Origin of the sequence: Pauljensenia sp. UMB10120, assembly GCF_030212035.1 — a bacterium.
Lineage (GTDB): Bacteria > Actinomycetota > Actinomycetes > Actinomycetales > Actinomycetaceae > Pauljensenia > Pauljensenia radingae_A.
This window is the reverse complement of the sequence record NZ_JASODH010000005.1, coordinates 115,343-173,013: the sequence shown is the minus strand read 5'-3', so window position 1 is coordinate 173,013 and position 57,671 is coordinate 115,343. Positions and strand designations below refer to the sequence as shown.

Sequence of the window (57,671 nt, the reverse complement as noted above, 5' to 3'; positions counted from 1 at the left end):
AGCAATCCGCCGAACTGGGTGACAAGAAGCCGGAAAACTTTGTCGAAAAAGGAATCTCCCTTGTCGGGCGTCCGCTCTATGAAGCATTCTTCATGAACTACACAGCCAAGCAGTGGCAAACTGAACCGGAAAATCTTCCCGCTTCAATCGTCTCGCGCCTGCCTGTCCGCTACACCTATAACAATCGGTACTTCAACGACACCTATGAAGGGTTGCCAACCGACGGTTATGGCGCGTGGATGGAAAAAATGGTGGACGACCCGAATATCACGGTGTACACCGATACCGATTTTTTCGACGATTCACACGAACTCAGCCGATCCCATGTTGTCGGCAAGATTCCAGTTGTGTACACCGGCCCGATCGACCGTTACTTTGACTACGACGAGGGTGACCTTGGATGGCGCACCATCGACTTGGAAGAGGAAATCCTCGACACCGGAGATTTCCAGGGAACATCAGTGATGAATTATGCAGACCTGGATGTTCCGTACACCAGAATTCATGAGTTCCGCCATTTCCACCCCGAACGCGACTACCCGACTGACAAGACGGTAATCCATCGCGAATACTCCCGTTTTGCTGAACGAGGCGACGAACCTTACTATCCCATTAACACCAGCGATGATCGCGAGCGTTTGGAAAAGTACCGCGCCAAAGCTGACAAAGAGCCCAATGTGTTGTTCGGCGGCAGGCTTGGAACATATAAGTACCTCGACATGCATATGGCGATCGCTTCTGCGCTGACCATGTTCGACAATGTTCTTAAGCCCCACTTTGTCGACGGTACGTCGCTACAGTCTGGAGAAGAAAACCAATGAGCACCAAGACACACGATGATTACACGCAGGTCGCGCGAATAGTCTTTCCCGCACAGGGGGAAGAGGATCTGCTGCCCCTGTATGTAGATTTCGGCCGGGCACACAATTCGACAGAACCCATTGATGCCGGCAGCAAGAAGGCGCGCAATGCCACACTGCGTAGTCTTGCCATGCAACGCCATGGGGGCGAAGACCATAGTGCATTGATCAACGGGGACTCGACAATGAGGCTGCCTGGAGGTCTTCGAGTCTCATTCGCGTCAGTCTTTAACGCGTTTCCCGCGAGCTACTGGCGCCAGTGGACCCGTGCGACAGCAGCACGTCTCGAAATAACGATCAAAGGACGTGCATCGGTCCTGGTCTACAAGTCCAATGCTCAGGGACGCTTCATCCGTATCGACTCCGCAGCCGTTGATTCGGAAACCGTCGAATTCGACGTTCCACTCAAGACGTTTGCTGACGGCGGCTGGATTTGGTTCGACGTCATTGCATCAGATGAAGACGCGCAGTTCCTCTCCGGGTGCTGGAAGGTGAACGCGCAACCCGAATGGGATGTCTCCCTGTCAATAGGTATCACCACTTTTAATCGCCCTGATTACTGCGCAAAGACAATCCTCGCCCTTGGTGAAGCCGAAAACCTGAAGGACATTCTCAAGCGGGTCTACGTTGTTGACCAAGGTAATCAATTTGTCAGCGACGACGAGCTGTACCCTCAAGCAGTGGAGGCACTGGGCGATCGCCTTGTCATGATCCACCAGGGAAATATGGGCGGCTCCGGTGGATTCTCGCGCGGCATGTACGAATCGGTACAAGCTGACGAGACAGAATTCCACATGCTGCTTGATGACGATGTCATCGTGAACCCCGAATCAGTCGAACGTTTGGTTCGCTTCGCATCACTGTGCCGTAACCGCACGATCGTCGGTGGGCAGATGTTCGATCTTAACGACCGTGCAGTTGCTCACTCCTTTGGCGAGGGAATCAATACGTGGCGCTGGCTGTGGGGACCTGTTCCGGGAACTGAGAATCGCATTGATCTTGCACTGGCTAATCTCCGTCAGCGTCGTGAACTGCACCGCAGACTCGACGTCGACTACAACGGCTGGTGGATGACGCTCATTCCTGTCTCAGTGATCAAAGAAATTGGCTTGTCCTTGCCGATCTTTATCAAGTGGGACGATCTTGAATACTCGCTGCGCGCCTCCGAGCATGGCGTGAGCACAGTGACCCTCCCAGGGGCAGGTCTGTGGCACGTAGCGTGGGGTGACAAAGACGACGCACGCGACTGGCAGGCCTACTACCACGAGCACAACAGGATCCTGACGGCTCTTCTGCATTCGCCATATGACCACGGTGGCCGCCTGCCGTACGAGCTCACGACACTTGACGTGAAGCACTCTGTATCTGCTGAATACTACGCCCAGTCAGCGCGACTGATGGCAGTGCGCGATATCTTGTCTGGCCCTGAGCATCTCCACCGCACCCTCAAGACGCGCATGCAACAGCTTCGTGAAATGACGAAGAACTTTACTGACGCGCAGTACAAGTCAGAGCCGGACGCCTTCCCGCCGATTAATCGTCTGAGCCGTTCGCGTTTCAAGAAAGGGCTACCCAAGGGGCCAAATATGCTGACCTTGGCGCCTTGGACACTGAAAACACTGATCCGGTTGATGACGCCTCCGAAAGAAAGCGCAAAACAGCATCCGGAAGGATTTGTTGCACACGCTGACTCGAAGTACTTTATTTTGAGCCAGTTTGACTCTGTCCTCGTCACGAAAGCGGACGGCTCTGGCACAGCATGGTACAAACGAGATCCACGGAAACTGCGTAAGCTCCTGAGTCAGTCAATTTCGGCCAGAAGCCAACTGATCAGCCGCTGGGATGAACTTTCAGCGCAATATCGACAGGCTCTTGCGCATATCGTCTCGCTCGACGAGTGGGCGAAGACTTTTGGTATCACGTCCAATGAATCAAGTGAAACTGCCGCCGCGGAGTACTGATCGAACAGAATTCTTCCATTGATGACTAAAGAACTGAGCGAATACCCACTTCGAGCGCCCGGCCATTCGGCCGGTTTGCTCGACTTGGGACGATGGAGTTTCCTCCTGCGCCTGTTGGTGAAGAAAGAACTGCGGGTACGCTACAGAGGGTCCGCGCTGGGCATGGTGTGGAGCTATGTAAAACCAGCGGTCCAACTGGTCGTTTACTACATCGCAATGGGTAAATTCATGGGCCTGGGTCGTTCCATTCCCAGCTACGTGGTCTACCTGTTCGCCGGCATGGTGATGATCAACTTCTTCAACGAGATCCTGTCCAACACCACGCGATCGATTATCTGGAACGCTCCGCTGGTGGGCAAGATCTATCTACCACGCGAGCTATTCCCGGTCTCAAGCTTGTGGGTCGCCTTCGTCCATGTTGTTCCGCAGATCGTTGTGCTGATAGTCGGAGCACTCCTCTTCGGATGGAGACCAACCCCAGTGCACATTCTGGTCGGTGTACTTTCAGTGCTGACGATCGGCATGTTCTCCCTCGGTTTAGGTCTGCTCTTCGCGGCTTTCAACGTCTTTTTCCGTGACGCTGAAAACTTCGTTGACTTGCTGTCGATGGTTGCTATCTGGGTCTCGCCTGTGTTCTACCAATGGCATATGGTGGCGGATGTCTTCCCTCGGTGGCTTGTCAACCTCTACATGCTGAACCCTCTTGCGATGGGCGTCGAACTGTCTCACTTCTGCTTCTGGGCACCGACGCAAGGCGTTGTCGAAGCCGGCCGTACGAGCTGGGACCTCATGGCCCCAAGCATGCCCGCACTGATGATGGGATCCTTCGTCATTGCGTTTGGTGTGCTGCTCATCGGCCAACTGGTCTTCCACCGTCTTGAAGGTAAGTTCGCACAGGAGTTGTAAATGAACGATCCTCACAATTCTGGGTCCGAAGCCCTCGAGATGGTCCGGCTTGAACACCTCGACAAGGAATTTCGGCTGCGCCACACCCGTTCCATCAAGGAATACGTGGTGTGGACCCTGAAGGGGCGCAAAGATGAACTGGACGATTCCTTCAAAGCACTTGACGACCTGTCATTGTCAATCCACCAGGGTGAGTCCGTGGCACTGCTCGGCTTCAATGGCTCAGGAAAATCCACCACGCTCAAACTGATCAGTGGCGTGATGCGCCCCGATCAGGGCACTGTTCTGGCCCGTGGCAGAATCGCCGGTTTGATTGAAGTTGGCGCGGGAATGCACCCGGATCTGACCGGACGCGAAAATATTTACCTGAATGCGGCGATTCTGGGCATGAAAGAAAAGGAGATCGACGAAAAGTTCGATCAGATCGTGGCGTTCAGCGAGATCGAGAAATTCATCGACACTGAGGTGAAATTCTACTCCTCAGGTATGTACATGCGGCTTGCTTTTTCCGTTGCCGTCCACTGTGAGCCTGACGTCTTCCTGGTCGATGAGATCCTCGCCGTGGGAGATGAGCCTTTCCAACGCAAGTGTATTTCGAAGATGGAAGAGCTTCGGGGTACCGGCCAGACGCTTGTTGTTGTCAGCCATGACCTCGAAATGATAAAGAACATTTGTGAGCGCGGCATCGTGCTGGATCATGGAGTCAAGAAGTTCGATGGGTCAATCGTTGAGGCCGTCGACTTCCTCCGCGCCTCTCGATAAGAACCAGTGTGCCGCCGGAGTGGGGGCCACCCGCGCTGTGCGAAGCCGCCAGAAGGCTAAGGGCGCAGCTGCGCGCGTTCCTGGGTGGCGATGCGGGCGATCTGGTCGGCAACGGCTGGATCGTCTGGGTCAAGCCCGCCGCAGGCGATGATGACCAGAGGGCGGCTGCGGCTCAGCGCCCAGAGCAGCAGACTCGTATCTGCAACCAGGCCCCGGCTCATCACAGCGATACGAGGCGGCAGGTCGATGCTGCCGCGCAGGGATGCCGGCGTAGCGCTGTCAGTGCGTGGAGATCCGGGCACAGCACTGTCACCGCGTGGGGACTTCGTCACGCCACCGTTACCATGCGCAGACCCCGGCGCAGCGCCCTCATCGTGCGCAGCGCCAGGCGCGCCGCCGTCAGTCTCCCACAACTGCCCCCACGCTAGATTCGAGGGCTCATCGACCCGCCAGCCGGCAGAAAAAGTAGGCAACTCATCAACACCGAAGTCCGGCACATCGTTGTACCCCGACACCTCAGCGATCGCATCCATCATCGCGCCGGGCAGGTCCCCGTCCCATTGCAACGCCAGCGCAGACAAGTTATGCGCATACACACTCACACCGGCCTCATCAGCGGCGCACGCCCGCTCAGACACCTCGCCCGTGATCAAAATGTCGGCGTCCCCCTCGTCCATGAGGGCCGCGTCAACGGTGCGCCACCCGCACAGCCACGAGGCACCCGCCCACAGGCACCCTTGCCACGAAGACGGCATGTCCACGCAGATCCGTCCGCGCGGCTGACAGTCCTGATCGTCGAGGGCGACCTGCCCGCTCGGCGCGTTGATGCTGCGACTGTCACCGCTGCCGACGCCGGCAAGGTCACCCCACTGGTTCATCGCGGAATACTCCATCAAAAGGTTCGCGATCTTGGAGAACCAGCGGGCCAGAACAGGGCCGGAGAGCTCGGTGCGCTCAATGGGGGAGGCTGCAAGGTCGTACCACGTCAGTAGTGGCAGCGGCTGTCTTTGAAGCAGGCTGACCAGCTGATGAAGAGTCATACTCGGTACGTTAGCGAAAAAGGCGGGGGAACGGGGGGTGTGCCCGCGCAAACCCGTGACATTGCAGGCTGAATAACGGTTAGGTCACCGTGAGTGGCCACGCTAACCCGCGATGCGACACAGCGACAACTCGACACGCCGAGTGGCGGAGAAAAAATCGCAAGCGAACTTGACACCGGCGGATAACAACGGTGTAATTCAGGTACGAACTGTTTACGGCGAGGGGACGATAAATCGTGTGGAACATCCTGGGTGACGGACCTCTGACATGGTCCGAGGCTGCGGATGTCGAGGCATTTGCCCGTGCTGATGGCCCGCTGGCGTGGCAGCAGCATGCGCTGTGCGCACAGACAGATCCAGAAGCCTTCTTCCCGGAAAAGGGAGGATCGACGCGCGAAGCGAAAGCCGTGTGCCAATCATGCTCAGTGCGTGAAGAGTGCCTGGAATACGCATTAGCTCATGACGAGCGATTCGGAATCTGGGGCGGATTGTCCGAACGGGAGCGTCGCCGCTTGCGCCGTGCCGCTGGCTGATGACATGACCTCCAGCGCTTCGCACCGCTCGGCGCACACTACGCCACCCTCGTCCAATCCTGAACAATCAGACGCTGACGTCTCACCTCATGGCGATGAGCCAGGTTCACGCCGCGCGCGCAGCCACACTGCTCACGGCGTTGTCGCCGTGCTGGTCACCCGTTCGACGAATGACAACCGTTGCCGCGCAGCCGCGGTCAGTATCGATTCCCAGGCCGAACAGCCCGAACACCTCGTCATCATCGATGCGGAAGCTGGGGATCCCCGGCCACCTCACACTCCCGCCCAGGCTGACAAACACGCCACGCTCGACGATGCCATTCGTGACTTCACGGTTCCGACCACCTTCGTCTCAACACCAGGTGCGCGCAACCTCTCTGACGCCATCCACCGTGCATATGCCGACAACGATCGCGTGGCTGAACTGATCGATAATTCCACGTGGCTGTGGATCATGCACGATGACTGTGTGGCGCACCCACAGTGTCTGTCTCGTCAGTGGAATACCGCCCAGAGCGGACGCACAATCGGCGTGGTCGGTGCCAAACAGGTCGCAATGGACGGCTCACGCCTCCTTGAGTTGGGTATTCGCGCCACCCGTTCAGCACGGCGAGTCGACACAGTAATGCCCGATGAGATCGATCAAGGTCAATACGATGACACGTCCGATGTCCTCGCGGTCGGCACCGCCGGCATGCTGGTAAGCACGCAGGCATGGACGAAACTGGGCGGCTTGAGCCCCTACCTCGGACCTTTCGGTGACGGACTGGAGTTCGGCCGCAGGGCGCGGCGCGCCGGGTACCGCGTCGTCGTTGACCCGAAGGCACGAGTGCGACATGAACAGGCCAGCCTGCGTGACCAAGGCGCTGACCATCCCGATGACGCGTCTTTCCAGGTACGCCGCTATGCCCAGTTGTTCAACTGGATGGTGGCTGCACCATGGTGGCAACTGCCGCTGCTCATGGTGGCTCTGACCGTGTGGACACCGCTGCGTGCCATCGGCAGGATCATGACCAGTGCCGCCCACCTGGCGATACCTGAGCTGAGCGCCTGGCTCAAGCTGATCGCACACACGCCCGACCTGATTCGCGCACGCCACCTCGCCGCCCGCACCGCCACACTGCCCCGACGAGTACTCGCATCAGTGGAAGCCAGCCCACGCGAGGTGTGGCGCGCCCGTAAACTTCGAGCCCGCACCATTCGCGCACGCAACGACATGGACGAGGGCGACCCCATCCAGCATGCCTCACTGCGCAGCTACCGCATGACCAGTGCTGTGACGTTCACAGTGATGACCGTGATCACTGTCGTACTCAGCATCGTCCTCTGGCACTCGCATCTGTCCACCCTGCGCGGAGGTGCCTGGCTTGCATTGCCATCGACATGGAAACAGACGGCGCAAGCCGCGCTGACATGGTGGTTGCCGTCAGGCAGTGGAATTGCTGCTGTTCCTGACCCGTTCCTCGTTCTTCTCACGGTGCTCATTGCGCCGTTGTGCGCCTTGGGAGTATCCCCAACGTATGCGACTGCTCTTTTGCTGGCCGCAGCCATACCGGCATCGTGCCTGACAATGTGGGCTCTTTCGTGCGCTGTGACGGCGTCACTGCGCCTGCGAGTCGTGATGTGCATGGTGTGGACCTGCGCCCCGACATTGCTGCTGGCATTACTCCAGGGACGTCTCAGCGCCGCCCTCGTCCACGTCTTTCTTCCCCTGGCAGCGTGGGGCTGGATCCGACTGATCAGCCGCGCAAAGCCAACACTGGTCGTCCCGAGCGCTGATGGGGTGGCAACTCTTGACCGCCATGTCCGTGCCGGCGGAGCGTGGGGGATTGGGGCAATCAGCCTGGCCGTCATCGTGAGCGCGGTGCCTGCCCTGATGGGTGCGGCTGTGCTGATCGCCGCCGTTGCACTGATGCGGTGGAGGAGGCGTGCCGCCGTCCTCGCATGGTCCCTCGTGCCTGCTGGAGTTGTGATCACCCCATTGGTCAGCGCGGCGATCCGCACTGGCGGTACAAGCTGGCATGCGCTCATTACGCCTGGCGGTGGAACACTTGCAGTTCCTCCTGCACAGGCCTGGCAGATTGCACTGGGTCTGCCCTTTGACATTCGTGCCCCCTACGGAGAACTCAGCAGACACAACCCGTCGGTGTGGACGTGGCTGAATATTCACGGTTTGACCACAGCGCTCATCTGCGGGGCAGTCGTTATTGTCATGCTGGCGGTGTGCGCCCTGTTGAGCATCCTCCCTGTGCGTGTCCATGAGCCCTTCACCCGCATGTGGGGAATGGCCGTGGCAGCGCTGAGCCTGTTCGCAGCCTACGGTGTGAGCACAGTGCCAGTGGCACTGGGGGCCGATGCTCATGCCCCTGCCGGATGGCTCGCTGCAGACACGGTAGCCTATGCGTGGCCCGGCCCCTTTATTTCACTGGGACTGTTGGGCATGACCCTCGCGCTGTCAACGTGCGACAGTCCGCACTACACGGCCAAGGCTGAAGACGGTGAGCTGACTGTGCGCATACGCGCATGGTCGCAGCGCCCGCCTCTCATCCGTAGCGCAGCCACCGCACTGGTTGCCTGCACCGCGCTGGTCCCCATGATCGTGTGGGTCACGATGATGATGGCGCCCCCAACGGCGAGCAGAGTCACCGCCACATCGCGCCCGGCCCTGCCAGCTGTGTCCACTCACGCACAGGAATCACCGCGAGGCGGACGCACCCTCGTGATCGCCCCACTCGAACCGTCCGCTGAAGCGTTTGGCTCAGCCGAGGGGACAGGCGCGGCCAGTCCACATGATCATCAGGAAGACGAGGCCGCGACGCGCGCTCACGGCGCACTGGCCGCGTGGATCCTGCGCGCCCAGGACGTGTCATGGACCGATGATTCAGCGCTGACACGATGGGCCCGTCTGATCGCAGTCAGTCCGAGCGAGGCGGATGGCGATGCAGCCCTCCCAGACCCCGTATCCGCGCAGCTTCTCAGCGCACTCGCCACGCTGGTTGCGACCCCTGACGAGCAGGCTGCGCGCATCCTGTACCAGCACAACATCGACACAGTGGTGTGCACCGGATCGAAAGGTTCCCACGCGGCTGCTTCTCATTGCCAGGCCAACGTCGAAGAATCACTCGACAAAGTGGCGGCACTGGAAAAAGTAGGTGACACGGATGCGGGTGCCCTGTGGAGAGTCCGACCAGATTCGGCCCAGCCCGCACACTTACGGATCGGCACGACGCCGATTGACTCCACTCAACTCGGCACGTCAGTCACCCTTCATACTGGAGCAGGGGTGGACGAGGGAGCCCCTGCCACCCTGGTGTGGGCGGAGCGTTCAGATGCGCGCTGGCATGCCACTGTGGACGGGCGCGCACTTGAATACGTGACACCCTCGGAAGCCACCTGGGCTCAAGGCTTTGCACTGCCAGAATCGGGGCAGCTTGTCATCACCTGGTCGTGGTGGCCGCAGACCCTGTGGCGCGTTGTGCTCGCTGTGGCCGGAGCCGCCTGCATTATGGGCCTCGTGCCACTCAGGAGGCGCACATGAGTACCGCGCACGCACCCACAGCCGTGCCCCGCACGAAGCTGGCACGCTCACGGCGACCGATGGTCGCCGCACTGATCACGATTATGGCTATCGCGTCAATCTGCTACCTGGCCGCACGCTCCGCCACAACGCAGCCCAGTGCCATCGGCCCGGCCCGTATTGAAGCTCCGGTTGTGACGGCGTCCCCCTCGTCAGTGACACTGGGCTGCCCGGGAGGCCTGGACGACCCGCAAGCCGTCGGCAATACGCGGATGCCGGCGCAATGGTGGGTGTCACCTGCCGGATCCTCTGGTGTCAACGCTGGCGGGAACGATGCTGCAAAGAACGAACCACACGTGGCACTCACCGTGACAGGAGAGCGTGTGCAACGTGCCACCGCGCTGGTGCTGTCGGGAAACGGCGGAGGAGAACTGCGCTCCTTGGTGCTCGACACATGCCGACCAGCTCTGCAGGACCAGTGGGTTGCGCTCGGAAGTACTCTCGTGGGAGAGGACGTGGTGCTCCAACTGGTCAACCCATCCGACAAGTCGACACAGGTTTCCATCGATGCAATCAGCGAATCTGGCCCGACCACCACGCCAGGACCTGCCGTCGTTGTCCCGCCCCAATCACGCATGTCGCTGCTGGCAGCCTCCTGGTTCCCAGGATATGAGCGCCTTGCACTGCACGTTCGAGCCGACGGTCCCGGCGTCATCGCCTGGGCACAGTCATCCGGCATGAACGGTGAGACACCGTTGGGACTGACGCGAATTGCAGGGCAGCCAGCATCGCTGGACTCCGTCATAGCGTTGCCGGATCGCACCGCACTCGAATCAGCAGCCATCCGTATCGCCGTACCCAGCGGAGAGAACGCGCAGGTCACGTTGAGCGTGCTGAACCCCGTGGGAACAACGCCGTTGGCCGGCACCGACCAGCTCACCGTGGACAACGGGACAGTTCTGGATGTGGATATTTCCACGCTGGATGACCAGGCTCGTGCAGTTCGCGTCCAATCAGATGTGCCCATCGCGACAACCGTGATGGTGAAGACGGTTGGGAGCCAATGGAACGGGTCGCAGACGCACTGGGAAGACAGAGATGCATCCGTCGGGGTCGCTCCCGTCACGACGCTCACCATCCCGGCTCGCCAGGACCTCGGGGCGCTCCTGAGTGACATTCTGGCTGAGGAGCAGGTGGCGCGTCCAACAGCCCTCGAAACTGCCAGCGGTGCAGAACTGAGCACCATGTCCGTGCTTGTCACCACCGGCGCGAACGCCACACAGGTGAGTATCGGGGACCTCACACACGACTTGCCAGCCGGGACAAGCACGCAGATCGATCTGGACGAAGCAGCTCAGCAGACACTCGAAGCCAGCCAGCCGGTCCACGTCAGCCTCGCACTGAGTGTGAAGACACCGACAGGTATGCTTCACGCGGTGACAGGGCTGGATCACGCCGGGTTAGGACAAGGCCAGGAAACGATCCTCATGACGCCCAGCCGATAAGCGGACCGGACTGAAGCGACTACATGTCGAAATACTCTTCGAGCTCGTCGGGCGGAATCGCCAGAATATGCGAAATACGGTCAGCCAGAATCTGACGCATCACCGTGTCCATGTCTGAGCGCGCGCTGTGCAGCTCCATCGCCCGGCGATACACGACGATACGGTCACGCAGCCCGCGCCGGCGATCAGCGGGAAAAATGCGGGCAATGACCACCGAATGGTCCTCCCACGCAGCAGGATCGGACGGTGGAACATCCTCCACACCGAATTCAATGGTCGCCACAGCTGGCCACCGTTCAGTCAGCTCACTGACAGCATCTTGAACGCAGCGCACAAACTGTGCGCGCCGCGTCATTCGCGCAGGGATGCCCGGAACAAACTGTGGTCCGCGCGTCCCTCGTCCGTGGCGATCACGACGACCTTGACTCCGTGTAGGCACATGGCCACTGTAAGCGATGACATGGCGAAAATGGCAGTCAACCTTGGGTGTGCCTCCACGCAACCGGCGTCAGGCCACCCTACAGTAGAAGGCGTGATGCTGGCTCGACACTGTTCCAAACCCGGATGCGCAGGGGCTCCTGTTGCAACATTGACGTATGACTATGCCGATTCGACGGCCGTCCTCGGTCCACTGTCAACAGCGAGCGAGCCGCACGCATACGACTTGTGTGAACGCCACGCGAATAATCTGACTGCCCCTCAAGGATGGCAAATCGTGCGTTTGCAGAGCTCGTTTGACCCGGCACCACCATCGGCCGATGACCTGATGGCGCTCGTTGACGCAGTCCGCGATGCCGCCCACACCGATTCAGCCTCACCAGTGGCTCAATGCGTCGCGCACCACGCCCAACAAGGCGACCCGGCTGCCCCCTCGTCAATTGACGGGAAAGACACACCCAACCGCCCCTGGCAGGCTGAACGCGGCCCCTTCGCTGGTGATCACGAGGCCAGAAAATCACGGTTCCATGTGATTACGACACAGGGAATGACTCCTGAGGACAAGGAATAGTTCAGGCAGCACCGATCTCAAAAGGCACGGCGCCTGCGCGTGACCTTTGAACGTCATCACGGTGATGGCGACGCACGTCGCGCACATACTCGCGATTACGCAATGTCACCAGGAATGCCGCGATGAAACGCTCCGCATCAGCCGTGGGCGGGGCAGGTGAGACATAATCCAGCAACGAGTGGGCGTACTCCGATGTGAGCTGAGCGCGCTGAGCTGGCGACATGGTTGCGATCGTGCGCATCAGATACAGGCCGTACGCCCTCACGTCACTTCCAGGATCAGTGAACAACGCAGTGTCAGCCCATCGCTTCAACTCCGGTGGCATCACCAGGGGAACAAAATGTGCCGGCTCAGGCAGTCGGACCACGATCGTTCCTGCAGCGATATCACCCAGACGCTTTGACTGCTTGTTGACCAGCGATGTCACCGCGGCAACCGACCCCATCGTCATGAAAATTTCCAGGAGCGCGGACACCGCTCGCATCGCGATCTGACGCATCGTGACAGGACCACCGTCATCTCGAACAACCTGCAGGTGGAACGCCCATTTGCCCAGTGAGCGACCATGCGTCAAAAACTCCACAGTCATCGGGGCGATCAGGAAGATCATCACCATCGTGCCGATGATACCGATGCGTTCCAGTGACCATGAGTCAAAGGTGCCCAGAAACGTCATCAGCAAGAACACGCTGCCGAAGGTGGCGATATACACATACATATCGATAAGGAGAGCCAACCCACGCACCACGGGGGAGGCGGGGTAGACGTCCAGGGAGACACCCTCGCCGGTTTTCAACCGGTTATCGGAAATCTTGCGTACGGGCGAGACGTTTGGGCTCATGTATGACATGCTAGCTCGAGTGGACATAGATGCGCTGAAAGCTTCGCGGTCGCCTTCATGGGATCGACTCCATACGCTTGCACGGATGCGCCGCCTGGACGGCGATCAGATTGACGAACTCAGCCTGCTGTACAGGCGTGCATCTTCGGACCTGGCGATGATACGCGCCACCATGCCTGATCCGGACCTCATCCACCAACTGTCCAACGACCTGGCGCGAGCGCGTTCACGCCTGACCGGAACGTCAGGCGCATCCCTGGTTGGCATGGCTCGATGGTTCAAAGTGACGCTGCCTGCCGCACTGTACGAAGTGCGGTGGTGGACAATCGGCATCATGGCGTTGTTCCTGACGATTACCATTACTGAAATTGTGTGGCTCGGACGCAACCCCGCTGCCATTGAAACGCTGATGGAGCCAGAAGCAGCACGATCATTCGTCTTCCACGACTTCGTGGAGTACTACTCACAGGACACGAACGCCCAGTTTGGCGCATCCGTATGGTTTAACAACGCATTTATCGCCATCCAGATGATCGGCGCGGGTATCACCGGAATCATGCCGTTCGTGATCATTTACAACAATGCTGTCTCCATGGGGGTAACAGGTGCGCTGGTTGTGCACTATGCGGGGCCAGCTTTCTTCCTGCATTACATCCTTCCGCACGGTCTGCCCGAGCTGACGGCGATCTTCATTGCCGGTGCGGCAGGGCTGCGCCTGTTCTGGGCTCTGATCAGCCCAGGTGGTACCACCCGCGGACGAGCCCTTGCGCGAGCTGGCAGGTCAATGGTGGTGATTTGCGGCGGCCTGGTGATCCTCCTGGCACTCTCCGGTTTCATCGAAGGATTCGTGACGCCATCATCATTGCCGAACTGGATTCGCATCGGCAGTGGGGTACTGGTCATCACCGCACTGTGGCTGTACACGTTCATCCTCGGAGGGCGTGCCCACAAGCTCGGGATCATTGGCGATCTGGAATCGGATGCCGGGTACGCGCAACCCGTTGCTGCCTGACCTGTGCTAGGCCAGTCCCTGGCCTTTCAGCTGCACATACAAGTCAGCCAGTTTGGCGCTGAGCAGACCCGCCGACACGTCGAGCGTCATCACACCGATGCGATTGAGTTGCTCACAGGCCTGACGGATCTCACGGCGGGCAGCGGAAGCAGCTGCCGCGCCATACACCTGATCAATCGTGTCAGATTCTGACAGCATGTGATCCAGATGCGGGTCACGCGCCGAAGCTACGACCACACGATGATTGCGCGACAGGGCTGCCACAGAATCCACAAAGTCAGGATCTGACCCCAACGGCGGAACTTCGGTAACCAGGACCAGCAGCGAATGGTGATGCACCATGCGCCCTACTTCCACGATCACCTTATTCCAGTCAGTAGGTTCAACGGTGGGCTGCACGCCGGCAAAATCGATCGCCAACTGGTTGAGAAGGCGCGGCCCCGTCAGACCGCTGACACGGGCACGCACCTGACGGTCAACCGCCATCACGTGCACCTTGTCCCCACCTCGATCAGCTAAAGCCGCCAGAAGCAGCGTCGCTTCAATACCTGAATCCAGGCGAGGCGCCGACCCGACATCCACCACGTCAGCGTCATGCGTATGTTCTTCAACTACTGAAAGGTCGCTGCTGCGAATCATCTCCACATCTGTGGGGCCCAAAAGCAGGGATCCTGCGCGCCCGGTATCCACAACGATCACCACGTGGCGATCTCTTTCAGGGCGCCACGTGCGCACCATGAGGTCGCGTGAGCGGGCAGTGGCACGCCAGTCAATGTCACGAGGGTCATCACCGATGACATACTCGCGCAGAGAATCAAACTCGGTGCCCGGTCCGCGCAGAACCGTGGCCGTCGACCCATCCAGATCGTGGAGGCGCTGCAGTCGGGACGGGAGTAGGCGGCGCGAGCGGAACTCCGGGATCACTGTCAGCGTCAGGTCAGCTCGCAACGACACCTGACGGGACCCCAGCCGAAGTGGACCCCACGCGCGCACGGTGACAAAATCAGAAAAAACCGTGCCACGCCTGGCAGGAAAAATCGCTGTCCGCAATCGCGCCTTACCGTGCGCCTCGAGACGCACATGGTGACGACGAGGGTCCTGGCGCACCGACGGCGGCCATGCATCGCGCACATCCATGTGCACGACCCTGCCGGAGGGATTTGCCAGAGTGAGGGTGCAGACTGAATCAGTGCCGGCACGAATAGGTGAAGGCGTCTCCCTCGTGACTTCCAGCCTTCGCGGCGAAAGCGCGAGCGCACTGTCAACCAGCACCATCGCCACCACGAGGAGGAACCACGCGACCGTCAATGTCATCGTGGGGAAAAAGATGATGGGGATGATGCCAAGCGCCGTGAGGGCGACAGCTCTCCACGAAGGGATAATCACCGTGGAACCGCCACCGTCGCCAGGACGTTGTTGATCACTGCCGTTTTTGTCGTACCTTCCAGTTCTGCTTCAGCATTCAGTGAGAGACGATGCGCAAGAGTTGCCGGCGCCATCGCCTTGACGTCATCAGGAGTGACAAATGATCGACCCATCAGGAACGCCCACACCCGCGACGTGGCCAACAGGGCGGTACCGCCTCGTGGCGAGACACCGAGCGATGTTGCCGGGGAACGACGGGTTGCCTGGACAAGATCGACGATGTAGGCGATTACTGCGTCGTCCACGTTGATGTGCGCAGCAGCCTTTCGGGCCAGAGCCAGATCATCAGCCGTGGCGACAGGTTCCACTCCCGCCTGTCTGAGCTGCAGAGGATCGAATCCGCGCTGGTGACGCGCCAGCACTTCCCGTTCCACATCTGCCTGCGGAAGCGGCATGTCGAGCTTGACCAGGAAACGGTCCAGCTGCGCTTCAGGCAGGGGATAGGTTCCCTCCTGCTCAACGGGGTTCTGCGTGGCGACCACCATGAACGGCTCACGCAGACGATGAGTCGTGACATCAACACTGACCTGGTGTTCTTCCATTGCTTCAAGCAAAGCGGACTGGGTCTTTGGTGGGGTGCGGTTGATCTCATCGGCCAGCAGGATATTCGTAAAGACCGGGCCTTCGCGAAACTCGAAGGACGAATCGCCCGCGTTCCACACCATCGACCCGGTGATGTCAGCCGGCATCAGGTCGGGCGTGAACTGGACTCGTGTCATCTCAAGATCCACAGCCGCAGCAAGGGACCGCACCAGCAGTGTCTTCGCAACGCCGGGCACACCCTCAATCAGTGCATGTCCGCCTGCCACGAGCGCAATAATCAAGCCGGTGACGGCCTGATCCTGGCCGACAACCGCTTTGCTGATCTCGGAGCGGATCCGCAGCAAGGATTGCTGGGCTGACTCGAACTCTTCTTGAGAGAACTCGTGAGAAGACTGGTGAGGTGGGGTGCTCATCTGGTCATTGGTCATCTGGTCACTCATGGCGAATATCAGCCTCCAATTGTTTGAGTTCCTGTGCAAGGCGGGCAAGATCCTGATCGTTGGTGGGGGCCGGCCCCCACAATGTGTCGTCAGCACGCATCACATCCACACCTGAGGCTCGAATTGCCTCGGTCAGCGCGGCGCGTGAGGAATGGTCAGTGACCCCTAGGCGGCGGGCAATCCTTCGTGCCGTGTGGACGCGCAACGACGTGGCTGCGTGGGCGTGCGCACGGTTGGAACGCAGGAGTCGTCCTCGTCCCTGGACGGTTTCAATGGCGGGGACAGGCGTGGGCAGGTTTTCAGGAACGAGGCGACCAAGACGCACGCCTTTGACCCACGCCAGCATTGCCATCGTCAGGCCCAGCAGTAAAATTCCGTATTTGAGCCACAGCGGCATCGGAGGGGCAGGTGCGGCAACCGTCGTGCCGGCGTTCAGTGAGCCCACGAACCACACCAGGTTCGCGTTGCGGCCCAGGGTGTTCAACGCCAACGCAGCATTACCCGCCTGAGCGATCGTCTTGTTCTGCACCACCGCCCCGCCGGGAATAATGGCGCGGAACTGGTCACCCTCGATCTTCTCAGCGTAGACAAATTGGCCGGAAGACTGCTCGAAGCACCCGGTCCACGGTTCGTGCACGCTGACTGTGACCTCGGACTTCGAAATCTTTCCGGCCCGTTTGGCCGCCTCGGACCGGCACGTTGAATCCTCCAGCAAACGAACCGTCGCAGGGACGTCTGGTTTCAGGACACCAGGCAGAAGCTGGGACGTGCCGGCAAACGTGACGCCGTTGAATTCCGGGCCGGTCATCTGACCGTTCGCGATCCACACGATTGAGTCGATCCGGTCGGTGTACATCTGAAAATTCAGTGGCACCACATCTCCTGCGACTGCGAGCGTGGTATCAGGCTGCTGAGCGCGGGCGATAGCGTCCTCCGGCGAAGACGTGACGAAGACATTCACCCCTTGTTCGCGCAGGACTTCAATGAGGGCGGCCGAGCCTTCATCGTGCAGATTTCCGGCGGAAAATGGGCGCCGATCCTGCGAATTGGTCGGGATAATCAGCAGGAGCGCCATGCACGCGACAATGATGCCGATCAGGATCAGCAGGGGTTTGCTTTCGCGCAGTCGTTGCCGTGCGGACAGCGTGGCGACCGTGGCTCGTTGCTGATTCACCTGGCCCCCTGGGCTGAGGGAACACGGTCAGCGTCTGAGGGTGAGTGTTCAGATACTGAGCCGTCTGGAGACGAGTCGCCTGACGGTGGGTCACCTGCGAGTGATTCGCCTGAGGAGGTGCGTGAAGTGCGTAGCGCTTTCGTCAGTTTCATCAGGCGGGTGACATCGTCACGTGTCGGAGTTGACCTGCCGTATAGGACAGCATCGAACAGCGCGGCCGCATTGACGAGGGAGTCGCGCGAGTCTGGAAACTGCGCGCTGGCAGCCGTGGCCGCTTCATGAGCGGTCAGGCCAGGCGTGGCACGCACGACGTCACGCTCGTCAAGACTCAGGACCAGGTAGCGCATTCCCCAAATGAACGCCTGTGCGAAGTCCGCCTCTTTCAGATAGCTAGATGCGTTGTCATGCGCCTGGCGTGCGGAGACGTCCTGGTCGGACATGACCGAATGAGAACGCACACGGTTGCGTAGGCGAATGGGGTTGAGGATCAGCGCGACAATGAGAAGCACGGCAAAGACAGCCAGCGCCACCATGAGAATCTTGAAGCCGGGCAATGTAGGGAAAGACTGCTCCTGAAGAAATCGCAGGATGCGCTGCAGGAGTGTCTCACCGGACTTGTCGACGGGGTCTGGAAACTGATAGCGCGTCTTGGAAAGCTCGCGTTGGAGCCACTCCTGAGCCTCTGGGGCATCCGGAGTGACGGGCACGTCCAGGTTGACGATTCGCATCAGTGGCCTGCCAGTCAGGCGCGGGCAGCTTGAGCCAGGGCGGGGCCGAGGTTTTCCTTGCGCATGCGTTCATCGACATACATCAGTGTCGTAAAGCAGGCGACGACCGGCAGCGTGATGGCTTGCGCGATCGTTGTGCCCAGGACGGACGAGACGAACAAAATGGTGGGGGAGCCGGTCAATGCGAGCAGGCCCGTGACGGCACCGACCACGCCGCTGGCGACAGATACAAGCGCAGTGAGCAGAATGTAGATCAGCGCGTAGCGTCCGAATGTGCGCCAGAAACTGCCTTTGGTCAGCTTCCATGAGCGTTTGATGGAGTCGATCAGGCCGGCGCGTTCGATGACGATGACGATTTCGACGTACAGGAGTCGAATCAGCAGGAACAGGTAGACCAGTGAGAAAATGAGTGCCGCGACGGTGGCAACAAGGAGCATGATGACAATGCGCTGCATGTCGCTTTCCTGAGCACTTCCCAACTGAGTGAGCACGAAGATCATCAGCGCACCGATGGCGATGCTGGGGATCGACAGGAGCAAACCGTACAGGGACAGCACGCCTACGCGTGACTTGATCTGGTTCCACGCTTCCGCCAGTGTGCACGCCCTGCCCAAAACAGCGTCCTGAACGGTTGCGCACAGCACGCCGGTGACCAGCACGGTGGAGATCGTCAGAAGAACGGTGGTAGTCACCGCGTTGATACCGAGGTTGGTGGCGATGCTGGACAGGTCGGACAGGATGAAGTCAATGAGAACGGTTGGGTCTTCGTCAGTTTGGTCGATCAGCGGGAAAAGCTTGTTGAAGACCGAATCGACCGTCAAAGACGAGATGATCGCGGTGATCACTGCGACGATCAGGACGACGACAAGGGTGAAACCGAAAACAACAGACGGGTTCGAACGCATCGCACGGAACGTTCCCTCGAACAGTTCACCGATCTGGAGAGGGCGCAGCGGAATGACCCCTGGCTTGGGGTCACCCAGGCCCCATTGCTGCGCCCGAGGAGCATTCTGCGGGGCAGGGCCGGCACCGGGAGCAAAGTTCTGATCACCGCCCCCTGGCGCCGAGTGGTCGCTTGCATGCGACCACTGGGCGGAAGCCTGTGAGGCTGGCTGGCTGGGTGCGGCGAATTGGTCAGATCCATTGGCAGGCGGAGCGAACGACGTGCGCTGTCCCCACCGCGGTGGCGGAGCACCCCAGGATGAATCAGGCCCTTCACGTGAGTCGGAACCTGGCTTATAGGCTCCGGCGTGGCCAGATGCCCCGCCGGTAGCGGTGGAATCAAATTGTGATGCGGAAGACGCGGATCCAGAACCTGGTGCTGACCAGGAAGCGTCGTGGCCGGCTTCGGGCGCGGTCTGATTGGCCTCGTAAGGCGGAGACGACGATGCGCCCTCCGATGCCGATTGGTCGAATGTACGCGACTGATCGCTTTCACTCATGGTCTGACTCCTTGGACATTAGTGTCAGTGCAGTGATCGTTTTTAATCGTGCCATGAAGTCATGGACAATTCTATTTTTCACGACCGTGAGTGCCACAAAAGGAACGGAAGTTGAAAGCGGGTCGACTGTAAAAATTGTCCATTTCGTGACACTATTGTGATTATGGCAGCACATATCCTGGTGGTAGATGATGACGTCGCACTGGCGGAGATGATCGGCATCGTCCTCGAATCTGAAGGCTTCATCGTCACCGCAGTGGAAGACGGTGCTCGTGCGCTCGATGAATTCCACACCGATGCTCCAGATCTGGTGCTGCTGGACCTGATGCTGCCGGGAATTGACGGCATTGAAGTATGTCGTAGGCTTCGGCGCGAATCCGACGTTCCCATCGTCATGCTGACGGCACGCTCCGACACTGCTGACGTGGTGGCCGGACTCGAAGCCGGTGCAGATGACTACGTACCCAAGCCGTTCAAACCCAGGGAACTTGTCGCCCGTGTGAAGGCCCGCCTGCGAGGTCGAGACGAAAGCGCCGAGGAACACCTGCGCCTGGGCGAACTGTCCATTGATGTGGCCGGACACGTGGTGCGCCGAGGCGGCGAGACGATTGCGCTGACACCGCTCGAATTCGACCTGCTGGTTGCGCTGTGCCGCGCCCCATGGAAGGTGTTTACGCGCGAGGAACTACTGGAAAAAGTGTGGGGCTACCGTCACGCTGCCGACACTCGTCTGGTCAACGTCCACGTCCAGCGTCTGCGCTCGAAGATTGAACGCGATCCGGAGCGCCCCGAAATCGTCATTACTGTGCGCGGAGTGGGGTATCGTGCCGGAACAGGGTCGTGACACTGCACCGGAATCGGACGCGACCACTCGGCAACCGCGCTGGCATGAACGCCTGTGGCTCTGGCAAAAGGCACGCAGCTCGCTTTCAGTGCGTATCGCCCTGTCACTGTGCGCCTCGGCGCTGGCACTGCTGATTATCTTTGCTCTGATCACGTCCGAGCAGCTCACCGACAGTGTCTTCGATAACAGGAAAGACGCCATCTTGGAGGACGCTGGTGTTCGATTCGCTTCCGCGCAATCCATGTTCGACCAGTCGACAGCCTCCAGCCCTGACCAGGTTCAGGAGCTGGCGCGTCGAATGGTGGCTAATGTGCGTGGTTCAGCTGCCGGCGCCGGAGCAGTGTCGGTGATGGTGCTTCGCTCGCCCTCGTCCGACACTAATTTCCGCATCAACGAAATTATCAACGTCGACTACTTGACAACCATCACGGACCCACTGCGTGACGCGGTTGTTGAATCGACCAGCGGTCAGTGGCAATCCGTGGCGCTGCACGACAGGGATGGCAGTGAACAGCCGGGCATCATCGTCGGCTCTCAGGTCAACCTGCCGCGCGCCGGGCTGTACGAAATGTACATTATCTACTCGCTCAAACAGGAACAGAACATCATCACGATGGTGATGCGCTCCCTGGGCTGGGCCGTCATCCCTATTGCGATCGTGTTGCCGCTGGCAGTTTTCCTGATTCTGTATCACCTGATGGGTCCGGTGCGCATCACCTCGTCCGCCGCATCGCGACTGGCCGAGGGCGACCTGCACGCACGCGTACCGGTGACAGGTGTCGACGAAATGGCTCGCTTGGGACAGACCTTCAACAACATGGCGGATTCCCTGCAACACCGCATCACCGAGTATGACGAGCTGTCGAAACTCCAGCAGCGTTTCGTCTCCGATGTCTCACATGAACTGCGCACCCCGCTGACCACAATCCGCATGGCGGAAGTGATGATCTGGAAGGATCGCGACAACTTATCCCCATCGACGAAGCGATCTGCCGAGCTCCTTCACGAACAGGTCGAACGCTTTGATTCCATGCTGGCTGATCTGCTGGAGATTTCCCGTTACGACGCCCGAAGTGCCCTGCTGGATGCCGAGTCCACGGATCTGCGTGCACTCGCAGCGAAAGTGGTCAACGATCACAGTGAACTCGCTGAGCGTCTCAACGTGCCGATCATCATCCACAACCCAGAAAACAGATGCGACGCAGAGATCGATTCGCGCCGCGTCGAACGAGTTGTCCGCAACCTCGTTGTCAATGCGATCGAACACGCGGAGCGCCGCGCCGTTGATATCGACATTGCCGCCACCGACACCGATGTCGCCCTGCGGGTGCACGATCACGGCGTGGGGATGAGTGAAGAGACCGTTTCCCATGTCTTCGACCGTTTCTTCCGAGCCGACCCCGCTCGCACGCGCACAACGGGTGGAACCGGGCTGGGTCTGGCAATTGCGCGCGAGGACATCAACCTGCATGGCGGCACCATTGAAGCCTGGGGCGTGCCGGGAGCAGGATCTTCATTCGTCATCACGTTGCCGCGCAAGGTGGGCACAGCCGTGGCATCCCGCCCGCTGGAACTTTGGAAGGATGAATGGGGCGAGGGACGCGAGGATGGTTCGTCCGAAGGAGGCGAGGCGGAATGAGGCTGAATCGAATCGCGCGTGCATGCGGTGTGCGGCACCGGTCAGCAGGTTCGCCCGTCTCGCAGTCGCCGGTCCTTATGCGTGCACTCGCATGCGCAACAGGCATTGCGATGGCATTGTCAGCTGCTGCCTGCTCAGTGTTGCCGACTGCCAGCTCGCCCCACCCGTTCGACGTTCCCACGCCATCAGCCGAACCGGTTGAAGTGGCGGCAGGTGGCCCGGCTCAGGGCAGCACCCCGGACATGTTGGTGTCCGATTTCCTGCTGGCGTGCGCTGCCGGCACAACTGACGATTTTGCAGCGGCGCGCCTGTATCTGACCGAAAAAGCTGCCCAGACGTGGCAGCCGACCACAATGATTCAGGTGTATGCGACCGCGTCGACACCCTCGACACAGTTGCAGGAAGGTACGGGCGATGTGACGACAGAGGTCACTGCCCCCGCGGTCGCAACAATCGACGCCAACGGTGTGCTGACACCCTCCGAATCGGGTTCTCAGATCGCACGGTCGTTCCACTTGGTCCAGGAAGATGGTCAGTGGCGCATCGATTCTCTGGACGATGGGGTCATGGTGTCGGAAGCATCCTTGGCAGCCTCCCACCAGCTCGTTTCCTTGTATTTCCCGTCCAATGACGGGGGAGCGCTGGTGCCTGATCCGCGGTGGTATCCGATCCGCCGCCTGGCTACTCACCTTATGGAAGGACTCCTCGCAGGACCATCCCAGTCGATCGCGCCGGCCGTCACCTCGGCGATTCCAGAAGGCGTAGCCCTGGGCGCAGGAGGAATCAGCGTTGACAACCAGGTGGCCAGCGTGGCACTTAACGGGCAGGTCGCGCCCGTGCAAGACCCGACGGAACTGTACTGGCAAATCTACACCACCTTAACGCAATCCACGTCCGTCACCTCGGTGCGCATTGTGTCTGAGGGTGCGACGATCGAGGACCTGGCAGTGCCGCTGGGTCCCGACTACCGCATGGACAGTGCGGTGGGGATTTCAGATACAGGTTTTGTCAGCGTATCTGGCAATTCCACGCGCCTGCTTCTTACCCCGGAGCAAATTGGGCCAGACGCGTCAAAGCCGGCAATTGGACCCACCTCTGATGCTGCGATGGCGTGGGTGGGGCAGGACACTGTCTATATTGCTGACGGTGATGGCGGGCAGGTCGCGCATCCGGTCGCCTCGCCATCATGGCCCTCAGTCGACCGCTTCGACATGGCGTGGGCAACGTCGTCAACCACGCCAGGTTCTCCCATCTACATCATGGGGCTGGGCGGCACCTACATTGAGCTCCCCTCACCATTTGACCACTCCCACACTATTCACTCGGCGGAGGTCTCACCCGACGGTGCGCGCCTGGCTCTGATCCGCGGAGTCGGTACGACCCGTTCGGTGTGGGTCGCGCCGATCGTGCGTGACCCTCAGGGAGTGCCGACCAGCGTGGGCACGCCCATCCAGGTCAGCGCCACGTCTGCCACGGTCAATGACGTGTCGTGGGCTGGCACCGTGACGCTCGTGTTCGACGAGTCCGCCTCGGATTCTTCACCTCAGATCCGCATCGAGCCCCTGGGTGGATTCGGCTCCACCATGCCTGTGCCTGGTGAGGTCGAGATGATCAGTGGAGGGGCGACACCCTCGAACATCTACATCCGCACCCGAGAAGGGAACCTGTATTCGCGTTCAGGGTCGGTGTGGCAGGCCGTGGGCGCCCCCGTTCGCGAGATTTCCTATCCGGGCTGAGACGGGTTATCCACAGAACGGCCCGTGTGAGTCGACACGAGGCACCTAATGAGGTCTGCTGGAGGGGTGGAATACGCCGACGCAACTCACCTTCTGCATCGCACATTGACGAGGGGGTCCCATGCGCTGTCTGACCTGATCTTGCCCGTGCAATGCGTGGGGTGCGGTAAGTGGGATGCGATTCTGTGCAAGCGTTGCCGTGCCATTGCCACGAATGATCCGGGCACCTGGCAGGCGGTTGAGGTGAACGAACAGCAGATGATCATGGCGTGGGCACTGGGTGAATATGCGGGAGCGCTGCGTTCGATCGTTCTGGCTGCCAAGCATCGTCCACGCGTAGATCTGAGTGAATTTCTGTGGCGCTGTGGGATCACGCTGGGGGAACATGTGGCGCGCGAGGCGGCGTGGCGAACACTTGATGCGGATGAAATATGGGTCGTGCCGGCTCCGTCACGCTTTGCCAGGCGTTTTCGCGGACAACTCGTGGCGCTCGATGTGGCGCACGGAGTAGCGGTGGGTCTGTCGCATGCGCGCGTTGATGCTGATGGTGGGCGCTCGCGGATGCGTGTACGCGTCATCGATGCAGTGCGCTTGCGTGTGGGAAGCAGCAGCCAGTCTGGGAAAAGCGGGGCTGCTCGCGCCGCAGGACGCAGCGGGTCGATGATTCGGCGTGTCGATATTGTGCCCAAAGTGAACGTCATCCTCGTCGATGATGTGATGACGACGGGGGCGACGGTGCGTGAAATGGCGCAAGTGCTGGGGCCGCCGGTTCAGGCGGTCGTCACTCTGTGTCGGGTCAGTGCGACAGGCACACCCCAGTAACGTGAAATACGTCACGACCATGCATTATGATGGAAGGCACATAACAGAAGGCAGGTCGGTTCCGTAACGTCGGGCCTGCCGCGATACAGGGGGTGATAACAACACTCACCGCTCATCGCAATGAAGCGTGAGCACTGTTGACGTGGGCACCGGGCCCACTGAATCTCTGGAGGAGACATGGACATCACAATTGTCGGACGTAATGCCGAAATCCATCCGAATTTCCGTGAGTACGTTGAAGAGAAGGTGTCGAAGACAACGCAGTTCTATCCGCGGGCACAGCGCGTGGACGTGGAATTGACCCACGAAAGGAACCCGCGGCAAGCCGACACCGCTGAGCGTATCGAGCTGACGGTCTACGGGAAAGGCCCCGTCATCCGTGCCGAAGCAACCTCAGCGGACCGCTATGCGGCAGTTGATATCGCAGCGGGAAAGCTCTTTGAAAGGCTGCGTCGTGCGCGCGACCGCGCGAAAGATCATCGGCGCCATTATCAGCCACACCCGCATGAGGAGTTCGATCCGCGCACCCTTGAATCCGAACTTGAACCCGAGGCAAAGCCAGCCGCCGCGCCTCGTGCCGAACTGAAGAGCGCGTACGACCTCAAGCCGGGTGAGGCCCGTGAAGAACAGCTGGGTGATTCTCCCGTCATTGTCAGGCAAAAAGTCCATGAAGCTGAGCCGATGAGTGTGGATGAGGCGCTCGACCAGATGGAACTGGTTGGTCACCCATTCTTCCTCTTCGTCGACAAGGAAACGCACCAACCGTGCGTGGTGTATCACCGTCACGGCTGGACGTACGGTGTGATCCGCCTGAATACTCGAATCGGAGAAGGCGAATCGCGAGACGACTAGGCGAAATAGGTCAAAGCATCGGTGTAAGCGCTGACCTGATAGCCATCGCGCTGGCCTGTTGTTCATAGTGCTGTCAGTTCATCGTGCTGACCTGTTAGTTCACAGCGCCGGCCTGATAGGTCTTGGCGTCGGCTTAAGCGCTGACTGGCCCCTTATGTGGCCCGCTGCCAAGGCAGCGGGCCACACCTTTGTATGCGTGAAAGCTGTACCAGCGATCGGTGCTGCCGCCGCGGACGCGTCTTGTGCCTTTCTCCCTCGAACCCGCTCTCGTGCCGCCATTCGCGCGTGCTCATCTCTTGAGCCCGCGCCTTGTACGGGTTCATCCTTCATGCGTGCCCCTCTTGTCCGCCTTCTGTGCCCCAACTGTCGATCTCAGCTGACTGCAGCGAAGGGCGGATATGCCTATACGCCTGTGACCTGCATGGCTAGAGACAAGTTTGGCGTGGCATCTGTGCGGTAGGGCGCGAGATCGACAGTTGGGGTTGTGGGGGAGTGAGAGGACGGTCGAATACGCGACGACAGGGTGCTGAGTGTGGCTGAGAGCGAAAGAGTTGAATGCCATTAATCGTTTGTGGCAGATTTTTCGTAGACTGTATAAGCGTGATATGCGCCTTTTAACTAGAGTGCGTGCACGTAGGGGCAGAGTGCCTCGAATGAGACGTCAGGAGAACCGGTGTCACTGATTGACAAAATCCTCCGAGCTGGAGAAGGACGAACGCTGAAGAAACTCGAGCGTATCGCGAACCACGTAGATGCACTTGAAGAGGATTTTAAGGCACTGACCGATGAAGAACTTCAGGCTAAGACCCCCGAATTCAAGAAGCGCTACGAAGACGGCGAGACGCTGGATGAACTGATGGTGGAAGCGTTCGCCACAGTTCGCGAAGCTGCCTGGCGGACGCTGCGTCAACGGCCATTCCACGTCCAGGTGATGGGCGGCGCTGCCCTGCACATGGGCAACATTGCCGAAATGAAAACCGGTGAAGGTAAAACTCTGGTTGCCACGATGCCCTCGTACTTGCGAGCCCTCACCGGCAAAGGCGTCCACGTGGTCACCGTCAATGACTACCTGGCGCACTATCAGTCAGAGCTGATGGGACGCGTCTACCGCTTCCTCGGCATCAGCGTCGGATGTATCCTCACCGGCCAGACCCCAGACGAGCGACGCAAACAGTACGCCGCCGATATCACCTACGGCACGAACAACGAGTTCGGGTTCGACTACCTGCGAGACAACATGGCTCAGCGCACTGAAGACATGGTGCAGCGCGGCCATGCCTTCGTCATCGTTGACGAGGTTGACTCGATCCTGATTGACGAGGCGCGTACGCCTCTGATTATTTCCGGGCCGGCGACCGGTGATGTCAACCGGTGGTACACCGAGTTCGCGCGCATCGCGAAGCTGCTGGAACGCGACGTGGACTACGAAGTCGACGAGAAGAAGAAAACGGTTGGCATCCTGGAACCCGGCATCGATAAAGTCGAGGACCAGCTGGGCGTGGAGAACCTGTACGAAGCCGCCAACACGCCGCTGATCGGTTTCCTGAACAACTCCATCAAGGCTAAGGAACTCTTCCACCGCGACAAGGACTACATCGTCAGTAAGGGCGAAGTCCTCATTGTCGATGAGCACACCGGCCGTGTGCTGCCCGGGCGCCGTTACAACGAAGGTATGCACCAGGCGATCGAAGCGAAGGAAAAGGTCCAGATCAAGGCTGAAAACCAGACGCTGGCAACCATTACGCTGCAGAACTACTTCCGCTTGTATCCTGAGGGGTCACGCTCCGGTATGACGGGTACGGCTGAAACGGAAGCCGCCGAATTCTCCAATACCTACAAGATGGGTGTCATTCCGATTCCGACGAACCGGCCGATGATCCGTAAGGATCATTCCGACCTTGTGTACCCCACGCTGAAAGGCAAACTCAACGCGATCGTTGAGGATATTGAGGAACGCCACAAGGCTGGACAGCCGATCCTGGTGGGCACGACGTCTGTGGAGAAATCCGAAGTGCTGTCCAATATGCTGCGTCAGCATCACATCTCCCACCAGGTGTTGAACGCCAAACAGCATGAGCGTGAAGCTCAAGTCGTGGCAATGGCTGGCCGCAAGGGCGCAGTCACCGTTGCCACCAACATGGCTGGCCGTGGTACCGACATTATGCTGGGCGGCAACTCGGAGTTCATTGCGCAGTCCAATCTTGCTGCCAAGGGTCTCGATCCGACTGAGAACGCTGAGGAGTACCGCGAGGCGTGGCCGAAAGCACTGGAGGAAGCCGAAGCGGCAGTTGAAGCTGAACGCGAAGAGGTGCGCGAGGCCGGTGGCCTGTACGTCCTAGGCACTGAGCGCCATGAGTCGCGACGCATTGACAACCAGTTGCGTGGTCGTTCCGGCCGTCAGGGAGATCCGGGCGAGTCTCGTTTCTACCTGTCAATGGAAGATGACCTGATGCGCCTGTTTAATTCAACGATTGCGCAGCGCATTATGGCCTCGAACGCATACCCGGAAGATATGCCACTGGAGTCCAAGGCTGTGTCACGCTCCATTGCCAGTGCACAATCGCAGATCGAAGGCCGTAACGCTGAGATCCGCAAGAACGTCCTCAAATATGACGACGTGATGACCAACCAGCGCGAGTTGATTTATGACCAGCGTCGTCAGGTCCTTGAGGGTGCTGACCTGCAGGATCAGGTATCCTGGTTCATGGATCGTCTGGTTGAATCACTCATTGCTGAGCACACGCAGGAAGATTCGGCTCACGATTGGGATCTGAACGAGCTGTGGGCAGCGTTGCGCTCCTACTACCCGGTATCAGTGAGCGCCAAAGAGGTGGCCGAAGCTCACGGCGGGCAGGACTCATTGGTGCGCGATGACCTGAATTTTGAAATCAGGGGTGACATCCACACGGTTTATGAGCTGGGCGAGGAGCAGCTCAAACAGAACCCGTTGGCAATTCAGCAGCTCGGGGAAGATCCGATGCGTGACCTCGAACGCCGTGTCGTGCTGGCGACGGTCGACCGCCTGTGGCGCGAGCACCTGTATGAGATGGACTACCTCAAGGAAGGCATCGGCCTGCGTGCAATGGGACAGCGCGATCCTCTGGTCGAATACAAGGCTGAGGGCGCGCAGATGTTCCAGGCGATGATGGAGCGTATCCGCGAAGAATCGGTTCAGCAGATCTTCGGCTACCTGCACCAGTTCGAACTCGCGTGGCAGCGTCTGCGCGAACAGGGCGTGCTCTCACCTGCTGGTGAACAGGACGATGAGGCTGCTGAAGAAGACACGACCGGAGCGCTGGAAACTGCTTCAGCGCTGTGGGATTCGGAGGATGACGCCAAGGAAGGGAACTCCGACGAGGCGTCAGAGGCTGAACGTGAACAGCAGCGCCGGATTCGTCAGATGCAGCAGGAAGCCGAGCAAAAAGCTGCAGCTTCGTCTGCAGCGCTGGCGCGTGCTACATCTGTGATGGGTGATGTGGGCCAGCAAAAGCAGGCAGCACGCTTGAAGTATTCATCGAGTAACACCGGTGGCGAGGCGTCGCCTGCTGGCGGTCGGACTGCTGGACGAGGCAGGAGCGGTAACGCGGCTTCGTCTGGCGGCGGGAACCGTGCGCAGCGTCGTGCTGCGGCCAAGCGGAGGAAAAACCGCTAAGGCATCGATACCTGGCAGGCGAGAGATCCGCTCTCTTTGCAGGCGAATTCCCTATGCCTCCTGACAGGTAGTGCGCGGGCAGATTCTAAATGATGTCGAGAGCGGTGGCGAGCCATCGCCCTCGAAAATCTTCCAGCCTCAGCGCTGCTGCCCTGATCCGGCCGCACACCGCAAAGACGACGGTGGTTTCAAACGTCCCAGGTTTGATGGCGCACGTGCTCACTGACATGACGCGACATGGGGCAGGGCTGGTGCGCCGCGCGGGGAGCGCGCCGCCCGGATCGAAGTCCGTGGCATCAATCTGGTCGTAGAGCCCCGGCACGACCCACCGTCGAAGCTGCATGATGGGTCTGCGTCCCAGCAGAACCTCAATGATGCCGCGCGTCAGGTTGGCTGCCCACGTCCCTGCGTCGGGCAACATGTCGCGCGCAATGGGGCGCGCCGGATCGGGCTTGAGGCGCTCTTCAAAATCGAGGACGAGCGGGGTGGGCATATCTCGACGCATATCCCATCTCAGGCAGCCATCTGTGCTGCGGGAGTAACGTTCGGCTGCGCGTATCGTGCTCATGAGTTCTCCTTAGGGGGAATCGTGATAACTGTTCCTGGGTGGATCAGGTCAGGATCGTCTCCGATTACCTCAGCGTTCGCATGGATCAGTCGCTCGACATGGCGGGCGATCGTGGCATCGGATGCTGAGGCGGGGAGGGATGTTTCAGCGATCGTCCACAGACAATCGCCAGGCTGGATTTCGTAGTGGGTGGCGCTGCCCGTGTTGGACGAAGCGGTGTTGTGGGTGGGGGCGGGCGAAGCATCGTGTCCTGCGGTGCCAACACCGTGTGAGTGGACGGATGAGGCTGCCTGTCCGGCAGAACTTAAACCGTTGGAGGAAACAGGTGAAGCAGGCTTCCCCGAGGAATCGATGCTGTATGCGTGCGAGGGGGAGGCGGGCTGCTTGGATGAGTCGGTGCCCTGGGAAGCCGATGATCCAGCAGGGTGGCTGACTTGAGACGGAGTGTTCTTCGCAGATGGTGCAGAGTGCTCGGTCTGTGTCGACGGCCCAGAGTGCGAGGGTGCCATCGCGTTGCCTTCTGGTTGAGTGTCGTGTGGCATCTGGTGAGAAGGGGAGGGAAGCTGTGCGCTTGGACCTCCTGATTGCGCTGTCGAAGTGGATTGTGCGGTCAACGCTGGCCAGGTCAGATCATCGGGAATCGTGGAGTCACCCTCGTCGATGGAAGAAAAGGGAAGAACGTGCGTGGCAGATGATGTACTGGTCAGAGAAGGGGTGGAAGGCGTGAGTGGCGCGGCAAAAACCGGCATTCCAATAGCGCTGATAGCGGTGGTCGACACGCTCAACGCCAGAGCATGACGCGCGATTACTGCGCGTGCCTGCTGCGTGCCGAAGCGACGAATAAAACGAATGAGAGCCCGCGACAGTGCATCAGTGCGCGACGAAGCTGTCGCGAGGAGTGCCAGGAAGACGCAGAGCTGGTTCCATGCCAGAAAAACCGTTGCAACACAGGCGATGATCAGAGCAATCAACAGCTCCGGTCGATACAGATCACCTGATCGCACAATGAGGACAGCGAGGTAGGCGGTCAGTGCCAGGAGAGGTACACCTGCCCAGGCAGTGACCGTCACCAGCCCACGATTGCAATCAGTTCCATCCATGACATCCGTCTCGACTACGTATCCAGACCTGCTGTCTCCATTCATATCGAACTTCTTTCGTATCAGTTGATGTTAGTTCGTAAGAATTGATTAGAGTGTGCACGAAAGAATAATTGATGTCAAGTGGTGGCAGTTCCTTTTAGTTTGTGCCACACTGTGCGCATGGATCTGGATCGCCTTCTGGCAGACTTAAGTGCGCGCTTCGATGCTGAACGGCGCGAGGAAATGGACATTCTTGTCGACGAGCTCGCAGATGTTGAATGTGCGCGTGTAACGATGTCAGCGCGCCTGCTTGCGACGCGGGGGAGTAACTTGAACGTCTTACTGCGCGGAGGTGAGCGCATGGCAGGGATCGTTCGAGACTGCGCGCGTGAGTGGATTGTGATCGACAATGGGGTACACATGGTGCTCATCCCGGCTCACGCCATTGTCGCAGCCTGGCCGCTGGGAAGTCGCGCAGCCGATGAGTCAGCGCTGGCACATGAGGTGGCGATCAGTCACGTTCTGCGCGCGCTGAGAGATGAGAATGTGTACGTCGTCATCGACCATGAAGGCGGCCAGCACGCAGGATACGTCTGTGCTGTCATGGGTGACCACTTTGATCTTGAAAGCATGTCCAGCGGGCAGGCTCTTGACACGCGTGACTTCACCACTCCAGTCGTCATGTCGCTGTCGACGGGTGGGATACGCACGCTGCGTGCGCCGAGCCAGATGGCAGATTCGCTGATGATCTGACGCGCCGTTAGCTGTGAGCCGATTCGACCTTCATGCGCTCACGAGTAGCCGCGTACTGATCCTGAATGTACTGCTCGAGAACACTGGCTTCGACCCGCCATGCCTTCTTGCCGCCAACCTGGATTGCAGGAAGTTCCCCCGACGTCACCAGTGAACGGGCGGCGGACATCGTCAGGTTCAGTGTTTCAGCGACGTCGGCCAGTGTCAGGAATCGTGAAGTCATACCCATATCATGACATTTCCTTTCAGTTCAGTAAAGCTTTATTCACTTGTTGTGGATATAGTGCGGTGTTCATCGAAAGTTGCGTGTCCACTTTGTGAGCATGTGGACGAGGCGAGAGGACTCCTCGACGAGGCCTCATGTGTGAAGATGCAGGTCAGAGCGAACTGACCGCAAAGGCAGTGTGTGGGGGCGAGCGGAAGTTTTTGTGGATAACTCCACATCGAGGAAAAAACCGGGCATGATGTGGGAGTGCCACATATGAAGAACACCGCCCGAATACCGCGCCGGCGCAGCGTCATACGTGATCCGCGATTCCTGATCGGCATCGCACTCGTCACGCTGTCTATCCTTGCGTGCACACTCCTTGTATCTCATGCCCGCGGCGGAGTAAGCATCTATCAGGCAACGCGCGACATCGCTCCGGGAGAACCGCTGGATACGTCGAATCTGCAGATCGTGGATGCACGGCCCGAAAGCAATGCGTATGTGCAGCGCGATGAGCTTCCTGACGGAGCGCTGGCGTCGCACAGCATCGGAAAAGGTGAGCTGATTGCAACGGGAGCAGTGACAACAGACGAAGACGACGATTATCGCCGCCTCGTGATCGACATAGGTGCCGGACTACCGGAGTCCACTGCTACCGGCACATCCATTGAACTGTGGTCGATCCCTTCAGCCTCCATGAGCAAAGACCATCAGTCCCACCCAACGGTCGTATCGGGCAACGCCGTTTTTATTCGCAGTGTCGAGGGCGCCGCAGGAATCGGTGCTGCATCGGTGCACAGAATTGAAGTACGTATCCCATTTTCTGACGTCTCAGCCGTGCTTGAAGCTACGGGAGGAAACGGAACGATCACGGCCGTTCCGATCGGACAATGAGTGGGCCGATCGGTGTGATCGTGTGCGCGCCGACCCAGACGGAGGGGCGCCTCGTCCAGGCGATCAACGAAAGCGAGGAGTTTACTGTGTCGCGCCGGTGCGCTGACCTGACGGAAGTGCGGGCATGCGCGCGCTCATCGGTTGCACAATGCGCCATTATTGATGCTGATGATCCTGACCTTGATGCCCGCATAGTGGAGGACCTGCACGCGCACCATATCGGTGTCATTGTTCTCGCGCCCCTGGCTGATGCGCCGTCCTTACGTGCGCTGCATGCTGATGGAATTGCTCAGCCCGATTCACCTGATGGGATCGTGGATTCGCTGCGCGCCTTGGGGATGAGTGCATCTTTTTCTCCGGAGAGCGGTGAGCTTCCCCAAACGGGGGAGGATGCGTCCGGCCGACGGGAAGCCCAGATAGCGCATCAAAAGCGCTCCTACGCATTTGCCGACGGTGATGACGAGTTATCAGACGGGCAGCGCAGCGTTGACGGGACTGCGGAATTCGGGAAGATCGTCTGTGTGTGGGGGCCGTCAGGTGCTCCCGGAAGGTCGACAATAGCATTCAACGTGGCGGCGGGTGCGTCAGCCAGTGCGCGCGTCCTCCTCGTCGATGCTGACACGTGTGCACCATCCCTGGCTCATATGGCGGGTATTGCGCAGGATGCGTCGGGTATCGCTGTGCTCTCACGGACTGCTGCGCGCACTGATGTCGGAGCCGACGAGATTCGGGGAGCTGCAGTACCACTGACCGATTCCCTCGACATTCTCACGGGAATCACGTCGCCGCAACGTTGGCGTGAGGTATCACCGGCAGCGGTGGTCAGCGCACTGTCGGCGGCCCGCTCGCTGTATGACCTCATCATCGTGGACGTGGCTGCAGCAACGCTGGATCCGGTGGCACCGGGGAATCGGCATCAGGGGTCGCGCGATGACCTGGTCGCGGCAATTGTGCGGAACGCTGATGCGGTGATGTGCGTGTTTCGTGGTGATTCTCTGGGTATCAATCGGCTTGTGGACGCGTATCAGTGGGTAGGCCAGATCGCCCCGCACGTCGAGCCGATCCTGGTGGCCAACCATGTGTCATCGTCGGGAGCAGGGCCTCGACCTGTCAACGCGATTGTCCAGGCCCTCGCTCCGGTGATTCCCGGGCGCAGTATTCAACTTGTCCCGGAGGACTCGCGCGTGAGCGCCTCCCTGCTGCACGCGCGGGCAATTGTTCATGCCGAACCTGATCAGCCGGTCGGTCAGGCGTTGGCCGCGCTGACCCAGGTGGTGTTGGCTGTGCTTCCTGAACATGCTGCGTGATGCTCACCGCGGCAAGCGCGCGGCACTGATGTGGGACACTGGAGGCATGCGATTGTATGTGCCAGCGGTTTTAGACGAGTTATCTGCCGATCAGCCGCCTGTTCGACCAGGGTATGTGGCGATTCTTGAGGATGGGCTTCGAGGCGACGACATTGAGGAGCGTGAAGACTCTGCGATGAACCAGGCTGCTCTCGCCTCACTCGAATTGATCCGCGATCGCCGCGATGCAGAGGACGAAGAAGATGGTGATGAGGCTCGCGCATGCCTTGATTCACCTGCCTTCTGTGTGCCGGCACGCCGAGTTGTCATCGCGTGTGAGGCTGAGGCTGAGGTCAGCGATGAGGCAGGCGACCTGGCTGCTGTGCATGTTGCACAGGCACGTCCCCAGACGTACCGGTGGGATGATGTGGTGGCTTTCTTCATTGATGACGCGGAGGCGGCGCCGCTGGTTGAGCGCGTGACGCAGGCCCTCACTGAGGACGATGTGACCGGGGCTCTTGACGCGCTGTGGGATGAACCGTTGCTGTGGTTTGACGCGAGTGAGCGCACCACGTGCGCTGGTGGTGGCATCGTCAGCTGCGGCCGTACCCGCGTGTGATTCTCGAGGTGCCTATGCGCGTACCCGCAGTGTTGATCCTCCCGATGCCACTGGTATGACTTCGATCTGGTCTAAGATCCGCGACGTCATGTCTGCGACGTGCGAAATCACGCCGATGGTACGCCCTGATGTGTGCAGGGACGCCAGCTGCGCCATCACCGTGTCGAGGGTGGAGGAGTCAAGTGACCCGAAGCCTTCATCGATGAACATCGTGCGCAGTTCGATGCCACCGTTTTCGGTGGTCACGACATCGGACAGGCCCAGTGCCAGAGCAAGGGAAATGTAGAATGTTTCTCCTCCCGATAACGTCTTCGGGGAGCGTACCTTGTCTGTTTCATGGTCGAGTACCGTCAGGCCGAGGCCTTGAGCTTTATTGCGCGAATAGTCCTTGTCTGAACGAATCAGCTCGTAGCGCCCGTTCGAAATTGTCATGATACGAGGGTTAGCGCAGGCCAGAACGTCATCCAGTCGTCTACCGAGCACCCAGTGGGACAGAGAAGTTTGCGGTGAGTCCGCCGAGAGCTGACCCGATGATGCCAGCTGCGAGAGGTAGTCAAGCGGCCCGAACGCGTCGCGGTTCTTCACCAGTGTGTCGAGGCGTTCCTGAACAGTTGCCACAGCTTTTTTCACATCGGCAGCAACCTGCGAGCTGGCGCCGGCACGTTGGGCTGCTTCACGCGATACTGACTGAGCGTCTTCGTAGCTGCGCGCTGCGGCGTCAACGTCGGGACTCCGGGACGTGTCAACGTCTTTCAGGCGCTCGGATTGCAGGGAATTGTGCACGTGTGCGTCATCTCGATCAAACGCTGTGATGCGAGCATCCATTTCGTTGATTGCCACGTCGGTGCGCATGTCAGCGCGCACCTGGGCGGTGCCACCATCGCCTTCAGCGTAGCCGTATCGTTCGAGGGCATCCGCCTGTTCAGCCAGCGCCTGGTCGACGGCAGCTCGCGCGTGGATGGCGTTTTCACAGGCATGTCTCAATGTGTCAATGGCGTCGATCTGCACTGTGATGTCGTGATCTATGTCCTGCAAGGTCGCTTCGCCATCGCCGTGGACGCGCGCCGCTGTACACCGCTTCTCATCAGTATCTAGAGCTGCCTGCGCCGTTTCAATGTCGTGAGTCAGGCGATCACTGCGGCGGAGCAGGTCACGGCATGATTCGTCGTCACGTGTGCGCTGCGTCCGAAGTTTCTCGGCGGTCTTCTGGTCGTGTTGCACCGCTTGTAGAGCAACTTTCAGAGCGTCGATTGTGCGTGCTTCGTCTGCCAGTGCGGCTGTCAGATCCTCCACGCTTCCGTCAGCTTGCTGCCCGAGGGCATCCCATGTGGAACGAATCGATGCGCATTGCGCGCTTAATTGGGTGAATGCATCCTGTTCCTGCTGATACTGCACGTGCAACTGGTCGATGTCAGCAGGATCGACGGTGCCCGCCTCGCCTGCCTGGGCAGGGGACGGGTGCTCGGTTGAGCCGCACACCGGACACGGCTTCCCGGATTCCAGAGTCGAAGCAATACGCAGGGCTGACTGCGCGAGCAGTGCGCGCCGCGCCTGCTGTATAGTGTCATGAACTGTGTCGATGCGCGCCTGAGCTTGTTCAGCTTCGCGTATCGTGTCTTCTAACTTCTGAGCAACAGTGACGGCACGGCGCGCGGCGTCGAGCCGCTTGTCGAGAGCCTCGTGGCGCGTTTGAGCCGCGGTGAGGTCGATCGAAGCGGTCGTTGCCCGCTCATCGGACGCAGCCAGGGCTTCCAACTGTTCGGCATCGTTTCGCATGCGCTGACGCAGCAACTCCTGCTGCCGGTTAAGCTGCTCGAGCTGACTTTGTAGCCCCTGCAAGGCTTCGCGTCGCTCTGGCAAAGCGGCCTCCACGGCGGCCAGTTCAGAGATTTTGATGTGGCGAGCGTGCAGAGTGTCATGGGCGCGGGTCAGCGTGAGCACCGTGGCAGCTATCTCACTGTCATCTGCCAGGGAAGGCTCGCGCGATTCGTCGGTGTCCAGACCTGACAGGTAAGCAGGATCGACGTGGGCACTGCGGGCAGCAGCCATCGCGTCCGCCAGTGCATCGCGCGCGTCGACCTGGCGCGTTCGAGCCTCGTCCAGGCGATGGAGAACAGGAATAACGTGAGCTGCCTGGCGTGCTCGAGCCAGTTGGGTGCGCACTGCGTCAATGTCTTGACGCTCAGCGTTGAGTGTGCTCGCGCGTTTTTCCAGTTCGATGCGCTCACGCACACGCCGGGCGAGGTCAGTCGCGGCTTGCAGCTGCTTGCCTAGTTCTTCTGCAGTGTCCGCACACTCATGCGAGCGCTTCAGATCATCGTGTGCTTGATGCTCAAGAATCCTCTGACCATCCTCCAGATGCGTACGTATGGCAGCATCGTCAATGCCGATTAACTCGACCAGCATGGCGGCAGTGATCGGTGGAGAATCGTGTGCGCTGAGATCTGCCGTCGACTGGCTTTCGTCGGACCCACTTTCTTGGGCGCTGGGCGGCGGTGTCGAATCAGGGTCTGTGTCACCGAGTGCCTGCCATAACTGCGCGGGCAGTGAGTGAATCAGTGAACTGACCCGTTGCTGATCGTGTTCGAGGCTTCCTCGCGCCGCCTTAGCCTTCTCCTTCAGTGCCGTTTCGAAATTGACGAAAAGAGAAGTCTGGAAGATGCTGGATAGCAGTGCGTGACGATCTTCAGATGAGGCAGTGAGAAACTGGGAGAATTTTCCCTGCGGCAAAATCGCTGTTTGCAGATACTGAACGCCGTTAAGACCGATGAGGTGAGTGATCTCAATATTCGTATCTTTGACTCTGGAACAGAGCGCATCGACGGTGACGTAGGTGCCGGATTCGTCGGCTCGAACCTTTTCCAGGTGAGCACTCTGGTTGATGGCAGTCTTACGGCCTTCACGCGTGAACTGGGGAGTACGCGTCACGCGGAAGATACCCGCATCTGTTTCAAAGACCAGGGACACGCGCGAGGGTGCCTTCTCATCAACCAGCGTTGAACGCAGACGTGCATTATCTGCATCGCCTTGACGTGCAACTGTGCCGTAAAGCGCGAAGCTCACGCAGTCAAGAATCGTCGATTTTCCAGCCCCGGTCGGACCGTGCAGCAGGAAAAGCCCACCATCGTCGAAGCGCGTGAAGTCCACTGTGTGGTGAGAGATAAACGGGCCAATACCTTCCAGATCAAGGCAACGAATTTTCATTGGACGCTCCTGACCTGGATCTGCTCCCACACTGAATCAATGACGGACCGCTCTGCTTCATTCAGGGAACGGCCGATCGTCTGCTCGAAGTACTCGTCAATGACGGCACGATCTGAGCGCGCGGCCTGTCTGCTCGGACCGGTAAGGCGTTGGCTGGCGGGCACGGGTGGCGCATGCAAGATGGCGAGCGCGTAGGGAAAGACGTGACGGATGCGTGCAATCAGGTCACGCGGACGAATGTCGTCAGTTACCGTGATCGAGACGAAGTCGTCTCTCTGCTCCGCATACTGGTCAGAAATAACCTGTTCGAAGGGCCCCTCGATCACGTCGAGATTGCGCCAGATAGGGGTGGGAACGGTCTCAATGTCGGTGAGTGTGCCTGCGTCAATATGAAGAAGCGTCACCGATTGGGTGGAGGAAGCCTCAGAAAAGGAAAACGGCATAGGTGATCCGCTGTAGCGGATCGTGGCGCTGCTTCCGCTGATATTTTGCGGCCGGTGGAGGTGGCCGGCAGCCACATAGTCAATACCGTATTCGTCGAAGACACCCGCTGGCACCGAGGCGACCCCACCGACCTGGATGTCGCGTTCTGATTCAGATGGGGCTCCGCCTGTGAAGAATGCGTGCGACATGACGATTCGCACGCCGTCATCGCTGTTCAGAGTGCCACTGGACTCATCGTTGTCACGCCCGCCGTCATGTCCGCCGGTCACCTCACCGCTGCGCATACCGTGTCCATGGTGGCGAGCCTCGATATCGGCACCGATTCGGCGCAACGCAGCACTTATGACGGCCTCATGCGAACGCACCAACGGAATCGCCTGGCCATCCTCGTCAATAATGTCAGACAGGGGTTCGCGCACCAGGTCAGGCTCGAGGTAGGGAATCGCGTAGATGGTGGCATGCTCACCGTCGCTGGACGTGACGACGATGGGGCGGTCAATGTCCTCGATGGTGGAAGCAATCGTGAGTGAGTCTTGAAGAAAAGGAGCGAGGTAGCCCAGCCGAATGGCGGAATCGTGATTGCCGGGAATGATGATGACACGAGTCAGTGAACATAGGCGAACAAGGGCGTCCGACAGAGGACGGAGAACGTGGGCGGGAGGGACTGCTCGATCGAATAAATCGCCGCTGATGAGGAGCGCATCGACGTGGCGCGACTTCACCAGATCGATGAGCCACTCGAAGAAGAGGTCGCGCGCTGGGGACAGGTCGGCCCCGTGCAGGGTGCGGCCAACATGCCAGTCAGAGGTGTGCACAATCAACATGCTGTCAGTGTGCCCCATGCCATGTGCATTTGCGTACCGCCCCGGCAAACACCCTAATCAGAGGTGCTGTCAGGCCAATCCAGCTGGGTCAGAATCTCCTTGTGAATCAGTCCGTTGGAGGCACACGCATTGTCACCCCACGGGCCGTCCTCGCCGGTCAACGACGTGAAAGAACCGCCAGCTTCAGTCACAATCGCACAGCACGCCGCCATATCCCACACGTTCAGTTCCGGTTCGCATGCTGCATCGACCGCACCTTCAGCGACCAGCATGTAGCTCCAGAAATCACCGTAGGCACGGGTGCGCCAAAATGATGACTGTAGCTGGAGGAATTGCCCTCCTCGATCATGGTGGAGCCATCCGTCCAGCGAGGAATACGACAGGGACGCATCCTCGATCGAATCCACCTTCGACACGGAGATTTTCTTCGCTCGCATCAACGAGGTGCCGGTCCACGCTCCCTGGTCAGCAGCAGCCCACCAGCGCCGCTTCAACGCGGGCGCAGAGGCAAGTCCCATCACGACCCGATCATCTTCAACCAGAGCGATCAGCGTTGCCCACACCGGCACACCGCGCACAAAATTCTTCGTCCCGTCAATCGGATCGATGATCCACCGGCGGGCAGAATGGCCCGACGAGCCTCGTTCCTCACCGACTACCGCGTCGCGCGAGCGCACGTGGGACAGCTGGGAGCGGATCAAATCCTCCGCCGCACGGTCAGCATCGGTTACGGGAGTGAGGTCGGGCTTGGACTCAACCTGAAGATCCTGCGCACCGAAACGATCCATCGTCAGCGCATCCACCTGGTCTGCGAGGACGTGCGCCAGGCGGAGGTCCTCAATGTAACGGCGAGTATCAGACATGCTTCTACAGTATCGGCATTTGGCGTGTAAAGTCCTATCTCACGGCGGCGCTTCGCTGAGCGCAGCGGGACACATTCCGTTTACAGTATGGACATGTCACAACCATTCCTCATGCTGACCTCACGTAGCGAAGAAGTCGTTGCACGCGATGAGCTGATTAACCTGCCGCGCCTGGCAGGCCTGTCATCCGATGAGATCGTCCATGTGCGAATGGAAGCTGACCCCTTCCCATCAGTCAACTTCGACGAGTATTCCGGAATCATTCTGTGCGGATCACCGTTTGACGTGGCCGCTCCTGAAGACCGGAAAAGTCAGGTACAGCACGATATTGAGCGTAATCTTTTCGCACTCTTTGACCGCCTCCTCGACGAGTCCTTCCCCTTTTTCGGAATCTGCTACGGCCTGGGTCTACTTGCTGTGCATCAGGGCGGACGCGTCGGACCTGAAGCTGCCGAGGAGATCTCCGCACCGCAGATGACACTCACGTCTGCCGCCGCAGGGGATCCGCTGTGCGAGGGAGTGCCCGACACGTTCCGCGCATTCGTCGGCCACCACGAGGCCGTGACCGCCATGCCTGACAGTGCTGTGCTCATTGCGCAGGGACCGTCTATCGCGCCAGTGCAGCTGATCAGGGTAGGGGAGTCGTGCTGGGCCAGCCAGTTCCACCCCGAACTTGATCACGCAGGTATTGACGTGCGAATCCGCGAATATGCGGACCGGGGTTATTATGCGCCGACTGAACGTGCCCGCATTGAGTCGGAAACCGCGTCGGCCGATGTGTCGGGCGCGCACTTATTCCTGCAAAACTTCGCTCGCCATTTCCGCCGGGGCTGAACTGCTTCTGGCTGCCAGGCTGATCTTCGCGGTCGGCTCAGCTCCCGCAGTCGGTCTGGCCCCTCAGGGGCGGCTAGCCCGAGTGCGCCGATCGGCGCGCGTCAGTGGTGAGCTCTTGCGCTAGCCGTGGACTCGAGAAGTCGGCGCGCCGAATCGACAATCCTGCGCCGCCTGTCCGATTCGTCACTGCTGACCGGTTGCGCGTTGAAAGGTTCCTGCCCACTGATCCATGCGTCCAGCGCGCATGAAGGCTCCGACTCCAGATGCGTGCACATCGGCAAGCACCACGAACACACATCCTTCAGCTCAGGGAACACCGCCAGTACATCGGATTCGTCAACGTGGGCCAGGCCGAAGGAACGGACACCGGGCGTGTCAATCACCCACCCGCCTGACGGCAACATGAAAGCTTCCAACGACGTGGACGTGTGCCGCCCTCGTCCAGTCACGGCATTGACGTGACCCACACTGCGATGCGCATCGGGTACCAGCGCATTGATGAGCGTGGACTTACCCACTCCCGAATGGCCGACGAGCACCGACGTCCTGCCTTCCACGTGAGCGCGCAGTTCCTCCAAACCAGTCGTGACCTGCCCACAGCCGCCTTCATCGGTTCCTGTTGCTGTCGTCACGACAAAGGGGACACCAAAGCCGTCGTAGGTACGAATAATGTCGTCAGCAGGCGCCAGGTCAGACTTCGTCAGGACGACGAGGGATTCCATACCTGCCTCATGTGCGGCAACCAGACACCGGTCAATCATCCCGATCCGAGGCGGCGGACTGGCCAGCGCCGTAACGATCACCATCAGCTGCGCGTTTGCCACGATGATCTTCTCGCGCTGTTCAGGCACATCCTCACGCGAGCGCCGCAGCACCGATGAGCGCTCCTCAACAGCGACGATGCGCCCCAGAGTATCTTTCGCACCCGACAGGTCTCCCGTCAGCCGCACTCGGTCACCGACAACGACAGAGCCGCGACCCAGCTCGCGAGCCTGCACTGCAACAATGCGTACACCGCTATCGGCGGCAACAATGAAACGCCCGCGGTTAATCGCAATAACGCGACCCAGCGGGCGGGTCGACCAGTCCGGGCGCTTCTTGGTGCGCGGCCGGGATCCTCGACCAGGACGCACTCGCACCCGCGGATCATCAGTGCCGATATCGCGTCTGTTCACTGATCCCCACTTTCGGCCGATGCGACCGTCGCCTGCCACAACGCGACAAAATCAGGCAGTGTCTTACCTGTCGTCCCAATATCGAAGACGCGCACGCCGTCCACCACCAGTCCGATGATTGCTCCGAACGTCGCCATGCGGTGATCGTGATACGTGTGCAGGTCCGCTGCGTGGAGCGCTCGCGGGCGAATCGTCAGCGCATCAGGGTACTCTGTTACGTCACCGCCCAGTCGCTCGATCTCGGTGCGCAGAGCGCTCACACGATCCGTTTCATGCCCTCGCAGATGACTGATTCCCGATAGATGCGACTCGGTCGATGCGACAGCTGCCAGCGCCGCCACGGTCGGCGTCAGCTCACCGATGTCACTCATATCACGGTTAACGCCGAGCAACCGGCCACGCTCAGGGCCCTTCACGCAGAGGATCTCGTCGGCATCCACGTTGACCTGCCCACCCATCTGCTGAGCGATCTGACGAAACGCGTCACCGGGTTGCGTCGTGTGCACGGGCCAGTGCGGGATTCGCACCTGCCCACCGGTGACCAGAGCAGCAGCGATGAACGGCCCGGCGTTCGACAGGTCGGGCTCGATGGCAACGCGGCTCAGGATCGGTAGCTCCGGCTCAATAATCCACGAGGGAGCCTGTGCGTCGGTTGGTGTTGTGCTGCCACAGGTCGCACTGTCAGGGCCGTTCAGGCCACCCTCGTCTGTGCCGGAGCGAACGGTCACACCCCATTCCTGGAGGGTCCGCACGCTCATCTGAATGTGCGGCAGAGACACCACCCGGCCAGTGAGTCGAATCTGAACCGGCCTGTTCATACGGGTGGCGAGCAGGGGAGCGCTCAACAGCAGCGCTGAGGCAAATTGTGACGACTCGTGTGTATCAACGTCAATCGTCATCGGTGCATGGCGGTTGGTCACGCCATCACTGCCGCAAATATCAGCGGGAATCCCGTCGAGTTCGAAAGGCAGGAAACCTGGTTCGCCATGACAGGTGATACGAGCGCCGGCACTGGTCAGAGCGCTCAGGAGTGCATCCAGAGGGCGTACGCGTGCTCCCTCGTCGCCGTCAAAAAACGCGTGCACGCCGGCCGCGGCGCACAGGGCGGGCACGAAACGCATGACGGTTCCGGCAAGGCCGCAGTCAATGTGTGCGCGCGCCTCGCCCATCGTGTGCCGAGAGGGACGCACGCGCGCCGATCCTGTGGAATCCCAATCGACAGTGCAGCCCAATTGTTCGAGCGCATCGGCCATCAGGCGTGTGTCACGCGAATCCAAAGCTCCGTCGATCACACACTCATTCGTACTCTGAGCGGCCAGAATGAATGCACGATTGGTCAGCGATTTTGAACCGGGAACTGTGACGCTGGCATCGATTCGCCGGTGAGGTTCGATGAAAGGCGCGGACCAGAGGGGAAGCAAAGCCCCCGCCGTCATGCCTGATAGACCTCCGAAGCGTCATCCCATGCCTGACTTCGTGCCGCACGCAGCTCGGAGCGGTGATCGGCCCAGTTGCGCAGCTTCCACGTTGCGGATGGGCGACCCTCACGGTCGGTCGAGGCGATGACCAGGCCGCCGAACAAAGCGAAATCCTTGATCAGGCCGTTCCTCCACGCAGCGCGCTGATCGGGGGTTCCCTCCGTCCACACGGGGTTGTTCACCAGAGCCAGAGGGATGGAGGTCAGAGCCAATACCGCTGCAGAGGTTCGTGTGGCCTTGCCCAGAGCCAGTGACACTCCGGCGACAGCGGTCACGCCGCCCAGTGCGCGTGTGGCAAGTTTGAGCTGGCCATCGCTCAGCGTCAGGCCGGTCTTGTCAAGCAGCGGACGTGCCGGTTCAATGCGCTCCACGTGTTCGTCAGGATTCCTGATTGCGCTCACCCCGGTTGCAATGAATGGGAGTGCGAGCAATGGTCGTGCGACTAGGCGAAGAATATTCATGATCCTATGGTCTGCCCTTCTGGATGATCTGGCGACTGTGAAGAAGCGATGGAACAAATTCAGTTCCCCGCTCGTTATGAAGTATATGAGGCAACAGAGCATCCGCGGGGCTTTTCAGGCAGGTGACACGCGATATCAGGTGGGTGTGACCGGCCTAGCCGGCCATTTGGCACTAATGTGGATGCTGATGGCACACACGTTCACTCACACCCACAGCGCCGAGGATACCGCTGCTGAAACGGCTGCGGATCTGGATCCGTCGACGCGCGTGGATGGTGAATCTGACGGCGGGCAGGGCACCCTCGTCAATGAGTCTGTGGCCAATGGATCTGCGCTTAAAGAGTCTGCGCCGGTGGGGAAGAAGGAACGTTTCGAGGCTGAAGCACTCCCGCTGCTTGACCAGCTCTACGGCGCGGCACTGTCGATGACGCGCCACCGGGCTGATGCTGAGGACCTAGTGCAGGAAACATTTGAGAAAGCCTACGCAAAGTTCGACCAGTACAAGCCGGGCACGAATATCAAGGCCTGGCTGTACCGGATCCTGACCAACACGTATATCACGCACTACCGCAAGGCCAAGCGCTCCCCGAAACGCTCGGGCACGGAAACGGTGGAGGACTGGCAGCTGGTCGATGCCGCGTCTCATTCGGAAGAGGGATTGCGCTCAGCTGAAGCCGAAGCACTTGACCGCATTCCGTCCGACCAGGTACGCGACGCGATGGAGGACTTGTCAGAGGACTACCGAGTGGTCGTGTGGCTGGCGGACGTCGAGCAGCTCAGTTACAAAGAAATCGCTCAGACGCTGGACATTCCAATCGGCACGGTAATGTCGCGTCTGCATCGCGGCAGGGCGGCATTGAGGAAATCTTTGGCAGGCCTTGCGCGCGAATACGGGATAGGAGACAACGCATGAGATCACTCATTCACATCACCTGTTCCCAACTGCGTGCACACGTCGGCGAGATCGTGGATGTCGAGATGCGCACGTGGTCGGATTGTCACGACGAGGGCGACGCTGCGCGCGCGATCCCGATCGAAGCGTTGGATGAGCGGGCGGCTGAGCTGTTGGTTGCTCATGTGCAGCGCTGTCAGACCTGTCAGCGAGCCATCCAACGTGAGCGCCAGTTCCGGCAGATGCTCAAGCGGGCCTACTTGGCGCGCACGGTGCGTGCGCCTGAATCGCTGCGGATGCGGATCTGCAGCGTGTATGAACAGGAGTAATTGGCAGGGCTTGTGGACCTGAGAGCCAGGGTCGACGGGCGTGAATGCCGGGGCAGTGGAGGAGAGTACCAAGGCCGGGGACGTGAGATTGGTTTCGATTAGCCTGAGATATTTGTGACTTGGGTCAGTCTATGGAAAACTGGGCAAGTTGATTCAACAATTTGAGGAGGCCGTGATGTCGAAGCGTGGTCGTAAGCGCCGTGCACGTCGCAAGAACGCTGCCAACCATGGCAAGCGTCCCAACTGCTAGTTGGTGTGCGAGCAAGCTAATCTGACGCACGTCACTGACCGGATCTCACGATCCTGAGGCCGTGCGAGTAAAGCCCAGCATCTCATGGTGCTGGGCTTTTTTATGTGCCTGGGGCGACAGGCGGTCGCGGGCGGGGAGCGCGTTGGAATGGGGTTAATACCGGGTTAATGCCCGAAATGTGGGTTAATGCGCGAATGTCTGTATGGCGTGAGCGGTACACGCCGGTTGTGGACTTGAAGGGCTGACATTCGGCTCCGCAAGCGCAGATCTAGCTCGAGTAGGTGCACATTCCCCTAGATCTAACTTGGGCAGGTGCACATTCCCCTAGATCTAACTTGGGTAGGTGCACATTCCCCTAGATCTTCGCTTTTTTGTGCACGAACCCCTGGAAATAATAAGCCTGTCCTTGGGCGAGTTTTCAAAAGCGCTGGTCACGGGCCATGAGTGTGTCTGTATGCATCTCCGCTGACGCTTTATCTAGGGGTATGTGCATTTTGCGAGTCAAATTTAGGGGTATGTGCAACGAGAGACCTTAAATCTAGGGGTATGTGTATCGAGAGATCCACTTTGGGGTCGCTGGTCCTAGGTCATGACAGGCGCTGTGAAGTGTGGCGCAGACATCTCGAGATGAATTCCGGGTAGCCGAAAAAGAGGTATCGTATACCCGTGAGGTTCTACAAATGGTTCTATGCCGTGGGTCTGGGAAGCTGCCTGGGCTTATTCGAGGCCAGGCGTTTGAGGGGATTCCTCCTCGCACCGAGGGATTGGTAAAGTGAAAGAGAAAGTGCACGTGAAACGTGAGAGTGGAGTGCGCACGACTGGACGCGACGATGCAGCACCGCGCACAGACGGTCGCCGGCATTTAGTGACCCTTGCTAACGGGCCGTCTCTGCAGGAGATCAACGGAACTGTGGCGATCCCTGATAAGAATGCGAGCTTCCTGTGCCAACTCTTCGCTTTTTCGGGCCCGGGCGCCCTGGTCGCGGTAGGTTACATGGATCCGGGCAACTGGGTAACTTCCATCGGCGGCGGTCAGCAATACGGGTATCTGCTGCTCAACGTCATTCTGGTTTCCTCGCTGATCGCGATGCTGCTGCAGTACATGGCAGCCAAACTTGGCATCGTTGCCGGCATGGACCTGGCGCAGGCTACGCGCGCCCACACCTCGCGCACACTCGGGCTCGTCCTATGGGTCGTCACCGAGCTCGCCATCATGGCGACCGACCTGGCGGAAGTCATCGGCGCAGCTATCGCCTTGCACTTATTGTTTGGACTGCCGCTCATCGTCGGTGTCCTCATCACCGTCCTCGACGTGCTGCTGCTCTTGCTGCTGATGAGCGTCGGTTTCAGGAAGATTGAGGCCATCGTCGTCACGCTGATTCTGACGATCATGGCGGTTTTCCTGTACGAGGTCATCCTTGCGCAACCCAGCATCCCCGACATGGCGAAGGGTTTCCTGCCGTCACCCCAGACGCTGAGCCGCGGCGAACTCACCATGGCACTTGGCATTGTGGGCGCAACCGTCATGCCCCACAACCTGTATCTGCATTCATCCATCGTGCAGTCTCGTTCCTACAACCGACATGACGAGGGCGACCAGGCTCGCGCCGTACGTTTCGCTACGTGGGATTCGAACATCCAGCTGGGTGCAGCGTTCGTGATCAACTGCCTCCTGCTGCTTTTGGGTGCTGCGCTCTTCTTCGGTTCCAGCGAGGACCTGTCCACATTCGGCTCGCTCTACGATGCGCTCCAGGATCCCTCGCTGGCAGGTACAGTTGCCAGCCCGGTTCTGTCCACGCTCTTCGCTGTCGCACTGCTGGCCTCGGGCCAGAACTCAACGATTACCGGCACGCTGACGGGCCAGATCGTGATGGAGGGTTTCATCAGGCTGCGCATTCCGCTGTGGGCGCGCCGCGTCATCACCCGCGTCATCACTGTGATTCCTGTGTTGGTCTGCACGATTGCATTTAATGGTTCCGAGGTCGCCCTCGAAGAACTCCTGGTGGGATCGCAGGTATTCCTGTGCATCGCATTGCCGATTTCAATGGTGCCGCTGGTGTGGCTGACATCGTCGAAGAAAATCATGGGGGAGCGCTTCGTCAACGCGAAATGGGTCGCAATCCTGGGATGGGTGTCCACCATCGTGCTGACAATCCTCAACCTGAAACTGATCCTCGAAATCGTTGGAGGGTGGCTCTGATCAGCGCGGCAACCTCGCCGCGGCCGGCAGGGTGTTACGGCATCGGGTCAGCGTCCACCCACTCAAACCAGCCTTGGTGAAGAACCAGGTACGCCATCAGCGCGTATCCGGCTTGCGCCGGCAACGTGAGCTCATGGGGGGAGCGGGCAGTGGATGCGGCCATGTCAGCGATCCACTGGTCATGTGCGACCAGGGGCTCCAGGCACGTCACGTAGGTGATACCCCGGCGGTCACACACTTCCGCACATGCTCGGTCAAGGGCCGCCAGCTGCTGCTGCTGGGCTCCGGCCAGAGGCGGTGGGCCGACCACAAGCGTGGAGATGCCGCGCTCGCGCGCACGGTCCACAATATTGGCCAGATTCAGGCGTGACCGCGGTGTGGATAACCCACTGGGCACGTCGGCCGCACCAACGGCTACCACCATGTGCAATGTGTCGGATGAGGAAATCCGCGCGTTGACTTCACTTTCCCACCTGGCAGCGAGACCTGCGGTTGTTTCTCCAGGAACGGCGAGGGGCATGACGGCGGGGGCTGAGGCAAAACGGGTGCGTGCAATGACGCGTCCAACCCACCCCAAGGCCCGGGGGTCACCGGTTCCGGCAACCAAGTCATCACCGATCACGCAGATGCGCTTCACTGGTTTCCTCCTTCATGCACCTTCCACTAGATTAGCCGCTCGCAGCGCCCATCACACGTAACGCAAGCTGGCAGGTCAGATTCTGGCCCGACAGGTGTTCAAAGGTATGTGGGAACGACGAAGAAGCTCCGCAGATCGAGGTTCACACACCAGCTGTGCACGGGCCTGTGAGGAGTGAGGAAGAAGTTCCGCAGATTCAGGCCCGCGCGCTAAATGCCCAGAGTCCTGCTTAGATGACGGGGCGGATGGTACAGAAGCGGAGCTCACATGCCAAGTGCCCCTCGAGCGCGAGAGGCGCAAATCGAGGAGCACGAGGCGTCTATGAAGCGAGCAGGTCAGTCCTCGCCAAAGAGTGTGGCGAGCAGTTCAGCGAGCTGGCGCTTGTGGGTGGAGGCCCGGCCTGCCGCAGGGGAAGCGGACGCAGGACGCGACACCACGATGGGCTGCACGCCCAGTTCGGTGAACACGTTAAGCGCCATGAACGGCCACGCGCCCTGGTTGCGGGGCTCATCCTGCGCCCACACAACCTCAGCACCCGGGTAGCGATCCAGCTGCTCACGAATCTCATCGATCGGCTTGGGGTAGTACTGCTCGACACGCACGATCGCAGTCGACCATGCTTCCTTCGCCTCACGTTCCTTGACCAGGTCGTAGTAGAGACGGCCTGAACACAACACCACGCGATTGACATCGGTGACGCGCTGGTCGACCTCGCCAATGACGGGCAGGAAGTGACCGGACGTGAAATCGTCGATCGACGAGCTGGCTGCGGGCAGACGCAGCAGCTGCTTGGGCGTGAACGCAATGAGGGGTTTACGAGGGCGCCTGTAGGCCTGCGTGCGCAGCATGTGGAAATGCTGTGCCGGTGTCGACGGCTGACAGATCCACATGTTGTTTTCGGCGGCCAAAGTCAGATAACGCTCAATGCGCGCTGACGAGTGGTCGGGGCCCTGCCCTTCATAGCCGTGGGGGAGCAGAAGGACAACCGAGGAGCGTTGTCCCCACTTCTGCTCAGATGAGCTGACGAACTCATCGATCACTGACTGGGCGCCATTGGCGAAGTCACCGAACTGTGCTTCCCACACGACCAGCGCATCAGGACGCTGAACCGAGTAGCCGTATTCAAATCCCATGACGACGTACTCAGACAGGGGCGAATCGTAGATTTCGAAGATCGCCTGATCGTCGGTGAGGAAGTTGAGCGGAGTGAACTCGCGGCCATTGTTGTGGTCATGCAGAACCGCGTGACGCTGGACGAACGTTGCACGACGGGCGTCCTGTCCGGAAAAACGCACCGGAGTTCCTTCCATGACCAGCGAGCCCAAAGCGATCAGCTCACCAAAGCCCCAGTCGATCGGGCGTGTGCCCGTCGCCATTTCCTGACGCCGTTCACACAGCTTCAGCATCTTGGGATGGGGAACGAAGCCATCAGGGAAGGTGTTGAATGCTTCACCGATGCGTTCGATGGCGCCTGCCGGAACGGGGGATTCCCAACCGATCATCATGCCCTGGCCAGGCAGCTGGGATTCAGGAACCTGCCAGCCTTCCTCACGGGTCTGCGTGAGGATCTTGTTCAACTCGTCTTCGTATTCCTTGATGGATGCTTCGACCTCTTCTTCGGTCAGCTGCTCGCGTCCGATCAGGTTACGCATGTAGACGGTGCGGGTTGATGGAATCTGACGGATCAGTTCATACATGACGGGTTGCGTCATCGACGGATCGTCGCCCTCGTTGTGGCCGCGTCGGCGGTAGCACACCAGATCCACGATCACGTCCTTATGGAAGCGCTCGCGATAGGCCATTGCCAGATGTCCCATGCGCACCACTGACTCGGGATCATCGCCGTTGACGTGCAGGATCGGCACCTGCAGGCCTTTGGCCAGGTCCGTCGGGTAACGGGTTGAGCGTCCCGATGTCGGGCCGGTTGTGAAACCGATCTGGTTGTTGACGATCAGGTGGATCGTGCCGCCGGTTCGATATCCCTTGAGCTGAGACAGGTTCAGTGTTTCCTGCACGACTCCTTGGCCAATGAAGGCGGCATCGCCGTGGATCAGAATCGGCACAACCGAGAAATCATCGTCATGGAGCTGATCCTGCTTGGCGCGCACGATGCCTTCGAGGACGCCGTCAGCGGCCTCCAGGTGCGACGGGTTTGCAGCCAGATACACCTTGGTGGCCACACCGTCTTCACGGCTGAACACGCCTTCAGTGCCCAGGTGGTACTTCACGTCGCCGGAGCCTTCGTCCTGCGGGTTTTCGTTGCCTTCAAACTCAGAGAAGATCTGCCCGTAGGACTTGCCGGCAATGTTGGCCAGTACGTTCAACCTGCCGCGGTGAGCCATTCCGATAGCCACCTCAGGTAAACCGGCCTGTGCTGCATCCGACAGGATCGCATCAAGCAGTGGAATCAGCGATTCGCCGCCCTCCAGTGAGAACCGCTTCTGCCCGACGTACTTGGTCTGGAGGAACTCCTCGAATGCCTCCGCGTGATTGAGAGTAGACAAAATGTGGCGCTGTTCCTCAGTCGAGGGCACGGAGTAGGGCTTCTCGATGCGCTCTTGGACCCATTTGCGCTGCTCAGGATCCTGAATGTGCATGTATTCAATGCCGATGGTGCGTGTATATGTATCGCGCAAACGATCGAGGATTTCCCTCAGCGTCATGTAGGATTCCCCGCCAAAACCGCCTGTGGGGAACTGACGATCCAGATCCCACACCGACAGGCCGTAGCTGGTGATATCCAGGTCAGGATGGCGCCGCACACGATAAGCCAGCGGGTCAGTGTCAGCAGCAAGGTGCCCGCGCGAGCGGTATGCGTGAATCAATTCCGCAATACGTGCAGGCTTGCCTTTTTCGCGCTCAATGTCGTATTCGCGATCAGGCTCCCAGTGATAAGGCGGGTGGGGGACATGATAGGTATCGAAGACGCGATCCCAGAATCCGTCCTTGCCGGACAGCTTGTTGTCCATCAACCGCAAGAACTCGCCGGATGCCGCACCCTGAATAATGCGATGGTCATAGGTGGAGGACAGGAACATCGTCTTGCCGATGCCGAGCTGAGCCAGACGGCGAGGGGACACGCCCGCGAATTCGGCGGGGTAGTTCGTCGCACCGACACCGACGATGAGTCCTTGACCTGTCATCAGGCGCGGAACAGATGTCGTCGTGCCGATCGTGCCGGGATTCGTCAGGGTCACGGTGCCGCCCTGGAAATCATCCGGGGTCAGTTCACCATCGCGAGCACGACGCACCGTGTCGTTATAGGCGGCAACGAACTCGAGAAATGTCAGTGTGTCCGCTTCCTGCAGGACCGGCACCATCAGCGAGCGCTTCCCGTTGGGTTGCGCCACGTCGATCGCCAGTCCGAAACCGACGTGCGCGAGATGCTCAATTTGCGGCCGGCCCTTCTTGTCGGTGGAGTAGCGCACGTTCATTGACGGCATCTCGCACATGGCTTCCACCAGCGCGTATCCGATCAGGTGAGTGAACGAGACCTTGCCGCCGGTCGTGCGAGCCAAGTGGCGGTTGAGCAGTGAACGGTTTTCGATCAGCAGTTTTGCCGGTACCTGGCGGGCAGATGTGGCGGTCGGAATCGTCAGCGACTGGTCCATGTTTTTCGCCGTTGCCCGTGCAATGCCCTTCAACAGATCGGTACGATCTTCGGTCCGCGCATCCTCATTGAGCTCAGTGGCCGCGCGCGCCGCCGTCATGCGCGTGTAGGGCGAGGTGGCTTCACTGGTCTGCGCCAGTGGTGCGGGAGGAAGGTCGGATCGTGTGACCAGCATCGTGTTGGCTGGACGCTCTTCCTCCGACTCGTCGGCAACGTCACTTGCCGAAGTCTGGTCGGCTTCGTCGCCGTCCGGTTCACTGGCTTGTATGTCCTCTTCAGCTGTGACGCGCACATCGGCTTCGTCAGCCTTTTCGAGGGCGTCGACAGCCTTGAAGTACTCGCGCCAGGCGTCGTCAACTGAACTGGGATCCTCGTCGTACTGGACCCTCATGTGGTCAATCCACCACTGCTGATCCTTTTCGGATTCATGAGTTGATTCGTGTTGATCGGAGGCGTCCACCGTGGTCACTCCTATCGTGGAAACGTGAGGTTTGCTCGCCTCCAGCATAGAGGGTTTTGTGGGGAAGTCTCTCGATATTGAGATAATTTATCGAGTTTTTGTCAAACTGTGCGTGTGCTGGCCAAATACCCACCCAATACTTGTCTATTCCTTTACATATTGCTACGACGGTGGCCGCGCCGCATGTCCACCACTGTTCATGCCCGAACATTTGCCTGTACACTATTGGTCATCATGGACAGTGACAGTTGCCCCTTGACATTCACTTTAATGATGCCTAGCGGTGTGCCCAGTCAGTCGCACACACATGAGGTTGCCTCGTGGTTTTAGACATCATTTTCTTGCTGCTCGGAGTTGTGCTGACATTCGGCACCTTCATCTTTGTGTCCTCGGAGTTTTCTTTGGTTGCACTTGACCAGGCATCCGTCGAACGGCGAGCATCAGCAGGCGATAAGCGCGCAGCACAAGTCCTGAAAGCCACACGCACGTTGTCCACCCAGCTATCTGGTTCCCAGGTCGGAATCACGCTGACAACTATTTTGCTGGGCTATACAACTCAGTCGGTTCTGACCCGACTGATCAACGACGGCCTGATATCCGTGGGATTGGCCAGCGCCATTGCTGGAACAATCGGCGTACTCGTCTCAGCCGTGCTCATCAATGCATTTTCGATGCTCTTCGGTGAGCTGCTGCCCAAGAACCTTGCTCTGGCGCATCCGCTGAAAACCGCCGGTATGGTGGTGCCATTCCAGATGGCGTTCACGTGGATCTGCAAACCGATCATCTTCCTGCTCAACGGCACAGCGAACGCGATTTTGCGGCTAATAGGCATTGAACCCCAGGAAGAGATCTCCTCTGCCCGGTCGGCGTCCGAACTGGCCGCCCTCGTGCGTCACAGTGCAGAAGAAGGAACACTGGACACCTCCACCGCATCTTTGTTCACGAACTCTATTCGAGTCGGTCAGCTCTCCGCCGTGGACGTGATGTCCGATCGAGGACTGCTGTGCACGCTTGGATCCGACGCGGTAGCTGCTGACGTCGTGGCACTGTCGAAGGAAACTGGTCACTCGCGTTTCCCCGTCATTGGTGATGACAGTGATGACGTGCTCGGTTTTGTCTCATTGCGTCGCGCGGTTGCTGTGCCGTGGGAGAAACGCTCTGACGTGTCCGTCCTGTCGTCCTCTCTACTCAATCCTGCTCCAAAAGTGCCCGAGACGATGTCTCTTGCTCCGCTGCTGCTTCACCTGCGTGAAGAGGGCCTGCAGATGGCTGTTGTGGTGGACGAGTATGGCGGAGTTGCCGGCATCGTCACCCTGGAAGACGTCGTGGAAGAAATCGTCGGAGAGGTATCCGACGAGCATGATCACCGTCGCCTCGGTATACGCACTCAGGTTGACGGCACATACCTGGTGCCCGGCAGGCTGCGGCCCGACGAGCTGGCCGAACGGCTCGGAATTATCGTCCCCGACGAGGGCGGCTACGAAACCCTGGCTGGGCTGATCATTGACAATATTGGTCGCGTCCCCGAAACAGGCGACACAGTGGTGGTCGATCGTGTGCGCCTGACTGTCACGCAGATGCAGGGCCGGCGCGTCACGCAAATTGAAGTGGAGCCTCCCCAGACCGATGACCAGGAGCAGGAGGATGAGCTGATATGAGCCCCGCACTTGGCATCTTTCTGACCATATTGCTGTTGGCCATCAACGCGTTCTTCGTGGCGGGTGAGTTCGCCACCACCTCGACCAGGCGATCACAGATTGAGCCTCTGCGTGACAAAGGCGTGCGCGGCGCCAAGCAGGCGATGTACGCGCTCAAACATGTCTCCCTCATGCTGGCGATTTGCCAGCTGGGTATTACGGTGGCCTCCACGTCACTGGGATTCGTTGCTGAACCGGCGATCGCGCACCTCATTCACGACCCGCTGGTGGCAATCGGAATGCCGTCAGCAAGCGCTCACGTTGTCGCGTTTGTTGTGGCCCTCCTGATCGTCCTGTTCGCGCATGTGGTGTTCGGGGAAATGGTGCCGAAGAACATCTCGATCGCCATGCCGCACACCGCGCTGCTGATATTGGCTCCGCCGCTCGTCGCGATGGGACACGTACTGCACGGTGTTATTCATGCAATGGACAACGCAGCGAACTGGTTCCTGAAGATCCGCGGAATCGAGCCACAGTCGGAAATTTCTGCGACCTTCACCGTCGAAGAAGTCGCTTCGATCGTCAAGCTGTCGGAGCGCGAAGGAACAATCTCGGACGACCTGGGACTGCTCAGCGGAGCACTCGAGTTTTCTGAAGAAACCGCAAAGTCGGACATGGTCGCCCTCGACGATCTGATCACGGTTCCTCGCGACGCGACACCCAACGATGTCGAGCGCCTCGTGGCGCAAACGGGATTCTCACGCTTCCCGGTGACTGGAGACGGCGACGAAATCATCGGCTACATTCACCTCAAGGACATCCTCTATGCCGATACTGAAAAGGAGCGTCTGGAGCCGATCACCGCATGGAGGATCCGGAAGATGGATCGCGTCCATGAAAATGACGAGGTGGAAGACGCCCTGCGACGCATGCAGAAGTCGGGGACACACTGTGCACTGGTGATGGGGGAATCGGGGGCAGTCATCGGTGTATTGTTCTTGGAGGACATACTCGAAGACCTGGTCGGTGAAGTCAGGGATTCCCTGCAGCGCGGACAGCTCGGGTGACATTGTGCGGCAGAGATCTCGGCGGGGGAGTGCAACGTGCGTGATGGTGCCCACTGGCGACCTGATGTGATGAATGACCCGTGCGTCTCACGCGGATTAGGCTTCCCATCTGGCAGTGCATCAGCTAGTCTCGGTCACAGGCCGTTATAGTTTTGTGATCAGAGCTGTCGCGGGTTATATTGACGTCAGTGCTATGCGGCGCAATCAACAAGACGATGCGTCGAGGGCGATATCTGTGGAATTCAGGAAGGAACGGGCATGGGATCTGCGGAATTGACACCGCAAATCGATGCGCCACACACGGTACCTGAACAGGGTCACACCATCGCCTCCCCGTTTCCTCGTCGCAGCACGATCCACCAGCACACACGCCCTGAGTCCATCGACTCGCTCAGTGTGATCTCACCTTTCCCATCTCGCCGCTCGCTGCATGCGGACGCGTCGCTCTCGTCAATCGACGACGAAGCGGCTGACACCTCGCGAAATGAGGCTCTGGTCGGACTGGACGCGCTGCCCAAACGGGCTGATCGCCACGCTCGTCCAACACGTTCACGACGCGTGCGACGCACCACGACAGCCTATACGAGGCAGAATAATGCGCCGTCGAGCCGCCTACGCACCCGCAAACCGCTGGCTCTCAGCGTCCTGGCTGTCGCCACTATTGGAATTGCGATCCCGCTGAGTGCATTCCTCAGCCCGCAGGATGTGTCCAACCAGCCGGTCGCAGCCACCTACAGCGGCCCTGCTCAGACCAGCTGGGCGACGATCGGAAACACGACCACGCATGCTGGGACGCTCGAGGCGTACGCCGGTGCCGCATCTCGTTCACGAGCACGCCAGCCACTGGACGTCGACCCGTGTGTGCAGGCAGAAGGTGCCGCTGACGGAAACCGTGCGGTGCGTGAATCTGCCAATGTCATGTGGCCATTGAAGCAGGGCAGCTACGAAGTGACCTCACCGTTCTCCATGCGCGTCTCACCCATCTCAGGCCAGCTCCTCATGCATGAAGGCGTTGATATGGCGTCCACGCTGGGAGAGCCAATCCACGCGATTGCTGACGGCACGGTTGTCGAATTCAGCCAGGACTCCCGCTCAGGATCCTACGTGCGTATTGAGCACCGCCTCCCTGACGGAACCGTGTACTACTCGGCTTATGCCCATCAGAGTTCCAGTGACGTGCTGGTGAAGGAAGGCGACACCGTGACGGCCGGACAGGTGATCGGTGCGGTGGGCAATGAAGGATGGTCCACAGGGCCGCACCTGCACTTTGAAATCCGTACGGCAGATGACACGCCGGTCGATCCGATGCAGTGGATGCCGGAGCATCAGGCACATTTCCTGGATCAGGTATGTCAGTAAATTCCCAGCGGGCAGATGAGCGAGGACCACTCATCATCGCTCACCGAGGCGGAGCTGACGAGAGGCCCGAAAATACGATGCGCGCCTTCCGCGGAGCCATTGACGCGGGCGTGATCCACCAGGAAACCGATGTGCACCTGACACTGGACGGTGTCGTTGTCGTCCACCACGACCCCTCCATACAGGTCACACACGGTGAACCGGTCACTATTGCGCAACGTACGTTCGACCAGATCCGCAGCCTTGATACGGCCAACGGTGAGCCGGTTGAACGACTCGAAGACGTGCTGAGCGAACTGCCGCTGGCGCGATGGAACATTGATGCAAAGGTTGATGAGGTTGTCGATCCGCTGATCCATGTCATTGATCAGGCAGAGGCGTGGGATCGAGTTGTCCTTGCCTCGTTCAGTGAGCCGCGTCTGCGCCGCGTTCGCCACGCCCGCCCCTTCGCTTCCACGTCGCTGGGAATGTCAGGGATCGCGAGGCTCATGGGCGCAGCTTCGACCGCCTCAAGTGCGCGCACATGGAACGTTCCTGGGCCTGACCAGGGAGTGCTCGCCGCACAAGTGCCACTGGCATTTAGAGGGATTCGCGTGGTCACGCCGCGTTTCATTGCCACGGCACACCGACATGGCCTGGCTGTCCACGTGTGGACACTGAACGCTGCCGCGGATATTGAACACGTCAGGCGAATGGGAGTGGACGGCATTATTACCGACCGGCCCACGATGGCCCTGGAACTCGCGCGCCTCTGATATTTGTTTACTGCACACAGAAGTAGCGATGCGACGTCCGGCGGTGCGAAAATCAACCTATGGAGATTCTGACTGCCACCGGCCTGTCAAGTGCTGCCGGCCTGAACGCGTACATTCCCTTGCTCATCATGGGCGTACTGGACAAATTCACGTCGTGGGTGAATCTGCCACCCGCGTGGAACTGGCTGTCATCATGGTGGTCGCTGGGAATCCTCGCAGTCCTTCTGGTCGTCGAAGTCGTCGCTGACAAGATCCCGGCCCTCGATTCAGTCAACGATATCGTGCACACATTCATTCGGCCGGCATCCGGTGGCATTGTCTTCGCCTCTGGTGTGGGTGCACAAACGGTTGCCACCAACGACCCGGACTCGTTTTTTGCCGACACGTCCAACTGGCTGCCCATCGTCATCGGACTGGTGATCGCGCTGGTCGTCCATCTGACGAAAGCATCCGCACGTCCGATCGCCAATGTGACAACCGCAGGCCTGGCCACTCCGTTCATCTCCGCAGGCGAGGACACGGCGTCCCTGGGGATCTCA

48 protein-coding genes (2 of these 48 running past the window's edge) are annotated in these 57,671 nt (G+C 59.6%); 29 read left to right on the top strand and 19 right to left on the bottom strand.

The window, feature by feature from the left end; translation table 11 throughout:
- The 4 genes in view from glf to QP093_RS06580 are tightly spaced (at most 21 nt apart) and all read left to right on the top strand, a layout consistent with a single transcriptional unit that may run on beyond the window.
- Positions 1-821: the 3' portion of a UDP-galactopyranose mutase gene (gene glf, locus QP093_RS06595; protein ID WP_092648719.1), read on the top strand. It extends 376 nt beyond the left edge of the window; 821 of the gene's 1,197 nt are visible here — the last part of the coding sequence; its start codon lies off the left edge, out of view; the stop codon is at positions 819-821.
- Positions 818-2,821, top strand: coding sequence for a glycosyltransferase (locus tag QP093_RS06590; protein WP_285015759.1), 2,004 nt, complete (start codon positions 818-820; stop codon positions 2,819-2,821). The genes glf and QP093_RS06590 overlap by 4 nt, the downstream gene beginning before the upstream one ends.
- A gap of 21 nt (positions 2,822-2,842) precedes the next feature.
- The gene (locus QP093_RS06585; RefSeq protein ID WP_285015757.1) at positions 2,843-3,727 is read left to right on the top strand and encodes an ABC transporter permease; all 885 of its coding nucleotides are present in this window, start codon (positions 2,843-2,845) and stop codon (positions 3,725-3,727) included.
- Complete coding sequence (locus tag QP093_RS06580; RefSeq protein WP_058237036.1) at positions 3,728-4,489, top strand: ABC transporter ATP-binding protein; 762 nt, start codon at positions 3,728-3,730, stop codon at positions 4,487-4,489.
- Positions 4,490-4,545: 56 nt separating this feature from the next.
- Here the strand turns inward: QP093_RS06580 and QP093_RS06575 are convergent, their stop codons facing one another.
- Entirely contained in the window at positions 4,546-5,529 is a 984-nt protein-coding gene (locus QP093_RS06575; RefSeq protein WP_285015754.1) for a hypothetical protein, read from the bottom strand.
- A gap of 263 nt (positions 5,530-5,792) precedes the next feature.
- Between QP093_RS06575 and QP093_RS06570 the strand changes: the two genes are divergently transcribed.
- From QP093_RS06570 to QP093_RS06560, 3 genes are read left to right on the top strand one after another with little or no spacing between them, the layout of a single operon-like run.
- Positions 5,793-6,062 (top strand): WhiB family transcriptional regulator, encoded by a 270-nt coding sequence (locus QP093_RS06570; RefSeq protein ID WP_371935782.1) that lies wholly within the window; start codon positions 5,793-5,795, stop codon positions 6,060-6,062.
- Positions 6,063-6,066: 4 nt separating this feature from the next.
- Positions 6,067-9,600: a glycosyltransferase gene (locus tag QP093_RS06565; RefSeq protein ID WP_285015752.1), complete on the top strand. Its 3,534-nt coding sequence runs from the start codon at positions 6,067-6,069 to the stop codon at positions 9,598-9,600.
- Positions 9,597-11,084: a DUF5719 family protein gene (locus tag QP093_RS06560; protein ID WP_285015750.1), complete on the top strand. Its 1,488-nt coding sequence runs from the start codon at positions 9,597-9,599 to the stop codon at positions 11,082-11,084. Before QP093_RS06565 ends, QP093_RS06560 begins: the two co-directional genes overlap by 4 nt.
- Positions 11,085-11,103: 19 nt before the next feature.
- On the opposite strand, the gene QP093_RS06555 is transcribed toward QP093_RS06560, so the two are convergent.
- Positions 11,104-11,523, bottom strand: coding sequence for a metallopeptidase family protein (locus QP093_RS06555; protein ID WP_092648713.1), 420 nt, complete (start codon positions 11,521-11,523; stop codon positions 11,104-11,106).
- Between the two features lie 93 nt (positions 11,524-11,616).
- Between QP093_RS06555 and QP093_RS06550 the strand changes: the two genes are divergently transcribed.
- Positions 11,617-12,093, top strand: coding sequence for a DUF3499 domain-containing protein (locus QP093_RS06550; RefSeq protein WP_092649122.1), 477 nt, complete (start codon positions 11,617-11,619; stop codon positions 12,091-12,093).
- Position 12,094: 1 nt separating this feature from the next.
- On the opposite strand, the gene QP093_RS06545 is transcribed toward QP093_RS06550, so the two are convergent.
- Positions 12,095-12,934 (bottom strand): RDD family protein, encoded by an 840-nt coding sequence (locus QP093_RS06545; RefSeq protein WP_157886372.1) that lies wholly within the window; start codon positions 12,932-12,934, stop codon positions 12,095-12,097.
- Here QP093_RS06545 and QP093_RS06540 point away from each other — a divergent pair.
- Positions 12,933-13,946, top strand: a complete 1,014-nt coding sequence (locus QP093_RS06540) for a stage II sporulation protein M (protein WP_285015746.1) — start codon at positions 12,933-12,935, stop codon at positions 13,944-13,946. The genes QP093_RS06545 and QP093_RS06540 overlap by 2 nt on opposite strands.
- Positions 13,947-13,952: 6 nt before the next feature.
- Here QP093_RS06540 and QP093_RS06535 read toward each other — a convergent pair whose 3' ends face one another.
- The 5 genes from QP093_RS06535 to QP093_RS06515 are packed head-to-tail and all read right to left on the bottom strand — an operon-like array spanning position 13,953 to position 19,698.
- On the bottom strand, positions 13,953-15,332 hold the full coding sequence (locus QP093_RS06535; RefSeq protein WP_257590286.1) for a DUF58 domain-containing protein: 1,380 nt from the start codon (positions 15,330-15,332) through the stop codon (positions 13,953-13,955).
- A complete protein-coding gene (locus QP093_RS06530; RefSeq protein ID WP_092649119.1) occupies positions 15,329-16,327 on the bottom strand; it encodes an AAA family ATPase in 999 nt (332 codons plus the stop codon). The genes QP093_RS06535 and QP093_RS06530 overlap by 4 nt, the downstream gene beginning before the upstream one ends.
- A 19-nt stretch (positions 16,328-16,346) precedes the next feature.
- On the bottom strand, positions 16,347-17,528 hold the full coding sequence (locus QP093_RS06525; RefSeq protein ID WP_092648712.1) for a DUF4350 domain-containing protein: 1,182 nt from the start codon (positions 17,526-17,528) through the stop codon (positions 16,347-16,349).
- A complete protein-coding gene (locus QP093_RS06520) occupies positions 17,525-18,256 on the bottom strand; it encodes a DUF4129 domain-containing protein (RefSeq protein ID WP_285015743.1) in 732 nt (243 codons plus the stop codon). The genes QP093_RS06525 and QP093_RS06520 overlap by 4 nt, the downstream gene beginning before the upstream one ends.
- Positions 18,257-18,270: 14 nt before the next feature.
- On the bottom strand, positions 18,271-19,698 hold the full coding sequence (locus QP093_RS06515; protein ID WP_058237027.1) for a DUF7847 domain-containing protein: 1,428 nt from the start codon (positions 19,696-19,698) through the stop codon (positions 18,271-18,273).
- A 163-nt stretch (positions 19,699-19,861) separates the two neighbouring features.
- Between QP093_RS06515 and mtrA the strand changes: the two genes are divergently transcribed.
- The 6 genes from mtrA (at position 19,862) to secA (ending at position 29,243) form a co-directional block, all read left to right on the top strand.
- The gene (gene mtrA, locus QP093_RS06510) at positions 19,862-20,542 is read left to right on the top strand and encodes an MtrAB system response regulator MtrA (RefSeq protein WP_058237026.1); all 681 of its coding nucleotides are present in this window, start codon (positions 19,862-19,864) and stop codon (positions 20,540-20,542) included.
- Positions 20,523-22,181, top strand: coding sequence for an MtrAB system histidine kinase MtrB (mtrB, locus tag QP093_RS06505; RefSeq protein ID WP_285015739.1), 1,659 nt, complete (start codon positions 20,523-20,525; stop codon positions 22,179-22,181). The genes mtrA and mtrB overlap by 20 nt, the downstream gene beginning before the upstream one ends.
- Positions 22,178-23,917, top strand: a complete 1,740-nt coding sequence (locus QP093_RS06500) for an LpqB family beta-propeller domain-containing protein (RefSeq protein ID WP_285015737.1) — start codon at positions 22,178-22,180, stop codon at positions 23,915-23,917. Before mtrB ends, QP093_RS06500 begins: the two co-directional genes overlap by 4 nt.
- A gap of 48 nt (positions 23,918-23,965) precedes the next feature.
- A complete protein-coding gene (locus QP093_RS06495; RefSeq protein ID WP_257590284.1) occupies positions 23,966-24,739 on the top strand; it encodes a ComF family protein in 774 nt (257 codons plus the stop codon).
- A gap of 177 nt (positions 24,740-24,916) precedes the next feature.
- Positions 24,917-25,591 (top strand): ribosome hibernation-promoting factor, HPF/YfiA family, encoded by a 675-nt coding sequence (hpf, locus tag QP093_RS06490; protein ID WP_058237022.1) that lies wholly within the window; start codon positions 24,917-24,919, stop codon positions 25,589-25,591.
- Positions 25,592-26,264: 673 nt separating this feature from the next.
- The gene (gene secA / locus QP093_RS06485; RefSeq protein ID WP_285015735.1) at positions 26,265-29,243 is read left to right on the top strand and encodes a preprotein translocase subunit SecA; all 2,979 of its coding nucleotides are present in this window, start codon (positions 26,265-26,267) and stop codon (positions 29,241-29,243) included.
- A gap of 85 nt (positions 29,244-29,328) precedes the next feature.
- Here secA and QP093_RS06480 read toward each other — a convergent pair whose 3' ends face one another.
- Both QP093_RS06480 and QP093_RS06475 read right to left on the bottom strand, forming a co-directional pair.
- Positions 29,329-29,811 (bottom strand): Rv3235 family protein, encoded by a 483-nt coding sequence (locus QP093_RS06480; protein WP_285015733.1) that lies wholly within the window; start codon positions 29,809-29,811, stop codon positions 29,329-29,331.
- Entirely contained in the window at positions 29,808-30,911 is a 1,104-nt protein-coding gene (locus QP093_RS06475; protein ID WP_285015731.1) for a LysM peptidoglycan-binding domain-containing protein, read from the bottom strand. The genes QP093_RS06480 and QP093_RS06475 overlap by 4 nt, the downstream gene beginning before the upstream one ends.
- Positions 30,912-31,073: 162 nt before the next feature.
- Here QP093_RS06475 and QP093_RS06470 point away from each other — a divergent pair, with 162 nt between their 5' ends.
- The gene (locus tag QP093_RS06470) at positions 31,074-31,646 is read left to right on the top strand and encodes a hypothetical protein (RefSeq protein WP_058237018.1); all 573 of its coding nucleotides are present in this window, start codon (positions 31,074-31,076) and stop codon (positions 31,644-31,646) included.
- A gap of 7 nt (positions 31,647-31,653) precedes the next feature.
- Here the strand turns inward: QP093_RS06470 and QP093_RS06465 are convergent, their stop codons facing one another.
- On the bottom strand, positions 31,654-31,869 hold the full coding sequence (locus QP093_RS06465) for a helix-turn-helix domain-containing protein (protein WP_058237829.1): 216 nt from the start codon (positions 31,867-31,869) through the stop codon (positions 31,654-31,656).
- A 249-nt stretch (positions 31,870-32,118) separates the two neighbouring features.
- Here QP093_RS06465 and QP093_RS06460 point away from each other — a divergent pair, with 249 nt between their 5' ends.
- The 3 genes from QP093_RS06460 to QP093_RS06450 are packed head-to-tail and all read left to right on the top strand — an operon-like array spanning position 32,119 to position 34,653.
- Positions 32,119-32,748 carry a CpaB family protein gene (locus tag QP093_RS06460; protein ID WP_157886371.1) on the top strand — a complete coding sequence of 210 codons (630 nt, stop codon included), beginning with the start codon at positions 32,119-32,121 and terminating at the stop codon, positions 32,746-32,748.
- The gene (locus QP093_RS06455) at positions 32,745-34,055 is read left to right on the top strand and encodes a CpaE/TadZ family protein (protein WP_285015726.1); all 1,311 of its coding nucleotides are present in this window, start codon (positions 32,745-32,747) and stop codon (positions 34,053-34,055) included. Before QP093_RS06460 ends, QP093_RS06455 begins: the two co-directional genes overlap by 4 nt.
- Before the next feature lie 46 nt (positions 34,056-34,101).
- On the top strand, positions 34,102-34,653 hold the full coding sequence (locus QP093_RS06450; RefSeq protein WP_157886370.1) for a DUF6912 family protein: 552 nt from the start codon (positions 34,102-34,104) through the stop codon (positions 34,651-34,653).
- Between the two features lie 12 nt (positions 34,654-34,665).
- On the opposite strand, the gene QP093_RS06445 is transcribed toward QP093_RS06450, so the two are convergent.
- Genes QP093_RS06445 through QP093_RS06435 form a run of 3 tightly spaced genes read right to left on the bottom strand, consistent with a single transcriptional unit; the run spans position 34,666 to position 39,988 of the window.
- Positions 34,666-37,857: an AAA family ATPase gene (locus QP093_RS06445; RefSeq protein ID WP_285015722.1), complete on the bottom strand. Its 3,192-nt coding sequence runs from the start codon at positions 37,855-37,857 to the stop codon at positions 34,666-34,668.
- The gene (locus QP093_RS06440) at positions 37,854-39,125 is read right to left on the bottom strand and encodes an exonuclease SbcCD subunit D (RefSeq protein ID WP_092649116.1); all 1,272 of its coding nucleotides are present in this window, start codon (positions 39,123-39,125) and stop codon (positions 37,854-37,856) included. The genes QP093_RS06445 and QP093_RS06440 overlap by 4 nt, the downstream gene beginning before the upstream one ends.
- 53 nt (positions 39,126-39,178) lie before the next feature.
- Positions 39,179-39,988 (bottom strand): inositol monophosphatase family protein, encoded by an 810-nt coding sequence (locus QP093_RS06435; RefSeq protein WP_058237012.1) that lies wholly within the window; start codon positions 39,986-39,988, stop codon positions 39,179-39,181.
- A 93-nt stretch (positions 39,989-40,081) separates the two neighbouring features.
- Here QP093_RS06435 and QP093_RS06430 point away from each other — a divergent pair, with 93 nt between their 5' ends.
- On the top strand, positions 40,082-40,822 hold the full coding sequence (locus tag QP093_RS06430; protein WP_074026193.1) for a glutamine amidotransferase: 741 nt from the start codon (positions 40,082-40,084) through the stop codon (positions 40,820-40,822).
- 101 nt (positions 40,823-40,923) lie between these two features.
- On the opposite strand, the gene rsgA is transcribed toward QP093_RS06430, so the two are convergent.
- Genes rsgA through QP093_RS06415 form a run of 3 tightly spaced genes read right to left on the bottom strand, consistent with a single transcriptional unit; the run spans position 40,924 to position 43,936 of the window.
- Positions 40,924-41,997: a ribosome small subunit-dependent GTPase A gene (gene rsgA, locus QP093_RS06425; protein ID WP_285015714.1), complete on the bottom strand. Its 1,074-nt coding sequence runs from the start codon at positions 41,995-41,997 to the stop codon at positions 40,924-40,926.
- Positions 41,994-43,433, bottom strand: coding sequence for a 3-phosphoshikimate 1-carboxyvinyltransferase (locus QP093_RS06420; protein WP_285015712.1), 1,440 nt, complete (start codon positions 43,431-43,433; stop codon positions 41,994-41,996). The genes rsgA and QP093_RS06420 overlap by 4 nt, the downstream gene beginning before the upstream one ends.
- Positions 43,430-43,936, bottom strand: a complete 507-nt coding sequence (locus tag QP093_RS06415) for a DoxX family protein (protein ID WP_070726395.1) — start codon at positions 43,934-43,936, stop codon at positions 43,430-43,432. Before QP093_RS06415 ends, QP093_RS06420 begins: the two co-directional genes overlap by 4 nt.
- A gap of 187 nt (positions 43,937-44,123) precedes the next feature.
- Between QP093_RS06415 and QP093_RS06410 the strand changes: the two genes are divergently transcribed.
- The 4 genes from QP093_RS06410 (at position 44,124) to QP093_RS06400 (ending at position 47,607) form a co-directional block, all read left to right on the top strand.
- On the top strand, positions 44,124-44,849 hold the full coding sequence (locus QP093_RS06410) for a sigma-70 family RNA polymerase sigma factor (RefSeq protein ID WP_285015710.1): 726 nt from the start codon (positions 44,124-44,126) through the stop codon (positions 44,847-44,849).
- A complete protein-coding gene (locus QP093_RS06405; RefSeq protein ID WP_058237008.1) occupies positions 44,846-45,157 on the top strand; it encodes a hypothetical protein in 312 nt (103 codons plus the stop codon). The genes QP093_RS06410 and QP093_RS06405 overlap by 4 nt, the downstream gene beginning before the upstream one ends.
- Before the next feature lie 175 nt (positions 45,158-45,332).
- Positions 45,333-45,407: a 50S ribosomal protein bL37 gene (locus QP093_RS10120; RefSeq protein ID WP_371935780.1), complete on the top strand. Its 75-nt coding sequence runs from the start codon at positions 45,333-45,335 to the stop codon at positions 45,405-45,407.
- A 790-nt stretch (positions 45,408-46,197) separates the two neighbouring features.
- On the top strand, positions 46,198-47,607 hold the full coding sequence (locus tag QP093_RS06400) for an Nramp family divalent metal transporter (RefSeq protein WP_285015707.1): 1,410 nt from the start codon (positions 46,198-46,200) through the stop codon (positions 47,605-47,607).
- A gap of 34 nt (positions 47,608-47,641) precedes the next feature.
- Here QP093_RS06400 and QP093_RS06395 read toward each other — a convergent pair whose 3' ends face one another.
- Together QP093_RS06395 and QP093_RS06390 are read right to left on the bottom strand one after the other, a co-directional pair.
- Positions 47,642-48,244 carry a GDSL-type esterase/lipase family protein gene (locus QP093_RS06395; protein WP_285015704.1) on the bottom strand — a complete coding sequence of 201 codons (603 nt, stop codon included), beginning with the start codon at positions 48,242-48,244 and terminating at the stop codon, positions 47,642-47,644.
- A 335-nt stretch (positions 48,245-48,579) separates the two neighbouring features.
- Positions 48,580-52,314 carry a multifunctional oxoglutarate decarboxylase/oxoglutarate dehydrogenase thiamine pyrophosphate-binding subunit/dihydrolipoyllysine-residue succinyltransferase subunit gene (locus QP093_RS06390; protein WP_285015702.1) on the bottom strand — a complete coding sequence of 1,245 codons (3,735 nt, stop codon included), beginning with the start codon at positions 52,312-52,314 and terminating at the stop codon, positions 48,580-48,582.
- A 320-nt stretch (positions 52,315-52,634) separates the two neighbouring features.
- Here QP093_RS06390 and QP093_RS06385 point away from each other — a divergent pair, with 320 nt between their 5' ends.
- From QP093_RS06385 to QP093_RS06365, 5 genes are all read left to right on the top strand, one after another.
- Positions 52,635-53,972 (top strand): hemolysin family protein, encoded by a 1,338-nt coding sequence (locus tag QP093_RS06385; RefSeq protein WP_092648700.1) that lies wholly within the window; start codon positions 52,635-52,637, stop codon positions 53,970-53,972.
- Complete coding sequence (locus QP093_RS06380; protein ID WP_070726401.1) at positions 53,969-55,018, top strand: hemolysin family protein; 1,050 nt, start codon at positions 53,969-53,971, stop codon at positions 55,016-55,018. Before QP093_RS06385 ends, QP093_RS06380 begins: the two co-directional genes overlap by 4 nt.
- Before the next feature lie 258 nt (positions 55,019-55,276).
- On the top strand, positions 55,277-56,377 hold the full coding sequence (locus QP093_RS06375) for a M23 family metallopeptidase (RefSeq protein WP_285015697.1): 1,101 nt from the start codon (positions 55,277-55,279) through the stop codon (positions 56,375-56,377).
- Positions 56,368-57,132: a glycerophosphodiester phosphodiesterase family protein gene (locus QP093_RS06370; RefSeq protein WP_092648699.1), complete on the top strand. Its 765-nt coding sequence runs from the start codon at positions 56,368-56,370 to the stop codon at positions 57,130-57,132. Before QP093_RS06375 ends, QP093_RS06370 begins: the two co-directional genes overlap by 10 nt.
- Before the next feature lie 59 nt (positions 57,133-57,191).
- On the top strand, positions 57,192-57,671 hold the 5' portion of the coding sequence (locus QP093_RS06365; protein WP_285015693.1) for a DUF4126 domain-containing protein. Its footprint extends 198 nt past the window's final position; 480 of the gene's 678 nt are visible here — the first part of the coding sequence; it begins with the start codon at positions 57,192-57,194; its stop codon lies off the right edge, out of view.

Excerpts from the sequence above, each read along its gene's own strand:
- QP093_RS06590 (WP_285015759.1), top strand. The coding sequence starts at position 818 with ATGAGCACCAAGACACACGATGATTACACGCAGGTCGCGCGAATAGTC.
- QP093_RS06585 (WP_285015757.1), top strand. The coding sequence starts at position 2,843 with ATGACTAAAGAACTGAGCGAATACCCACTTCGAGCGCCCGGCCATTCG.
- QP093_RS06580 (WP_058237036.1), top strand. The coding sequence starts at position 3,728 with ATGAACGATCCTCACAATTCTGGGTCCGAAGCCCTCGAGATGGTCCGG.
- QP093_RS06575 (WP_285015754.1), bottom strand. The coding sequence starts at position 5,529 with ATGACTCTTCATCAGCTGGTCAGCCTGCTTCAAAGACAGCCGCTGCCA.
- QP093_RS06565 (WP_285015752.1), top strand. The coding sequence starts at position 6,067 with ATGACCTCCAGCGCTTCGCACCGCTCGGCGCACACTACGCCACCCTCG.
- QP093_RS06560 (WP_285015750.1), top strand. The coding sequence starts at position 9,597 with ATGAGTACCGCGCACGCACCCACAGCCGTGCCCCGCACGAAGCTGGCA.
- QP093_RS06540 (WP_285015746.1), top strand. The coding sequence starts at position 12,933 with ATGTATGACATGCTAGCTCGAGTGGACATAGATGCGCTGAAAGCTTCG.
- QP093_RS06545 (WP_157886372.1), bottom strand. The coding sequence starts at position 12,934 with ATGAGCCCAAACGTCTCGCCCGTACGCAAGATTTCCGATAACCGGTTG.
- QP093_RS06530 (WP_092649119.1), bottom strand. The coding sequence starts at position 16,327 with ATGAGCACCCCACCTCACCAGTCTTCTCACGAGTTCTCTCAAGAAGAG.
- QP093_RS06520 (WP_285015743.1), bottom strand. The coding sequence starts at position 18,256 with ATGCGAATCGTCAACCTGGACGTGCCCGTCACTCCGGATGCCCCAGAG.
- QP093_RS06515 (WP_058237027.1), bottom strand. The coding sequence starts at position 19,698 with ATGAGTGAAAGCGATCAGTCGCGTACATTCGACCAATCGGCATCGGAG.
- mtrA (WP_058237026.1), top strand. The coding sequence starts at position 19,862 with ATGGCAGCACATATCCTGGTGGTAGATGATGACGTCGCACTGGCGGAG.
- QP093_RS06500 (WP_285015737.1), top strand. The coding sequence starts at position 22,178 with ATGAGGCTGAATCGAATCGCGCGTGCATGCGGTGTGCGGCACCGGTCA.
- QP093_RS06495 (WP_257590284.1), top strand. The coding sequence starts at position 23,966 with ATGAGGTCTGCTGGAGGGGTGGAATACGCCGACGCAACTCACCTTCTG.
- hpf (WP_058237022.1), top strand. The coding sequence starts at position 24,917 with ATGGACATCACAATTGTCGGACGTAATGCCGAAATCCATCCGAATTTC.
- QP093_RS06480 (WP_285015733.1), bottom strand. The coding sequence starts at position 29,811 with ATGAGCACGATACGCGCAGCCGAACGTTACTCCCGCAGCACAGATGGC.
- QP093_RS06475 (WP_285015731.1), bottom strand. The coding sequence starts at position 30,911 with ATGGATGGAACTGATTGCAATCGTGGGCTGGTGACGGTCACTGCCTGG.
- QP093_RS06470 (WP_058237018.1), top strand. The coding sequence starts at position 31,074 with ATGGATCTGGATCGCCTTCTGGCAGACTTAAGTGCGCGCTTCGATGCT.
- QP093_RS06465 (WP_058237829.1), bottom strand. The coding sequence starts at position 31,869 with ATGACTTCACGATTCCTGACACTGGCCGACGTCGCTGAAACACTGAAC.
- QP093_RS06455 (WP_285015726.1), top strand. The coding sequence starts at position 32,745 with ATGAGTGGGCCGATCGGTGTGATCGTGTGCGCGCCGACCCAGACGGAG.
- QP093_RS06450 (WP_157886370.1), top strand. The coding sequence starts at position 34,102 with ATGCGATTGTATGTGCCAGCGGTTTTAGACGAGTTATCTGCCGATCAG.
- QP093_RS06445 (WP_285015722.1), bottom strand. The coding sequence starts at position 37,857 with ATGAAAATTCGTTGCCTTGATCTGGAAGGTATTGGCCCGTTTATCTCT.
- QP093_RS06440 (WP_092649116.1), bottom strand. The coding sequence starts at position 39,125 with ATGTTGATTGTGCACACCTCTGACTGGCATGTTGGCCGCACCCTGCAC.
- QP093_RS06435 (WP_058237012.1), bottom strand. The coding sequence starts at position 39,988 with ATGTCTGATACTCGCCGTTACATTGAGGACCTCCGCCTGGCGCACGTC.
- QP093_RS06430 (WP_074026193.1), top strand. The coding sequence starts at position 40,082 with ATGTCACAACCATTCCTCATGCTGACCTCACGTAGCGAAGAAGTCGTT.
- QP093_RS06420 (WP_285015712.1), bottom strand. The coding sequence starts at position 43,433 with ATGACGGCGGGGGCTTTGCTTCCCCTCTGGTCCGCGCCTTTCATCGAA.
- QP093_RS06415 (WP_070726395.1), bottom strand. The coding sequence starts at position 43,936 with ATGAATATTCTTCGCCTAGTCGCACGACCATTGCTCGCACTCCCATTC.
- QP093_RS06410 (WP_285015710.1), top strand. The coding sequence starts at position 44,124 with ATGGCACACACGTTCACTCACACCCACAGCGCCGAGGATACCGCTGCT.
- QP093_RS06405 (WP_058237008.1), top strand. The coding sequence starts at position 44,846 with ATGAGATCACTCATTCACATCACCTGTTCCCAACTGCGTGCACACGTC.
- QP093_RS06380 (WP_070726401.1), top strand. The coding sequence starts at position 53,969 with ATGAGCCCCGCACTTGGCATCTTTCTGACCATATTGCTGTTGGCCATC.
- QP093_RS06375 (WP_285015697.1), top strand. The coding sequence starts at position 55,277 with ATGGGATCTGCGGAATTGACACCGCAAATCGATGCGCCACACACGGTA.
- QP093_RS06370 (WP_092648699.1), top strand. The coding sequence starts at position 56,368 with ATGTCAGTAAATTCCCAGCGGGCAGATGAGCGAGGACCACTCATCATC.